The 56,885-nt window shown below is 64.7% G+C and carries 52 protein-coding genes and 2 tRNA genes (1 of these 54 running past the window's edge); 30 read left to right on the top strand and 24 right to left on the bottom strand.

Annotated elements, in window-relative coordinates; genetic code table 11:
- A protein-coding gene (locus GSQ83_RS28665; protein WP_158806430.1) for a WD40 repeat domain-containing protein crosses the window boundary here: on the top strand, positions 1–476 show its 3' portion. Its footprint begins 592 nt before the window's first position; only the last 476 of its 1,068 coding nucleotides appear in the window; its start codon lies beyond the left edge, outside the window; the stop codon is at positions 474–476.
- A 291-nt stretch (positions 477–767) separates the two neighbouring features.
- The gene (locus GSQ83_RS28660; protein WP_158806428.1) at positions 768–1,937 is read left to right on the top strand and encodes a Gfo/Idh/MocA family protein; all 1,170 of its coding nucleotides are present in this window, start codon (positions 768–770) and stop codon (positions 1,935–1,937) included.
- Between the two features lie 179 nt (positions 1,938–2,116).
- Here the strand turns inward: GSQ83_RS28660 and edd are convergent, their stop codons facing one another.
- Positions 2,117–3,937, bottom strand: coding sequence for a phosphogluconate dehydratase (edd, locus tag GSQ83_RS28655; RefSeq protein WP_158806426.1), 1,821 nt, complete (start codon positions 3,935–3,937; stop codon positions 2,117–2,119).
- A gap of 188 nt (positions 3,938–4,125) precedes the next feature.
- Positions 4,126–4,202 (bottom strand) — tRNA-Pro (locus GSQ83_RS28650).
- A gap of 81 nt (positions 4,203–4,283) precedes the next feature.
- Here GSQ83_RS28650 and GSQ83_RS28645 point away from each other — a divergent pair.
- Complete coding sequence (locus tag GSQ83_RS28645; protein WP_158806424.1) at positions 4,284–4,700, top strand: DUF423 domain-containing protein; 417 nt, start codon at positions 4,284–4,286, stop codon at positions 4,698–4,700.
- Between the two features lie 59 nt (positions 4,701–4,759).
- Here GSQ83_RS28645 and GSQ83_RS28640 read toward each other — a convergent pair whose 3' ends face one another.
- From GSQ83_RS28640 to GSQ83_RS28630, 3 genes are all read right to left on the bottom strand, one after another.
- On the bottom strand, positions 4,760–5,926 hold the full coding sequence (locus tag GSQ83_RS28640; RefSeq protein ID WP_158806422.1) for a Fic family protein: 1,167 nt from the start codon (positions 5,924–5,926) through the stop codon (positions 4,760–4,762).
- Positions 5,927–6,143: 217 nt separating this feature from the next.
- Positions 6,144–7,220 carry a hypothetical protein gene (locus tag GSQ83_RS28635; protein ID WP_158806420.1) on the bottom strand — a complete coding sequence of 359 codons (1,077 nt, stop codon included), beginning with the start codon at positions 7,218–7,220 and terminating at the stop codon, positions 6,144–6,146.
- A 550-nt stretch (positions 7,221–7,770) separates the two neighbouring features.
- Positions 7,771–9,738 (bottom strand): AI-2E family transporter, encoded by a 1,968-nt coding sequence (locus tag GSQ83_RS28630; protein ID WP_158806418.1) that lies wholly within the window; start codon positions 9,736–9,738, stop codon positions 7,771–7,773.
- 225 nt (positions 9,739–9,963) lie between these two features.
- Between GSQ83_RS28630 and GSQ83_RS28625 the strand changes: the two genes are divergently transcribed.
- On the top strand, positions 9,964–10,191 hold the full coding sequence (locus GSQ83_RS28625) for a hypothetical protein (RefSeq protein ID WP_158806416.1): 228 nt from the start codon (positions 9,964–9,966) through the stop codon (positions 10,189–10,191).
- 11 nt (positions 10,192–10,202) lie between these two features.
- Here GSQ83_RS28625 and GSQ83_RS28620 read toward each other — a convergent pair whose 3' ends face one another.
- The 3 genes from GSQ83_RS28620 to GSQ83_RS28610 are packed head-to-tail and all read right to left on the bottom strand — an operon-like array spanning position 10,203 to position 13,069.
- The gene (locus tag GSQ83_RS28620; RefSeq protein WP_158806415.1) at positions 10,203–10,970 is read right to left on the bottom strand and encodes a phosphatase PAP2 family protein; all 768 of its coding nucleotides are present in this window, start codon (positions 10,968–10,970) and stop codon (positions 10,203–10,205) included.
- Between the two features lie 42 nt (positions 10,971–11,012).
- Positions 11,013–11,771 (bottom strand): carboxylesterase, encoded by a 759-nt coding sequence (locus GSQ83_RS28615; protein ID WP_158806648.1) that lies wholly within the window; start codon positions 11,769–11,771, stop codon positions 11,013–11,015.
- Complete coding sequence (locus GSQ83_RS28610; protein WP_371418098.1) at positions 11,771–13,069, bottom strand: hemolysin family protein; 1,299 nt, start codon at positions 13,067–13,069, stop codon at positions 11,771–11,773. The genes GSQ83_RS28615 and GSQ83_RS28610 overlap by 1 nt, the downstream gene beginning before the upstream one ends.
- A gap of 193 nt (positions 13,070–13,262) precedes the next feature.
- Between GSQ83_RS28610 and GSQ83_RS28605 the strand changes: the two genes are divergently transcribed.
- From GSQ83_RS28605 to GSQ83_RS28585, 5 genes are all read left to right on the top strand, one after another.
- Positions 13,263–13,796: a DUF3429 domain-containing protein gene (locus tag GSQ83_RS28605; RefSeq protein WP_158806405.1), complete on the top strand. Its 534-nt coding sequence runs from the start codon at positions 13,263–13,265 to the stop codon at positions 13,794–13,796.
- 140 nt (positions 13,797–13,936) lie between these two features.
- Entirely contained in the window at positions 13,937–14,191 is a 255-nt protein-coding gene (locus GSQ83_RS28600) for a hypothetical protein (protein WP_158806403.1), read from the top strand.
- 135 nt (positions 14,192–14,326) lie between these two features.
- Complete coding sequence (locus GSQ83_RS28595; protein WP_158806647.1) at positions 14,327–15,724, top strand: pyridoxal-dependent decarboxylase; 1,398 nt, start codon at positions 14,327–14,329, stop codon at positions 15,722–15,724.
- A complete protein-coding gene (locus GSQ83_RS28590) occupies positions 15,721–16,347 on the top strand; it encodes a bifunctional 4-hydroxy-2-oxoglutarate aldolase/2-dehydro-3-deoxy-phosphogluconate aldolase (RefSeq protein WP_158806402.1) in 627 nt (208 codons plus the stop codon). Before GSQ83_RS28595 ends, GSQ83_RS28590 begins: the two co-directional genes overlap by 4 nt.
- Before the next feature lie 23 nt (positions 16,348–16,370).
- A complete protein-coding gene (locus GSQ83_RS28585) occupies positions 16,371–17,306 on the top strand; it encodes a sugar kinase (protein WP_158806400.1) in 936 nt (311 codons plus the stop codon).
- 170 nt (positions 17,307–17,476) lie between these two features.
- Here the strand turns inward: GSQ83_RS28585 and GSQ83_RS28580 are convergent, their stop codons facing one another.
- Positions 17,477–18,538: a sugar-binding transcriptional regulator gene (locus tag GSQ83_RS28580; RefSeq protein ID WP_216850617.1), complete on the bottom strand. Its 1,062-nt coding sequence runs from the start codon at positions 18,536–18,538 to the stop codon at positions 17,477–17,479.
- 115 nt (positions 18,539–18,653) lie between these two features.
- Between GSQ83_RS28580 and GSQ83_RS28575 the strand changes: the two genes are divergently transcribed.
- The 8 genes from GSQ83_RS28575 to GSQ83_RS28540 all read left to right on the top strand — a co-directional run bounded on the left by GSQ83_RS28575 (position 18,654) and on the right by GSQ83_RS28540 (position 28,749).
- On the top strand, positions 18,654–20,711 hold the full coding sequence (locus GSQ83_RS28575) for a bifunctional aldolase/short-chain dehydrogenase (RefSeq protein WP_158806398.1): 2,058 nt from the start codon (positions 18,654–18,656) through the stop codon (positions 20,709–20,711).
- 43 nt (positions 20,712–20,754) lie between these two features.
- Positions 20,755–22,125 carry an ABC transporter substrate-binding protein gene (locus GSQ83_RS28570; RefSeq protein WP_158806396.1) on the top strand — a complete coding sequence of 457 codons (1,371 nt, stop codon included), beginning with the start codon at positions 20,755–20,757 and terminating at the stop codon, positions 22,123–22,125.
- A gap of 59 nt (positions 22,126–22,184) precedes the next feature.
- On the top strand, positions 22,185–23,123 hold the full coding sequence (locus GSQ83_RS28565; RefSeq protein ID WP_158806394.1) for a carbohydrate ABC transporter permease: 939 nt from the start codon (positions 22,185–22,187) through the stop codon (positions 23,121–23,123).
- On the top strand, positions 23,120–23,995 hold the full coding sequence (locus GSQ83_RS28560) for a carbohydrate ABC transporter permease (protein ID WP_158806392.1): 876 nt from the start codon (positions 23,120–23,122) through the stop codon (positions 23,993–23,995). Before GSQ83_RS28565 ends, GSQ83_RS28560 begins: the two co-directional genes overlap by 4 nt.
- A gap of 25 nt (positions 23,996–24,020) precedes the next feature.
- Positions 24,021–24,779: a GolD/DthD family dehydrogenase gene (locus GSQ83_RS28555; RefSeq protein ID WP_158806390.1), complete on the top strand. Its 759-nt coding sequence runs from the start codon at positions 24,021–24,023 to the stop codon at positions 24,777–24,779.
- Between the two features lie 224 nt (positions 24,780–25,003).
- Positions 25,004–25,966, top strand: a complete 963-nt coding sequence (locus GSQ83_RS28550) for a carbohydrate kinase family protein (RefSeq protein ID WP_158806388.1) — start codon at positions 25,004–25,006, stop codon at positions 25,964–25,966.
- A 100-nt stretch (positions 25,967–26,066) separates the two neighbouring features.
- The gene (locus tag GSQ83_RS28545) at positions 26,067–27,497 is read left to right on the top strand and encodes an aldehyde dehydrogenase family protein (protein WP_158806386.1); all 1,431 of its coding nucleotides are present in this window, start codon (positions 26,067–26,069) and stop codon (positions 27,495–27,497) included.
- 256 nt (positions 27,498–27,753) lie between these two features.
- The gene (locus GSQ83_RS28540; RefSeq protein ID WP_158806384.1) at positions 27,754–28,749 is read left to right on the top strand and encodes a hypothetical protein; all 996 of its coding nucleotides are present in this window, start codon (positions 27,754–27,756) and stop codon (positions 28,747–28,749) included.
- Between the two features lie 149 nt (positions 28,750–28,898).
- On the opposite strand, the gene dnaJ is transcribed toward GSQ83_RS28540, so the two are convergent.
- The 5 genes from dnaJ to GSQ83_RS28515 form a co-directional block, all read right to left on the bottom strand.
- Positions 28,899–30,038, bottom strand: a complete 1,140-nt coding sequence (dnaJ, locus tag GSQ83_RS28535; protein WP_158806382.1) for a molecular chaperone DnaJ — start codon at positions 30,036–30,038, stop codon at positions 28,899–28,901.
- 130 nt (positions 30,039–30,168) lie between these two features.
- Entirely contained in the window at positions 30,169–32,118 is a 1,950-nt protein-coding gene (dnaK, locus tag GSQ83_RS28530; RefSeq protein WP_158806380.1) for a molecular chaperone DnaK, read from the bottom strand.
- Between the two features lie 163 nt (positions 32,119–32,281).
- The gene (locus GSQ83_RS28525; protein WP_158806378.1) at positions 32,282–32,887 is read right to left on the bottom strand and encodes a nucleotide exchange factor GrpE; all 606 of its coding nucleotides are present in this window, start codon (positions 32,885–32,887) and stop codon (positions 32,282–32,284) included.
- A gap of 112 nt (positions 32,888–32,999) precedes the next feature.
- Entirely contained in the window at positions 33,000–34,328 is a 1,329-nt protein-coding gene (locus tag GSQ83_RS28520; RefSeq protein ID WP_158806376.1) for a cell wall metabolism sensor histidine kinase WalK, read from the bottom strand.
- A gap of 30 nt (positions 34,329–34,358) precedes the next feature.
- On the bottom strand, positions 34,359–35,612 hold the full coding sequence (locus GSQ83_RS28515; RefSeq protein ID WP_158806374.1) for a penicillin-binding protein activator: 1,254 nt from the start codon (positions 35,610–35,612) through the stop codon (positions 34,359–34,361).
- Positions 35,613–35,656: 44 nt separating this feature from the next.
- Between GSQ83_RS28515 and rsmI the strand changes: the two genes are divergently transcribed.
- Positions 35,657–36,505, top strand: a complete 849-nt coding sequence (rsmI, locus tag GSQ83_RS28510; RefSeq protein WP_254065986.1) for a 16S rRNA (cytidine(1402)-2'-O)-methyltransferase — start codon at positions 35,657–35,659, stop codon at positions 36,503–36,505.
- Here rsmI and GSQ83_RS28505 read toward each other — a convergent pair.
- From GSQ83_RS28505 to GSQ83_RS28490, 4 genes are all read right to left on the bottom strand, one after another.
- Positions 36,475–36,969, bottom strand: a complete 495-nt coding sequence (locus tag GSQ83_RS28505) for a hypothetical protein (protein WP_158806371.1) — start codon at positions 36,967–36,969, stop codon at positions 36,475–36,477. The two genes, rsmI and GSQ83_RS28505, sit on opposite strands and share 31 nt — an antisense overlap.
- A gap of 112 nt (positions 36,970–37,081) precedes the next feature.
- Positions 37,082–38,236, bottom strand: coding sequence for a 5-(carboxyamino)imidazole ribonucleotide synthase (locus GSQ83_RS28500; RefSeq protein ID WP_158806369.1), 1,155 nt, complete (start codon positions 38,234–38,236; stop codon positions 37,082–37,084).
- Positions 38,233–38,769, bottom strand: coding sequence for a 5-(carboxyamino)imidazole ribonucleotide mutase (purE, locus tag GSQ83_RS28495; RefSeq protein WP_158806367.1), 537 nt, complete (start codon positions 38,767–38,769; stop codon positions 38,233–38,235). The genes GSQ83_RS28500 and purE overlap by 4 nt, the downstream gene beginning before the upstream one ends.
- Positions 38,770–38,772: 3 nt before the next feature.
- A complete protein-coding gene (locus GSQ83_RS28490; protein WP_158806365.1) occupies positions 38,773–38,976 on the bottom strand; it encodes a YdcH family protein in 204 nt (67 codons plus the stop codon).
- Between the two features lie 165 nt (positions 38,977–39,141).
- Here GSQ83_RS28490 and GSQ83_RS28485 point away from each other — a divergent pair, with 165 nt between their 5' ends.
- Entirely contained in the window at positions 39,142–39,336 is a 195-nt protein-coding gene (locus GSQ83_RS28485) for a YdcH family protein (protein WP_158806363.1), read from the top strand.
- A 27-nt stretch (positions 39,337–39,363) separates the two neighbouring features.
- On the opposite strand, the gene GSQ83_RS28480 is transcribed toward GSQ83_RS28485, so the two are convergent.
- Complete coding sequence (locus GSQ83_RS28480; protein ID WP_158806361.1) at positions 39,364–39,939, bottom strand: DUF1013 domain-containing protein; 576 nt, start codon at positions 39,937–39,939, stop codon at positions 39,364–39,366.
- A gap of 134 nt (positions 39,940–40,073) precedes the next feature.
- Between GSQ83_RS28480 and GSQ83_RS28475 the strand changes: the two genes are divergently transcribed.
- Complete coding sequence (locus GSQ83_RS28475) at positions 40,074–40,265, top strand: DUF1192 family protein (protein ID WP_158806359.1); 192 nt, start codon at positions 40,074–40,076, stop codon at positions 40,263–40,265.
- Here the strand turns inward: GSQ83_RS28475 and GSQ83_RS28470 are convergent.
- The 3 genes from GSQ83_RS28470 to GSQ83_RS28460 form a co-directional block, all read right to left on the bottom strand.
- A complete protein-coding gene (locus GSQ83_RS28470) occupies positions 40,249–41,034 on the bottom strand; it encodes a GNAT family N-acetyltransferase (RefSeq protein WP_371418095.1) in 786 nt (261 codons plus the stop codon). The genes GSQ83_RS28475 and GSQ83_RS28470 overlap by 17 nt on opposite strands.
- Positions 40,955–42,634, bottom strand: a complete 1,680-nt coding sequence (gene ettA / locus GSQ83_RS28465; RefSeq protein ID WP_158806357.1) for an energy-dependent translational throttle protein EttA — start codon at positions 42,632–42,634, stop codon at positions 40,955–40,957. Before ettA ends, GSQ83_RS28470 begins: the two co-directional genes overlap by 80 nt.
- Positions 42,635–42,714: 80 nt before the next feature.
- Positions 42,715–42,787, bottom strand: a tRNA-Ile gene (locus GSQ83_RS28460).
- A gap of 118 nt (positions 42,788–42,905) precedes the next feature.
- Between GSQ83_RS28460 and ppa the strand changes: the two genes are divergently transcribed.
- From ppa to GSQ83_RS28415, 9 genes are all read left to right on the top strand, one after another.
- Positions 42,906–43,439, top strand: a complete 534-nt coding sequence (gene ppa / locus GSQ83_RS28455; RefSeq protein WP_158806356.1) for an inorganic diphosphatase — start codon at positions 42,906–42,908, stop codon at positions 43,437–43,439.
- Between the two features lie 117 nt (positions 43,440–43,556).
- On the top strand, positions 43,557–44,435 hold the full coding sequence (locus GSQ83_RS28450) for an EAL domain-containing protein (protein WP_158806354.1): 879 nt from the start codon (positions 43,557–43,559) through the stop codon (positions 44,433–44,435).
- Between the two features lie 138 nt (positions 44,436–44,573).
- On the top strand, positions 44,574–44,822 hold the full coding sequence (locus GSQ83_RS28445; RefSeq protein ID WP_158806352.1) for a DUF3253 domain-containing protein: 249 nt from the start codon (positions 44,574–44,576) through the stop codon (positions 44,820–44,822).
- Positions 44,823–44,862: 40 nt separating this feature from the next.
- Positions 44,863–46,635, top strand: coding sequence for an ABC transporter ATP-binding protein/permease (locus GSQ83_RS28440; RefSeq protein ID WP_254065968.1), 1,773 nt, complete (start codon positions 44,863–44,865; stop codon positions 46,633–46,635).
- Between the two features lie 520 nt (positions 46,636–47,155).
- Entirely contained in the window at positions 47,156–49,081 is a 1,926-nt protein-coding gene (gene thrS / locus GSQ83_RS28435; protein ID WP_158806350.1) for a threonine--tRNA ligase, read from the top strand.
- Positions 49,082–49,344: 263 nt separating this feature from the next.
- Positions 49,345–49,860, top strand: coding sequence for a translation initiation factor IF-3 (gene infC, locus GSQ83_RS28430; RefSeq protein WP_216850633.1), 516 nt, complete (start codon positions 49,345–49,347; stop codon positions 49,858–49,860).
- A 96-nt stretch (positions 49,861–49,956) separates the two neighbouring features.
- Positions 49,957–50,175, top strand: coding sequence for a translation initiation factor IF-1 (gene infA / locus GSQ83_RS28425; protein ID WP_158806349.1), 219 nt, complete (start codon positions 49,957–49,959; stop codon positions 50,173–50,175).
- Positions 50,176–50,181: 6 nt separating this feature from the next.
- Positions 50,182–50,775, top strand: a complete 594-nt coding sequence (locus tag GSQ83_RS28420; RefSeq protein WP_158806347.1) for a nucleoside triphosphate pyrophosphatase — start codon at positions 50,182–50,184, stop codon at positions 50,773–50,775.
- A 129-nt stretch (positions 50,776–50,904) separates the two neighbouring features.
- Positions 50,905–51,444, top strand: coding sequence for a hypothetical protein (locus GSQ83_RS28415; RefSeq protein ID WP_158806345.1), 540 nt, complete (start codon positions 50,905–50,907; stop codon positions 51,442–51,444).
- A 129-nt stretch (positions 51,445–51,573) separates the two neighbouring features.
- Here the strand turns inward: GSQ83_RS28415 and GSQ83_RS28410 are convergent, their stop codons facing one another.
- Both GSQ83_RS28410 and GSQ83_RS28405 read right to left on the bottom strand, forming a co-directional pair.
- On the bottom strand, positions 51,574–52,545 hold the full coding sequence (locus tag GSQ83_RS28410; RefSeq protein WP_158806343.1) for a UDP-glucuronic acid decarboxylase family protein: 972 nt from the start codon (positions 52,543–52,545) through the stop codon (positions 51,574–51,576).
- Between the two features lie 75 nt (positions 52,546–52,620).
- Positions 52,621–56,094: an acyl-[ACP]--phospholipid O-acyltransferase gene (locus tag GSQ83_RS28405; RefSeq protein WP_158806341.1), complete on the bottom strand. Its 3,474-nt coding sequence runs from the start codon at positions 56,092–56,094 to the stop codon at positions 52,621–52,623.
- 182 nt (positions 56,095–56,276) lie between these two features.
- Between GSQ83_RS28405 and GSQ83_RS28400 the strand changes: the two genes are divergently transcribed.
- Positions 56,277–56,885, top strand: a 609-nt coding sequence (locus GSQ83_RS28400) for an adenosylhomocysteinase (protein ID WP_174246754.1), incomplete at its 3' end; no start/stop codon positions are given.

Here is a 56,885-nt window from a genome sequence, read left to right as displayed (position 1 = left end):
TCTCGCTCCATCCCGATGGCGAGGCGGTGGTGACCACGATGCAGGAAAATTCCCTGCACGGCTGGCGCCTGTCAGACGGGCAGCACATGCGGATGAGCGGCTATCCGACTAAGCCGCTCTCCATCTCCTTCTCCCGCACCGGCCGCTGGCTCGCCTCATCCGGCGCCGATACCGTCGTACTCTGGCCCTTTTTCGGCGGCGGTCCGATGGGCAAGGCACCCACCGAACTCGCGGGCGGCGGCAGCGTGGTCGTCACCCGCGTCGCCTTCAATCCGCGCAGCGAGGTCGTCGCGGCGGGTTTCGCCGATGGCCGCGTCATCCTCGGCGAGATCGAGGGCGGCCGCATCCTGCCCGTCATGGCACCGGGCCGCGGCCCCGTCTCGGCCTTGAGCTGGAACGAGGGCGGCAGCCATCTCGCGATCGGCACGGAGACGGGCTTCGCGGGGATCATCGACCTGAGCAAAGGCAACAAGTAAGTCGCTGGCTGCCTTGGGCTTCCCATCGCGGGGTCTGAGGCGAGATGTCTCTGGCTTGAACCGCACCCCAGAAATTCATCATGTCACGCGAAGGCGTGCGGGGCACCCCGTGCCATCCACGTCTTCTTCACGAAGCAAGCAAGGCGTGGATCCTCCCCCTTCGCGGAGGATGACGTGGAGAAATGGGCAATGTTCAGAATTCGATCCTAGCCGTCTAAAAGCGAAACTCGACCGCTTTCCCCATGCGTGCCCGCAAGGCATCATCCCCAATCTGCTTTGGGGGAAGAACACATGACTAAATCCGGCAAAGTCCGGCGACGCCTGCGCCTCGGCATGGTTGGCGGCGGCCCGGGCTCCCTCATCGGCCCAGTGCATCGCCTCGCCGCCCGGATCGACGATCGCTACGAGTTCGTCGCCGGCGCGCTCTCCTCCAATCCCGAACGGGCGCGCCAAGGCGGCCGCGAGGCGCACCTCGCCCCGGACCGCAGCTACGAGACCTGGCAGGCGATGGTGGAAGGCGAGCGCAACCGTCCCGACCGGATCGACGTCGTCGCCATCGTCACCCCGAACAATGTTCATTACGGCCCGGCGAAAGCCTTCATGGAAGCCGGCTTCGACGTCATCTGCGACAAGCCTCTGACCATGACGGTCGAGGAGGCCGAGGATCTGGTCGAAACCCGGCGCCGCACCGGCCGGCTCTTCGCCGTCACCCACACCTATGCCGGCTATCCGATGGTGCGGCAGGCCCGCGCCATGGTCGCCGCCGGCCTGCTCGGCAAGCTGCGCCTCGTCAATGTCGAATACGTACAGTCCTGGCTGACCGAGTCGCTGGAGGCGACAGGCCACAAGCAAGCCGCCTGGCGCACCGACCCGGCGCAATCCGGCGCTGGCGGCTGCCTGGGCGATATCGCGACCCACGCCTATCACCTCGCGGGCTTCGCGAGCGGCATCACACCGGAAGCAATCTGCGCCGATCTCACGAGCTTCGGGCCAGGCCGCCAGCTGGACGACAACGTCCACCTGCTCCTACGCTATGCCGATGGCGCGCGCGGCATGATCTGGGCGAGCCAGGTGGCGCCCGGCAACGACAACGGTATCCGCTTACGCATCTATGGCGAGAAAGCCGGGCTGGACTGGCAACAGGAACAGCCCAACGAGCTGATCTTCACCCGCTTCGGCGAGCCGCCGCAGCGCTTGACCCGCGCCGGCCCCGGAGTGGTTGGTGTCCCCGCACCCTATATCCCGCACGGACCCGCCGGACATCCCGAAGGCTATTTCGAGGCTTTCGCCCAGCTCTACACAGATGTCGCCGACCAGATCGCGGCGCGCGACGAAGGCCACGCTCCGCCTCCGCAGTCACTTCTGGTTGCCTCAGTCGAGGAAGGCGCCGCCGGAATGCGCTTCGTGCGGGCTGCGCTGGAGTCGAACCGCCAAGGCGGAACCTGGGTGCCCCCGGGCTGAGACTGTTCGGTGGAGCAGAATGCCTCTGGTTTGAGCCGTGCTCATTCCACCCCGTCATACTCGGCGAAGGCCGGGCATCCACGCTTTTGCTTGCGCAACCAAGGCAAGGCGTGGATGGCATGCCTTCGCATGCCATGACGGATCTTTTGGTCCCGGTTCAGTAATAGATCATTCTATCGCTAAGCCGCGAAGCTCCAGGCGCCTTCCTCGGCCGTCGCCGCCCGGGACCGCAAGCCCTGGAAGAGGTCGCGCCCCAAACTCTCGGCCAGACTATCCTCGGGGAAATCGGGCAACCGGCGAGCCGCCCATTCGCCGGCGGCGACTTCGGCATTCAACTGGCCGGCCTCCGCATCCAGCAGCACCATGTCGCCGTTGCGCAACCGGCCGACCGGGCCGCCCATCATGACCTCGGGGCACAGGTGGATGACCATCGGCACCTTGCCGGAGGCGCCAGACATCCGCCCATCCGTCACCAGCGCCACATGGAAGCCCTGGTCCTGCAAAGCGCCGAGCACCGGCGTCAGGCGATGGAGTTCGGGCATGCCGTTCGCCCGCGGCCCTTGATGCCGGACGACACAGACGAAATTCCGCTGCAGCTCGCCGCGCTTATGCGCCGCCACCACCGCCTCCTGCGTGTCGAAGACGATCGCCGGCGCCCGCACCCGCCGATGCTCCGGCGTGACGGCGGACACCTTAATGACACCACGGCCAAGATTGCCCTGCATCAGCCGCAGCCCGCCATCGGGCGAAAACGGCTTCGCCACCGAAGTCACCACCGCCGGGTCGGCGCTTTCCTTCACGCCATCGCGCCAGACCAGCGCGCCATCCTCCAGCACCGGCTCCGTGCGGTAATGCGACAGACCCCGGCCGGCGACCGTGGTCACGTCCTCATGTAGCAGCCCAGCGTCGAGCAGCTCTCCGATGAGCAGCGCCATACCGCCCGCGGCGTGGAAGTGGTTCACGTCGGCCTTGCCATTGGGATAGACACGCGCCAGCAGCGGGGTCGCGGCCGAGATCTCGTCGAAATCGTCCCAGGTGATATGGATGCCAGCGGCACGCGCCATCGCCACAAGGTGAATCGTGTGGTTCGTCGAGCCGCCCGTTGCCATCAAAGCCACGATGCCATTGACCACCGCGCGTTCATCGACCACCTCGGCGATCGGGATGTACTGGTTGCCCCGCGCCGAGATCTCCAGCACGCGCTTCGCGGCATGCGCGGTGAGCGCGTCGCGCAGCGGCGTATTGGGATGTACGAAGGCCGCACCCGGCAAATGTAGGCCCATGACCTCCATCAGCATCTGATTGGAATTCGCGGTACCGTAGAAGGTGCAGGTGCCGGGCCCGTGATAGGCCCTCATCTCGGAATCGAGCAGCGCCTCCCGGCCGACTTCGCCCATCGCATATTGCTGACGGACTTTCGCTTTCTCGGCATTCGAGATGCCTGAGGTCATCGGGCCAGCAGGCACGAAGATCGTCGGCAGATGGCCGAATTGTAGCGCGCCGATCACCAGTCCCGGCACGATCTTGTCGCAGATGCCCAGCATGAGCGCCGCGTCATAGACGTTGTGTGACAGCCCGATCGCCGTGCTCATGGCAATCACGTCGCGGGAAAACAGCGACATTTCCATGCCCGGATTGCCCTGCGTCACGCCGTCGCACATCGCGGGCACGCCGCCCGCCACCTGCGCGACGCCGCCCGCCTCTTTCGCGCCGCGCCGGATAAGCTCCGGGTAGTGCTCATAGGGCTGATGGGCCGAGAGCATGTCGTTATAGGAGGTGATGATCCCGATATTCGGCGCGCTGCCATTGGCGAGGCGCAGCTTGTCACCCGCCGACATCGGGGCATAGGCATGGGCGAGATTGGCGCAGGACAGCCCTGACCGCGCCGGATGTGCTTCCGCGGCCTTGCGCGTTCGGACAAGATAGGCGGCCCGGGACGCGGCGCTCCGCGTACGAATGCGGTCCGTGACGGATGCGATGCGGGCGTGAGTAGTGGTCATGGCGGGGCAATACCCTCCGGCTGTCAGACGCAAAGGTCATTCTAGCAGCGGAACCGAGCGCGGCTAAGACGCATCAGGCCGCCCGCGAAACATGGACGGAGCCGCGCCCTCAGAAAGATCGTCCGCCAAAGGGTTCGCTCGGCCCAGCGGTCACTGTTTGAAGATGACTGCCGGGCCGTTGAGATTTTTGGTCGGAGTGAGAGGATTCGAACCTCCGGCCCCTGCGTCCCGAACACAGTGCTCTACCAGGCTGAGCTACACTCCGGCCGAGCGGCGGCATATAGCGGCAGGGGCGCGCCCCGGCAAGCGGCGCGGCGCATAGGACGATCACGCGAGGATACAGAGAATGGATCGTGCCTGGATCGGGATCGGAGCCCTTTACGGCTTGCTGGGTGTGATCCTCGCGGCGCTGGCCGCGCATGCCCTGCCCCAACGCCTATCCGCCGGCGATCTCATTCTGGTCCACACAGCGATCGAGATGCAGATGTGGCACGCGCTCGCGCTGATCGCTTGCGGTGCGCTATTGCGTGGTCAGGGTGCAACGGGGCGCCTGCTCCCGCTTGCGGGACTGGCCTTCGCGTTGGGCACACCGCTGTTTTGCAGCGCGGTCTACGCCCTGGCGCTCGCGAAGCTTCGGCTGTCGGCCGTCGCCCCGACCGGCGGCTTCTTGCTGATGGCCGGCTGGCTTCTGCTGGCCGTTTCGGCGCTTCGCAAAACGGCGCCTTCTTCAAGGGCACCCAAAGCCAGCCCCGCGGTGATCTGAAGTCCACGGCGGGGCTGGACAGGACTAGGGCCGCGCCCGCCGGCACGGCCCGCATGGCGTCAGGCGGTGACCAGTGACGCTTCCTGCTTCCGCTCGGAGCCGAGCAGCTGGAGCATATCGTCGGCGACAAAGACCCGCCCGCGCCGGTTTCCGTTGAAGCTGCTGAGGATGCCGATCTTGCCCAACGCGACGACGGCCGAATTGGCTGTTTGGAACGAAACGCCAAGTTGCCGCTGGATCCCACCGACCGTCATGACGGGATTGCCGAAGGCGAGCCCGGCAACGTCCCTGGCACGCGAGTCGGAGCGGAGAAAAGCGAGCTTGCCTTCCCATTTTGCATGCAGCCGCGCCATCGCCTGGATCGTGCTAATCGTGTGGTTCGCGGCGGCCGCCACGCCATCCAAAAAGAAGGAGAGCCAGCGGTCCCAGTCATTGCGAAGATGCACCGCAGCGATCGCTTCCTCGTATTCCTGTCTGTTCTCGTAGAGAAAGCCGGACATGAAGAGCGGCGGATAGCCCGCGCCGGCGCTCATCAATGAGGGGATCAGCCGGCTGACAATGCCGTTGCCGAACTCGAATGGCGCAATGCCCTCGACTTGTGCGACGAGCAGAGCGATTTGCAGGATCAGCGGCATTGACTTCGGCGCGGCGACGAACTCCTCGACGTCGGCGAGGCATTGTTCCAGCCGTGAGGCCGGTGGCGGCACAAACCGCGCGACCTCGATGCGGTGGCCGCCGATCCATGTCTGACGGCTGCGAAGCTCGCCGGGGATCCCGTTGACGGCGGCCGATCCGGTGGCAATGCGGTGGGCATCCCGCAGGAAGGACAGCGTGACGGCAAAGCCACCGCTGGTCTGGCCCATGCCGAATTGCAGCGCTTTGATACAGTTAACCGCCTGGCGCAGCTTCGCCGCAGGCAGTTCCTCCTCCTCAGATGCCTCATAGGCAAGAAGGCTGACCAGATCGCAATCCTCATGGGCGAAATGGGCGGAAGCTATGGCCTCGCTGCGGCCGAGAACGAACTCTGCGGAGCGCGCGAGCGGGAATCCATCGGCCGTCAGCCGCAGCATGGCAAGGGCCGAAATCGCCTGTTCCAGTGGAAGCAGGACATTCGCCACCGAAACTTGACGCGGTAACGGTGCTGGCACCAGTGCCACGACGCCGGGCCGGCCTTCAACATCCACAACACTACGGCGCCGGTCCGCGGACAGATCGCTTAACTTCATTCGCCCCTCTCTCCGTCTCGCCGCAAATGGCGACTTCAGCAGGCCTGACAGATGTAGCGGGACGGCATGTGCTTTTCGTTAATTGCCCCTAACACTGAGCAGAGGTGCCTCAGGACTACGACCGCTTCACAGATCAAACGCAGTTCTCGCGCAAAAAAAGGCCCGCACTGGGCGGGCCTTTCAATGACAGAGGAACAGGAACGGAGAAGCGAGAGCGTTAGGTCTCGATCTTATGCGAGACGCCGATAAGAGTAATGGTCGTTCCGTCGGTCAGCTGAATGACGTCGGAAGTCCCGTAGCCCGCCACTTTCTCGATGGTCTCGCTTGCCACTGGCTTGTCGCCGTAGCCAGGGCTGAAGACCAGGGCGTCTTTGCCCACCTTGAAGCCGAGGATGACTTCGGTTCCCTCTGTCTGATTTTTGACGAAAGCATAGACGTCGTCGCCGATGCCTCCCAGAACCGTGGACGCGCCGGAGCCGCCTATAACCGTGTCAGCAGCGGCGTTCAGGCCGATAAGCGCGTTCCCGCTGCCAGTCTTCATCAATTCGGGGCCGGTGCCAGTCACGCCGACCAAGATCGAGATAGCGGGGGAAGCGCCGGAGCCGGAAGAATTGCCGGCGTACATCGTGACGGGGCCAGAACCGTTGGCGAATTCCCAAGTCGAACCGCTGCCGCCAACGAGTGTCGTATTTTCGGGCCCAGCGCCCGCGATAAGCACGTTCTGCCCGCTGCCAGCCTCGAGCAAGGTGTTGGCGCTGTACGAGCCAAAAAGGGTCGTCGGCCCGGAACCACCGAGGATGGAAACGGCGCCCGAGCCGCCAACGAAATACATGGAGCCGCTGCCGCCGTGGACATTGACGTCGTTGCGACCCGCAAAGATCAAGGTAGAGGCGCTGCCGGTGTTGATGGTGTCGGCACCGGCAGCGAAGATTGTATTGCTGCCAAACGTGAGGTTTAGGACAGTGCCATTCCCCACACCATTGTCCTGCAGGAACGTCATCTGATTGTCGGCGCCTGTGGTGACCGTGTCACCGAAGGTGCCATCGTAGACCGCGTTGTACGAGCCCGGCACGCTTACGCTACTATTGGAGAAAATCCAGAGGGATGCGTTGGGCGAAACGGATGAATCCTGTAGCGACGACCCATCATAGATAACGCTGCTGGCGCCCAGCGAGGCTCCCGAACCGAAGAAATTCGCGTAGTTGCTTTTTCCGGCCGATTGCGGCTGGGGCAGATACCCCACGAAATTCATCTCTACCAGAGCGCCGCCCTTCACCGTCACTGCGCCAACCATCTAGTCTTCCTCTTCCAGTAAAGAGGCCCCGCCACCAGTCACGGTGGCTCAGGCCGATGCCGTTCAAATCGATAAAGGCAATCGAACGAAATTTCGTTTCGATTGGCTCTCGATGTCCACTATCGCTTAGCGACTGGGGCTCCGACTGGGCAACGAAGAAGGTCAGTCGGGAGGATTTGCCGAGGGTGGCCTATGAAAGCTAGACAGTGACCATGGAATAGCATGCAAACCACGCGGCGACAGTGCCCGTACCCTCAGCTGTTTCGTATTTTCTGCGCCTCATTAGATGAATATTAACCTTTGTGTGGCGAAGCATCAGCGGAGGTCTAACCTCCCCTGAAAATCAATTTGCCTCAGCATAACACGATTCGAAAGCGGAAAGACTTTGCGACGAAATGTCGCACAGCCCCGAGGCTTTGATGTTGCTATATCGAAGAAATTGCCTGGCTCTCAATATGCTTTCTGCTCAACAGCGCTGAACAGCTCGAGCCAAAAAATTTGTATACCCATATAGTCCTGATGCGCCTGCGATAGGTTGCGTTGCACTAGGTCATGCAGCCTGAGACTCGCTGCCTGACCGTCCTGGGCTTTCGCTGCAGATTTCGACACATTGTATGACCGCATCGCGCAGCGAAGTGACATAGGCGCTTGCTCCCATCATCGCGCGCATCTCCTCATTTGAGAGGAATGGATCCTCCATTGGCCAAAGTCCCACGAGGATTGGCACGGTTGCGTCCCGTAGTCTCAGACGCCGCAGCAGGTAACGAAGATGCGTGGGATGGCCGATGATCTCCAAATATGAGATGCAGATCATCCTGACGTCGGTGAGGTCGAGAGTCGCGATACCGCTGCGTGAGGTTGCCTCATGCGGCACCAGCCGCGTCGCGAAGCCATGCTTTCGCAGAAGCTGCGCAAGCATCCCAGCTGCCGCGTCGTCCAGTGCACCACGGCCCGAGATACACAACACTAGCGGCAGAGGCGTCTGCGCTTCACCTGGGTTCGCCACAGGCTCGACATTTGCATCCGGCGCGGGCAGCGTGGCGGGCACACCACGATCGGCCCGCTCCACGCCCGCGACACCGATGATGTCCTTCCCCAACCGCTCCGGCGGATCGACGTCGTCATACTCCTCCAACTCATCGACGAGCGATTGGAGGTCGTCGCGCAGCCGCGCGATCTGCTGCTCGGACACCACGCCGCGACCGACATCGCCCGCGGCGAGCTGCAAGGACTTGAAAGCGATTTCGTCGTAGTAGGAGGAGAGCGAGCGTGTAGCGAGCAAGTCTTCGGCCTGTTCCAGCATCTCATCCGGATCGTGGGCGAGGAGCCGCTGGTAAAAGGTCTCGACCGGCGTAAGCGCGGGCCGATCTCCCAGCAGCACGTCGAAAAACTCCAGCTTCTCCACATGGCGCCCGACGACCACGAGGCACAGTGTGAGAGGGGTCGACAGGATCAGGCCGATAGGCCCCCACAGCCAACTCCAGAAAATCGCGACCACGATCACCGCCACGGGGGAAAGCCCGGTGCTATGGCCGTACAGCATCGGCTCCACGACCTGCCCCATCACGCTTTCCGTCAGGAGGAAAAGGGCGAGGGTCCAGATCGACATTCCCCAATTGGGATCAACGGCCGCGGCGAGGCAGATGGGCAGGAGCGCTGCGATGAGCGAGCCGATATACGGCACGAATCGCAGCAGCATGCCCAAGACACCCCAAAGGATCGGGCTCGGCACTCCAATGATCGTCAGACCTATGCCAATGATCACGCCGAAGCCCGCATTGATACAGAGCTGTGTGAGGAAGTAACGCGACAGACGATGCGCGGCATCGTCGATTGCAAGCGTGGTGCGATGCAGATCGGTCGATCCGAAAAGCCGGATCAACCGATCCCGCAGGTCCTCCTGCTGCATCAGGATGAAGATGGCGACAACGAGCACGATGCCGACCGTCTCGATCGGACTGAGAATCGGTTCCAGAAAGCGCTTAAACAACGCGAAAGCCGAGGGAGTCGGTTCCTGGACCGCGACAGGCAGCGGCTGCGGCCCGCCATCGCCCGCGGTGGCAGCTGAGGCCGCGGCATCCGCCGCAGTTGGATGCGGTCCGATATGCGGCGCAAAATGGCTCATCACCGTATGCAGCCGTTCCATGGCAAAGCCGCGAACGGCCTCGAACTTGTGGAGTACGGTCGCCTGGTAGCGGGGCAGGTCACCGGCCAGACTCGCGATCTGGGAGCCGATAAGTCCGCCGATCAGGAGGATGACACCGAGCGCCAGTAGCACGGCCAGCAGAACCGCCACGACTTTCGGCAGTCGAAGGCGGCGAAGCAGCCCCACCAAGGGCGCGAGGACAAAGCTGAGGAGAATGGCGAGCGTGATCGGAATCAGCACGTCGCGGCCAAGATAGAGCGCGACCACAACGACAACGCCCGTGGCCAGCGCCATCAATCCTTCCGGCTTTGGACCCTCCGTGGGCGGGACCTTAGCTTTGGGCAGCGGACCTGCGGGGTTGATGACGGACATCCGAATCTCCTCAGGCCCCAGGCCGGATCGGCGTGCCCCTGGCCGATATGGTTGTGGGCCATCAATCGAATAGGTGTGGAGTCAGGATTAAGAACCGCGGCTAAACTTCTCAGGCTGAAACATTGGATCTTCACGCCCCGAGTCACTTAATCGTCAATGTTCTTGCTTTGTTCCTAATTTCATCCTACCTAGATCAAGTCGCAGTATTCAGAGAGGTCGCAGGCCATGCTCGAAACTCTTCTTCACCCCGCCGATGATCGCGAAGTGGTGCAGGAACTCGCCTTTGTTCTTCGCAGCCGGGCGACGCGTAACCGGCGGGACAGTCGCGATGAGGCCGAGATGACGGCGGAGCGCCTCGTTGATTACCTCCACCTCTCCGGCTTCGAGCTTATGCGGCGGCCTCAGGCAAGTCTGGACATGTCCTATGTTGGTCCGGTCGGCGACCGCGCCTGACCGCCGCCCGGCTAAGGCGAGGTCGTTGGGGGAGCGGGAGGGAGATTGAGCATCCTGCGGACCTCGACCTCAGAGGTTTTGAAATCCGCCATGAATTTCGCCGAATGGAGAAGCGCATTGGCCATCAAGGCGGCGGCGACCTTCCCGGCCGCCACGTCGCTGGGATAGTGCTCACCTGAGATGACCCGCATGGATGCGAAGTCGTTCGCGCGGGCGAACAACGCGTCACGCTTCTCCGGCACCATGATGCCGAGCAGGATGGCGGTCACATAGGCGAAGGTGGAATGCCCGCTCGGGTATCCTCCGCCGCCCGGCCGCAGCATCACCGGATTGACCTGGTCATTCGTGATGAAGGGGCGCGGCCGCATGAAATAGCCCTTGGCGGCAGTAATGATTTCCGAGTCGTTCAATATGACGCGCTTGAAGAACGCGTCCGTGAACGGGAGGTTTACCTTCGTGAAGCCCGGGCCAAGAACATCGCCAAAGCGGAAGATCGACTTCTTGAAGTCCTTGACCGAGGCCGTGACCTGGTCCGTGGTCCGCGCCGCCTGCGCGTCCATGACCGCCTTCATGTCCGCCTTCTGGGCGTCTGAGCCGAGCAGCGGCGGGGGCGCCAGCATCTCCTCAAGGTTTACATCCGCTGGCGTAATGTAGAAATCGTCGGCCTGAGCGCCGCGAATTGGCGCGCCCAAAGGCAGAAGCAGGCCAAGGGCCAGAACTACACGCAACGTCAGCTTCATGGTCGCCCCCCAAGGCCGTCCTTCGAGCAGAACGATCATCTTACCTAAGCCGGTCTGCCCTAAGGCAAAGTGATGGCGGCCTCAAGGCGCATCGAGCAGCGCGCCGACCACGCCCTCCAGCAAAGCGAGATCGGCCTCTCGTGACAGTCGGTGATCGCCGTCCTTCACAAGGGTCACCCTCACGTCGTCGCCTGTCACCCGCTCCGCGATATCGAGCGCGGTTCGCCAGGGCACATCGCTGTCCCGCTGTCCCTGCAACAGCCGCACCGGGCAGTCGAGGGCTATCGGGCCGTTGAGCCGGAGATGGAGCCGGCCATCCTCGATCAGGCCCAAGGTTATGGGTGTCGGCTCGCCATACTCGCTCGGCATCGCCAGGACGCCTGCGGAGAGCAGCGTCTCGCGCTCCCGAGGCGCCAGTGCCTCCCAGATCAGCCGCTCGGTGAAATCGGGCGCCGCGGCGATACCGACAAAGCCCGCCACACGCTGGGGCCGAGCAAGCGCAATGTTGAGCCCGATCCAGCCGCCCATGGACGAACCGACCAGGATCACCGGCCCCTCGGTGACCGCATCAATCACGCGCAGCGCATCCGCCGACCAAAGGCCAATCGTACCATCCTCGAAACGGCCGCCGCTCGCCCCATGGCCCGAATAGTCCAGCCGCAGCATCGCCTGGCCACGCCGGGCGGCGAAAGCCGCCAGATGCATCGCCTTCGAGCCTTCCATGTCGCTGCGAAAGCCGGGCAGGAACACGATCGTCGGCCCGGCGCCGCGCAGGCGCCGCCATGCCAGGCTTGCGCCATCCTCCCGCGCCAGCCTCCCGCTCTCCTCGGCACCGGCCATCACGATGGGACCTCGCTCTGCCGTTCCACGCGCAGCTTATCCACCCGCCGGCCATCCATGCTGAGCACCTCGAACCGCCAATCGCCGAACAGCAGCGCATCCCCCGTCTGCGGCACCCGGCGCAGCAGCGCCAGGATCAGGCCGGCCGCCGTATGGTAGGTGCCCGGTGCCGGCAGATTGCCCAGCGACAGCTTCTCCTTGAGCTCATCCAGCGGCATGAGCCCGTCGAACACGAAGTTCGTTTCGTGAGACGCACCCGTCGCATGCCCGCGCGCCTCCGTCCCGGTGTCATCCGCGTCGCCGACGATCGCCTCCAGCATATCGGCGGCGGTAATCAGCCCCTCGAAACTTCCATATTCGTCGATCACCAGCGCCATGCCGTTGGCATCGCCCTTCAGCCGCTCCAGCGCGTCCAGCGCCGAGATCGCGTCCGGCACGATCATCGGCTGGCGCATCGCGTCATCCAGAGAGAGTGTCCCGCCGCTCAGCAAGCGGTCCAGCATGTCCTTGGCCTGAACGACGCCCACGACGTTATCGACGGTGCCGTCGCCCACCACGAAGCGCGAATGGGCATTGCCCTTGATGCGAGCGACGATGTCGGCATGGGTCGCGGCACGATCGATCCAGGCGATTTCCGTGCGCGGCGTCATGATCGCCCGCACCGGCTTATCGGCGAGGCGGAGGACCCGCTCGATCATGAGCTTCTCCTCGCTCTCCAGCACCCCGGTCTGCGTGCTTTCGGCGAGCAAAGCCCGCAGCTCCTCTTCGCTCGGCAGATCAGGCCGCGCGCGATGGACACCCATCAGGCGCAGGATGCCCGCCGAGGTTTTGCTGAGAATCCAGATGACCGGGGTCGAAATGCGAGCCATCAGCACGAGCATGGGGGCGACGCGGGAGGACAGCAGCTCGGGCCATCGCAAGGCAAGCTGTTTCGGCACGAGTTCGCCCAGCACCATGGTGAGGAAGGTGATAGCGACGACGGTGACGAAGAAGGCGAAGCCATGGGCGATCGGGCGCAGCAGCTGGCTGCGTTCCATCAGGTGTTGCAGCGCCACAGTCACCCGCTCGCCGCTGAACATGCCGGTGACGACGCTGACAAGGGTGATGCCGACCTGCACCGTCGGCAGAAAGATTTGCGGCCGCTCCTTCAGCCGCCGGGCGACGCCGGCCCCTGCGACCCCTTTCCGTTCCAGCACGGCGAGACGTGCCCGCCGCGACGAGATCAATGCCAGCTCGCTACCTGCGAAGAGGCCATTGATCAGGATCAGCAGCAAAATGCCGCAGAGTTCCAGCCAGATTTCCACAGCCCTCGCCTATCTTCGTCCGAATAGGCGCAAGCCGCGGCGCCAAATCCCGAAGACCTCCTACATCATTTGCAGCCCGGCCGAACCTGCGAAGGCGCGTCGCTTGGCAGCAGCTAACGCCTAAACCCCTCCCGGCATGCGAAGATGCCGGGAACAAGCCGCCAAACGAGCCAAGAAAGAAGATGCCATGATCCGCGCCAATCACCCCCTGGTCTTGCTGCTCAGCGTGTTGGGCCTCGTCCCCTTTCTAGCCTGCGCCTATCTCGCTTGCGCCTGGCAGGCGCCATCCCAGGCGCATGGAATGATCGCCTTGCTGGCCTATGGCGCCGTGATCCTCTCTTTCCTGGGCGGCATCCACTGGGGCTGGGTGCTGGCGGAAGGCGAGGTCGATGAGCTCGGCCTGCCATCCACTCGCGTGGGCGGAGTTCCGGGCACGATCCCGAGCCGCGTTCAGCAGGGCCGCATCGCGCTCGGCATTCTGCCGGCTCTGATCGGCTGGGTCGCATTGCTGGTCGGTATCCTAGCGCCGGCGCCCGCGATCGGCCTCTGCGTGCTCATCGCGGGCTTCATCGCGACCATGGTTGGCGAGCAGGGTGGCCATCGCTACGGCTTCCTGTCGAAACGCTATCTATGGCTGCGCTGGGCGCTCACGGTCGTCGTAGTCGCCATCCTGACCACCGTCGTGGTGCTCCGCCTGACCGGGGCTCGCGTGATCTTGTAGCGATTCGCCGCCGCAATTTGCCTCGGTCGTGCCATATTGATGCATTGATAAGGTTGAGAAAATGAGGTCCAGGCCGAGCGCACTAGTAAATGTGGCGCAAATAAGTCTAAAATCGGTCGCGACGACGACAGGAGTGCGAAATGCTTGGGAAGATGGTGACCGGCAAGCAGCCGGTTTCGGAGGGGGCGACGGTGCTGCCCTTCGTGCGGCCCGATGGCGTCGCGTTTCGCCAGATGCCGGAGCTTGAGACTTTCGAGGACCACGAGCCTTTTGACGAGATCGCCTTCGCGGATGCGATGACTTGGTCGGTTGGCCAGGATTTCGGCCGGTCCGGCCTTCAGCTCGATGGGATGCACCGTGACCAGCAGGGGTTCGGCGCCTGGGGTCTTTGCTGAGCGGGAAACTCCCCTCTTCCGCCCACGGCGGAGGCCCCTCATAAGGGCGTCGTGCCGGACATAATTGCAGAACTGAAAGCCGAAACCGATCTCGATCCCAAGGATTGGGAGGCCTTTCGCAGGATCGGGCATCGCATGCTCGACGACATGATCGACCATCTGCGTGACCGGCGAACCGAGCCCGTCTGGCGGCCTCTACCCGATGCCACGCGCGAAACCCTGCGAGCGCCGCTCGATCCCGCGCCGTGCCCTCTTGCGACGATCTACGATCAGTTCCGCGAACAGATTCTCCCCTACGGCACCGGCAATACCCATCCACGCTTCATGGGCTGGGTTCACGGCGGCGGCACTCCCGTCGGCATGCTGGCGGAGATGCTCGCCGCAGGCCTGAACGCCAATCTGGGCGGCCGTGACCACGCCCCCGTCGAGGTCGAGCGACAGGTTATCCGCTGGGCCGCCGAGGCCTTCGGCCTTCCCGCTACAGCTGGCGGCCTCCTCGTCACCGGCAGTTCGATGGCCAATTTCATGGCCGTCCTCATGGCGCGCACCGCGGCCTTGGGGGCGGACTGCCGCCGGGACGGTCTCAGAGACGTTCGGCTCACCGCCTACGCCTCGGCTTCCGCCCACCGCTGCGTTCCGGATGCGCTCGACATGGCCGGCATCGGCAGCGCCGCCCTCCGCCTCATCCCGACGAACAACGACTTCGCGATGGACCAATCCGCCCTCGCCGCCGCCATCGCCGCCGACCGGCAACAGGGCGCGAAACCCTTCATGGTGATCGGCACCGCCGGCTCCGTCGATATCGGCGCCTTCGACGACCTCCCCGCCATCGCCGATCTCTGCGCCGCCGAGGATCTCTGGTTCCACGTCGATGGCGCGTTCGGCGCTTTAGCAGCTCTCGCCCCCGGCCTGCGTCATCTCGTGCGAGGCATGGACCGCGCCCGCTCGATCGCCTTCGACTTCCACAAATGGGCCCAAGTGCCCTACGACGCCGGCTGCATCCTGGTGCGCGACCAGGCAGATCAGCTCGCGACCTTCGCCTCGTCCGCCGCCTATCTGCGACCCGGCGCGCGCGGCCTCGCCGCCAATGCGCCCTGGCCCTGCGACCTCGGCCCGGATCTCTCGCGTGGCTTCCGCGCGCTGAAGGTGTGGTTCACCCTGCAAGCCTTCGGCGCCGACCGCCTGGGCGCCGTGGCCCAACAAAGCTGCACCATCGCCCGCCATCTCGCCGAGCGGATCCGCGCCGAGCCCGAACTCGAACTCCTGGCGCCGGTGCCACTCAACATCGTCTGCTTCCGCTATCGTGGCACGGACCCGGATAACCTCAACGCCGAACTCGCCGCCGACCTGCAGGAAGCCGGTATCGCTGCCCCTTCCACCACCGTGATCGGCGGCGCTCTGGCCATCCGGGCCGCCTTCGTCAATCATCGCAGCCGCATCGAGGACGCCGACATCCTGGTCGAGGCGGTTCTGGCGACGGGGCGGCGGCGAAGCGGCCGACAAGGCGATCACGGGAGGAAAGTCGAACCATGAGCGAACACCCCTTGATCGGGCAGCTAAAGGCGGCCCGCGTCGTGCCCGTCCTTCGCATGAAGAACGCGGCTCATGCCGCGACCGCGGTGCGCTGGCTCCATGACGCCGGCCTCCGCATCTTCGAGATCACCATGACGATCCCCGACGCACCTGCCCTGATCCGGGAGCTTTCCACAGATGCCTCTCTGCTGGTGGGCGCCGGCACGGTGCCGGATGCCGCCACGGCCGATATCTGCCTGCGCGCCGGCGCGCGTTTCCTCGTCTCGCCCTGGGTCGATCCCGATCTCGTCGCACCCTGCCGCGCGGCGGGCGCCATCCTGATGTCCGGCGCCATGACGCCGACCGAGGTGCGCGCGGCCCGCAAGGCCGGGGCGCAGGTCGTCAAGATATTCCCCGCCAGTTCGGCCGGCGGACCCGCCCATATCAAGTCGCTCTGCAGTGTCTTCCCCGAGGTCGTCTTCTGCCCGACCGGCGGCGTCGACCCGAGCAATGTCGCAGCCTATCTCGCGGCGGGGGCGAGCTTTGTCGGCATGGGCGGCAAGCTCTGCGACGAGGGACTAGTCGCCGCGGGCGATCGTGCGGCGGTCACCGCCGCCGCCGAACAGATCATGGCCTCCACCTGACAGTCCGGGCGCATATCGCGAAGATGGCAGTCGATCTTCTCTGCATCGGCGAGCCGTTGCTGGAATATAACCAGCTCCCGGCAACGGATGATGGCCGCGTGCTCTATCAGCAGGGCCATGGCGGGGACACGTCCAACGTCGCCATCGCCGCCGCCCGGCAGGGCGCCAAGGTCGGCTACCTCACCGCGATTGGCGAAGATCCCGGCGGCGACTCGCTCCTTTCTCTTTGGAAGGCCGAGGGCATCGATACCAGCACGGTCAAGCGCTCGATCGCGCATCCGACCGGGGCCTATTTCGTGACCCATGGCCCGGACGGCCATCGCTTCACCTATCACCGCCGAGGCTCGGCGGCATCGACACTGGCCGTCGCCGATATCCCCGAGTCGACGATCGCCGGCGCCCGCTTGGTCTTCGCCTCAGGCATCAGCCAGGGTATCTCCGAGAGCGCCGCCGACGCCATCTTCCACGCCTTCGCCGTCGCCCGAAAGCATGGCGTCGCTGTCGCTTACGACACCAACTATCGCCCCGCCCTCTGGCCGCCGCTCCGCGCCGCCGCCGTTATCCACGCAGCGATCTGCCAGGCCGATGTCGCGCTGCCGGGCCTGGAAGACGCCAGGCTGCTGACCGGTCTCGAGGATCCCGAGGCGATCCTCGACTTCTACCTCGGCCTCGGCCCGGGCCTGGTCGTGCTGAAGATGGGCGAGCAGGGCGTTTATGTCGGCACACCCGCCGGACGGCAGCGCATCCCGGCCTTCACCGTCGCCGCCGTGGATGCCACCGGCGCCGGCGACACCTTCTGCGGCGCCCTGCTCGCCCGTCTTCTGGCCGGCGAGCCGAATGAGGACGCCGCCCATTACGCCGCCGCCGCCGCCGCCATCTCGACCACCGGCTACGGAGCCGTCGCGCCTATCCCCCATGCACCCGAAGTCTTCGCCGCCATGGCGATGCGGAACCGTTAGGGCGATCCAATACTCAACGGCACCCCAAGATCCGTCATGGCACGCGAAGGCGTGCCATCCACGCCTTGCCTCCGTCACGCAAGAAAAGGCGTGGATGCTCGGCCTACGCCGAGCATGACGTTGTGAAGTGAGAACGGTTCCGACTAGAGACACCACGCTCCAGTCCACATTCACCCCAACACCACCGCCCGCCGCTTGCCGGAACGGCGCGTCTCCGTTGCTGGCAAAGCAAGCACCAACCGCGCCGTCGTTTCGTCAGTCACCAGCGTCGTGACGTAACCCCCAACCAACAGCGCACGAATTGGCGCCGCTTTATCCGGGCCGCCCGCGATGCAGATCTTCTCCGGGATCCGCGCGATCTCGGGCACCGTCATGCCGATCATCCGGCCATCCAGCTCCCCTGCAAGCGGCCGACCCTCCGCATCGAGAAAACGCCCCGCGAGCACCGCGACCGCGCCTTGTGCCAGATAGGGCGCCCCCTCCGCCGCCGTCAGAAAACCCGTGTCGAAGGCGGTGCTGGAGGCGGCCACACTGCCCACGCCGAAGATGATCTTGTTGCAGCTGCGCAGAATGCGGAACTGCTCGATCAATGCGGGCTCCCGCATCAGCATGCGCTTCACGTCACGATGCGAGACGATCCCAGGCGCATGCAGATAGACGCACCGCGCACCAATGCGATTGGCGATGTTGGAGGCGCAAAGCTCGGCGGAAAAACCATAGGTGCCGATCGCGCTGCCGGTGATCTGCACGACCGAAACCGAAGGCAGCGCCCGCGCCGGCACCGCCTGTGACAGAGCCAAAACCGTGCGGCCCCATGAAACGCCCAGCACGTCATCCGGCTGCAAACGTTCCACCAGCAGCCGCGCGGCTGCCCGTCCAACGCGCTCGTGCTCCGGCGTGCGGCCGCCATCATCGGGAATGACGAGACATTCGGGCAACCCAAAACGCTCGGAAATCTGTCGCGCCAAACTGACCGAGCGCAAATGGTGCGCCGCAACAGAGATCGTGACGATTCCGGAATCTCGTGACTCCTGCAGCAGGTTTACGACGCTGCCACGCGACACTCCGAGCTGCCGCGCGATCTCTTCCTGCGTCATCCCCTCTTCATAGTAAAGCCAGGCCGCCCAGATCACCGGATCGCCGCCAAACTCGGTTGGAGGGGCCAGCGCATCCCGTCGCATTCGCGGAACCGCTTCGACCCGCGCTTCGGCGACTACCCCTCGACCCGCCATCCGCAAGCTCCCCGGACGTTTGCCATTAGCATTTGACATCTGTTTTCGCCGCGATCTACAGGTAGTTTCAACGGCAGGCCCAAAAGGTTCCTGCACATCGGCCGCGCGGGGGAAAATGGACAGTCTCTGGTCCGAAGATGATGCGCGGCTTTGCGTCGAGCGCTATGCGGCGCTTGGTGTCAATGAGGATCTCGCCCTTCGCACCTATAGCTCGCGCCTGCTCGGTGGCGTGCCCCGCCTCGTCATGCATGGTGGCGGCAATACCTCGGTGAAGACGAGCGTGCCGAATTTGTTCGGCGAGCCCGTCGATGTGCTCTGTGTCAAAGGCAGCGGGCGCGACCTCGCGGTGATCGAGCCGGACGGCCATCCCGCCGTTCGCATGCAACCGCTCGCGAAACTGCGCACCCTTTCCGCTTTGTCCGATGAGGACATGGTGAATGCCCAGCGTCAGAATCTGCTCGACACCAATGCGCCCAACCCCTCGGTCGAGACGCTTCTCCACGCCTACCTGCCGCATAAGTTCATCGACCACACGCATTCGATCACCTCGACCGCCATAGCCGCTTTGCCTGACGCGGAGGCCGTTTGCCAAAAGATTTTCGGCGGCCGCTGTGGTTTCGTGCCCTACATCATGCCGGGTTTCCAGCTCGCGAAACTCGCCGCCGAGGTCTATGAGCGCGACCCCAGGGTCGAGGGTCTGCTGCTCGCCAAGCACGGCATCTTCACCTTCGCGGAAACCGCGCGCGGCGCCTATGAGCTGATGATCGAAATGGTCACGCTGATGGAGCGTTATGTCGCCGAGCAGGGCCAGGACAATGCCGGCTTCCATCCGGTGAACCTGCCCGCCGAAGTCGCCGGTTCCGAGGCAATTCTCCCTGTCTTGCGCGGCGTCATCGCGGAATCCGCTCGCGGTGTCGCGCCGACGCGCTGGCTGTTATCTCGCCGATCCAGCGATCGCATTTTGCGTTTCGTCAACGGCCAGGGATTGCGCGATTACGGCACGCGCGGCGTCGCGACGCCCGAACAGGTCATCCGCATCAAATCCGCGCCGGCCTTCCTGCCCGCGCCGATTCCCAATGACGATCAGTGGCGCGAAGCCGCAACCGTCGCGCTGCACGAATTCACCGACGCGTATCAACGCTACTTCGCCGAACACAATGCGCGCGTCGGCGGCATCAAGAAGCCGCTCGATCCCCTACCGCGCGTTTTCGTGGTTCCGGGCTTCGGCATCATCGGCGTCGGGAAAAGCGCCGCTGAGGCCGTCATCTCCGCCGATGTCGCGGAAGCCTGGATCGACGCGGTGCTGGACGCGGAGACCGTCGGCACTTTCGAATCGATCACCGCCGCCGACCATTTCGAGATGGAATACTGGTCGCTCGAACAGGCCAAGCTCGGCAAGGGCAGCGAGAAACGCCTCGCGCGTCATGTCGTTCTCGTCACCGGCGGTGGCGGTGCGATCGGTGCCGCGACGGCGCGCGCTTTCGCGGCGGAAGGCGCCGAACTCGCCATCCTCGACCTGGACGCCGCGCGCGCGAAAACCACGCGCGACGCGATCGGCGGCCGCGCTTTGGCGATCGGTTGCGATGTAACAGACCCGGCCTCGGTGAAAAACGCGATCGCCGAAATCGCGGCGACTTTCGGTGGCATCGACATCGTCGTCTCGAATGCCGGCGCCGCCCATGCCGGATCGATGGCGGATATGGATGACGCCGTTCTGCGCGAAAGCTTCGAGCTGAACTTCTTCGGCCATCAAAACATCGCCCGAGAAGCCGTCCGCGTATTCCGTCAGCAAGGCATGGGCGGCGTCCTGCTCTTCAACGTCTCGAAACAGGCGGTCAATCCCGGCGCGAATTTCGGCGCCTACGGCACCTCCAAAGCGGCGCTTCTTGCCCTTGTGCGGCAATACGCCCTGGAGCATGGCGCCGAGGGCATTCGCGTGAATGCGGTGAATGCGGATCGCATCCGTTCCGGCCTGCTCTCGCCACAGATGATCGCCGAACGCTCCGCCGCCCGCGGCCTCACGCCCGAGGATTACATGGCCGGCAATCTGCTGCGTACTGAAGTCACCGCCGAGGATGTGGCGCAAGCCTTCGTCGCTTCCGCGCTGCTCGCTAAAACCACCGGCAATATCATCACCGTCGATGGCGGCAATGTCGCCGCCATGCTGCGCTGAGTTCGTTCCAACCAAAAGCAACAACAATCCAGGGGAGACTTCCATGAAATACACTAGCCTTCCCGCCTTCGCCTTCTCGCTGATGCTGCTCCCGGCCGCCGCGTATGCCCAGGATTATGAGGCCGCGGTGAAGTCCTCGCTGCCCGACTTCGCCCAGGCCAACGCCTTCTCGGGCGTCACCATCAATGTCGCCTGCCGCCATCTGCCGGCCATGGACTTCATCGAGAGCCACAAGGCGCTGTTCGAGCAATATACCGGCGCCAAGATCAACTTCACCGACTACCCCGAGAACGATCTGCGCAGCCACATCGTCGCGGATGCCGCGAACAAGGCCGGTGGCTTCCAGCTCTATTGCCTCGACGACAACTACATTCCGCTTTTCGCGTCGAACAAATGGGTGCAGCCGCTCGATAGCGTCATTAAGCCTGCCTATAAGATCGACGACCTCTTCGACAGCCTGAAATCCGCCTATTCCTGGCAGGGCAAATTGAGCGGCCTGCCAATCTATTCCGAGGTCACGATCCTGTACTACCGCAAGGATCTCCTTGCCGCGAAAAACATCGCGGTGCCCAAGACGATCGCGGAACTCGAAGATGCAGCCGTGAAACTCAAGAACGCGCCCCGCACCTATGGCATCGCGCTGCGCGGCCTGCGTGGCGAGGGCATGAATGTCTATACCTGGACCGAGTGGCTGCGCAGCTATGGCGGCGACTTCCTCGGCCCGCAGATGCAGCCGGTCTTCAATAGCCCGGAAGCGATCGAAGGCACCGAACATTACGCCAAGATCATCCATGATGCCGGCCCGCCGGGCTCCGGCACCTGGGGCTGGCCGCAAGTGTCCTCCTCCTTCGCCGCCGGCCGCGTGGCGATGACGGTGGAAAGCACAGCCTTCTACCCGACCTTCAACGATCCGAAGCAGTCCAACGTCGTCGGCAATGTCGGCTATGCCGTTGTGCCCGCCGGTCCGAAGGGCGCCTACCCGGCCAATTACGCGATCGGCCTCGCGGTCGCCGCCAGCGTCGATCCGTCCAGCAAGGCTTTCACCGCCACCAGCGACTTCCTGCAATGGGCGACCTCGCAGCAGATGGAATTCGCCCGCACGGCGCAAGGCATCGGCAACGAGGACCGCAAATCGGTCAACCAATCCGCGCTGCTGAAAAGCAAGCTCGATCCCGCCTATATCGAAGCGGTGTCGGAAGGGCAGAAGATCACCAAGACGAATTACCGTCCGATGATCCCGCAATGGCGCGAAATGGGTGACATCATCGGCGCCCATATCGAAAGCGTCTTCACCGGCAGCACCACGGCGAAGGATGCTCTCGACGCCGCCGCCGCCGAAGTCTCCGACCGCTTCAAGACGGAAGGCGTGCTCAATACGCCGCGCCAATACGAGGAGCTGTTTCCCAGCAACTGATCGCATGCTGAAAAGGCTCGGCCGGTCATCGGCCAGGCCTTGATCTAGAAGGAATGCGGATGACGGCAACAGGAGGCATCGCCATCGGAAGCTCGCCGCGCTTGGCACCACGGCGCCGTTCGTGGCTGCGCAGCCCGTGGCTCGTGCCTTTGCCGGGGTTTCTCCTGCTTGCCGTGCTGTCGCTGCCGCCCTTCCTCTATGCCCTCTATCTATCCTTCATCAACGTCGACATCTCGTTGCCCAACAACAAGGTCCATTTCGTCGGCCTGGCGAATTACGCTCAGGTCCTGGGCAGCCCCGTCGGCCAGCATGCGCTGCTCATCACTCTCATCGTCTCCTTCGGCTCGACCGCCGCCGCCATCGTCATCGGCCTGGTCATCGCCTATCTCATCCACCTTTTCGCGGGCCGCCTGGATGGGCTGGTGACGGTCCTCGTGCTGATCCCGCTCGCCGTGTCCCCGGTCGCCATGGCGCTGGTTTTCAGCCTCATGCTCGATCCGCTGTATGGTCCGGTGCCGCAGATCGTCGCCTTCCTGACCGGCGCGCTCATCGCCCCCACCGGCACCTCGCTCGGCGCGCTGCTGACCATCATCTTCGTGCAAACCTGGCAATGGTCGCCGCTCGCCGTGATCCTGCTGCTGGGCGGCATCAAAAGCCTGCCGATCGAGCCCATCGAAGCCGCCATGATCGACGGCGCGAGTTTCTGGCGCGCGCTGTGGCACATCCATCTGCCGCTGCTGCGCCCGCTGCTCGCCGTGGCCGCGATCTTCGAGTTCATCCTGTGCAGCCAGGTCTTCGCGGCCACCGAATTGCTGACCAACGGCGGCCCGGGCAATGCAACGGTCGATCTTTCGCTCTACATCTACAAGATCGGCATTTCGGAGAGCAGCCAGGTCTCGGTCGCGGCCGCCGCCGGTGTCATCACCCTGATCCTAGGCCTTATCAGCACCGCGGTCTGGCTCAAGGTCGCGAAGTGGGACGTGCAGGTGTATCAATGAGCGCGGCGCTTCCGCTCGGTATGCCCACCGCCGCGCGCCGTCCGCGCTTCCGGCGCGGCACGCTCACGACGATTATCGGCCGCATCGCGCTCGCGCTGTTTCTCGGCGTCTGGATGCTGCCGCTCTATTGGCTGGTCAACACCACCTTCAAGTTCAAGGTCCAGATCCAGTCCGAGATGCCGGTGTGGTTTCCCAGCCCGCCGACCATGGAGAATATCGACTGGGTTCTGAACAACCTGGATCACGCCGCGATCTATCGCAGCATCCGCGTGGTCGCCGTCTCGGTGCTGTTCTCCGTCATCTTTGGGCCGCTGATGGCCTATGCCCTGTCGCGCTTCCGCACGCGCTTCAACCGTCAGCTCGAAAGCTGGATCATCTCGACGCGCATGATGCCGCCGGCCGCCCTCATCATGCCCTTCTACTTCATCTTCCTGCGGGTCCATCTGCTCAACAACGAGCTCGGGCTCATGCTGCTCTACATCGCCATCAACCTGCCGCTGACGAGCTGGATCATGCTCGCCTATCTGCGCGGCCTGCCGGAGGATGCGGAGGAAGCCGCGCGTATCGACGGCTGCACGCGCTGGGGCGCCTTCTGGCATATCATCCTGCCGATGACCCGCGCCTCGATCGCCGCCGCCGGTCTGCTGGTGACGATCCTGACGTGGAACGAGTTCTTCATCGCCTTCGTCATCACCTCCAGCAACATCACCTTCCCGGTGCAGGTCGCGGGCTTCCTCGCCAATGGCATGAACCCGGAATATGGACACATGGCGGCGGCCGGGCTGCTGCTGTCATTGCCGACCGTGCTGATCGCGATCATCTTCCACCGCGCCTTGCTGAGCGGCCTGCACGCCTTCGCCGGCGGCAAATAATCGTCACGATCGAGGAATCCTCGCCATGAGCACCAGCCTGCAAAAAGCCTATGACCTTACGGGCCAGGTCGCCCTCGTCACCGGCGGCGCGCGCGGCATCGGTCACGCGATTGCCAGCCTGCTCGCCGAGCAAGGCGCGCGCGTCGTCATCGTCGACCAGAATCCCGACGTGGGCTCGATCGCCTCGGCGCTCGGCAATGACAGCTTCGGCCTCGCGATCGATGTGCGGGATGAGTCAAAGGTCCGTGCCGGCGTCGAGAGCATCATCCAGCGCACCGGCCGCATCGACATCCTGCTCAACAATGTTGGCGTCGGCCTCACCGCCCCGGCGCTGGAGACCACGACCGAGCTCTGGGACACCACCATGAGCATCAACCTGCGTCCCACCTTCCTGTTCTCGCAGGCGGTCGGCAAGCACATGATCGAGCGCAAATACGGCCGCATCGTCAGCCTCGCCAGCCAGGCGGCGCTGGTCGCGCTCTACGACCACGTCGCCTATGCCGCCAGCAAGGCTGGCGTCATCGGCATGACCAAGGTTCTCGCGCTGGAATGGGGACCTTTCGGCATCACCTGCAACACCATCTCCCCCACCGTCATCAACACCGACATGGGCCGCCTGGTCTGGACCGGCGAACGCGGCGATGCGTTCCGCGCCAAAATCCCGGTGCAGCGTTTCGGCGAGCCGGAGGAAATCGCCCATGCGGTGCTGTATCTGGTGAGCGGCGCCGCCGGCATGATCAACGGCGAGAACATGGTGATCGATGGCGGCTACACGATCACCTGAGCGTGATGTCTTCGGCTGAACCGCGACGAAAAGAATTGAGCCGCGCCCCAGAGCTTCGTCATGGCACGCGAAGGCGTGCCATCCACGCCTTCTTCTTGGAGGAAGCAAGGCGTGAATGCTCGGCCTTCGCCGAGCATGACGTAGTGGAATGGGCTCGATTCGAACCGAAAACACCCCGCTCTAAGCGCCCGGCATAGACCCAAACACGAGAGATGAGCGCCACAATGTCCGCAGCCTCGCCCGCTCCCAAGCATGACATCAGCGTCGTCGGACTCTACTGCATCGACGTGCTGGGCCGGCCGGTGCGCGGCATTCCCTCGGGCGGCAATGCCGACTTCATCGAGGAAATCCGCCTGACGGTGGCGGGCACCGCCGGCGGCACCATCATCGACTGCGCGAAGCTCGGCATGAAGGCGCTCGCGGTCGGTGCCGTAGGAGAGGATGAGAAAGGCCGCTTCGTCCTCTCGACGCTGGAAGGCTTCGGCATCGACATCAGCGCCATGCAGCGTCATCCCGGCGTGCATACCGCCGCCTCCATCCTCGCCGTGCGGCCAAATGGCGAGCGCCCTTGCCTGCATGTGCGCGGTGCGTCGGAAGTGCTCAACATCACCCCGGCGGATTACCCCACCGTGCTCGACGCCAAATTCGTCCATATGGGCGGCAATGGCCTGCTCACGACCATGGATGGCGAGCCCACACGCGCCATGCTGGCCGCCGCCAAAGCCGCTGGCCGCATCACCACCTTCGACCTCATTTTCGCGACCGCGCCACTGATGGAGAAGATCGCGCCAGCGATGCAATACGTCGATTACTTCGCCCCCAGCATCGAGGAGGCCACCGCCCTCTGCGGCCGCGAGGACCCCGAGGATGCGGCGCGCTACTTCCACGATCTCGGCGTCCACACCTGCCTGCTGACCATGGGCGGCGAGGGCTGTTTCGTCTCCACGCCCGACACCACCTTCCGCCTGTCCGCCCATGACATCCAGGTCGTCGATACGACGGGCTGCGGCGATGCCTTCACCGGCGGCCTCATCGCGGCGCTGCATCGCGGCTGGGATATCGAACGCGCGGCTCGGTTCGGAGGCACCTGCGGAGCGCTCGTCGCGGGCGGCCTCGGCTCGGATGCGGGCATCGTCGATTTCGCCTCCACCGAGGCGGCAATGGACCGGCTGCCCCTCAAGCGGTGATCGCCTCGCCTGTTGCGGGCATGCCCTAGCCGGAGGATAGTTGCGGATCAAAGCGTGGCGGCAGACGAACCGCCCAGCGCATGGCCGGAGGGAATAGGCGATGACGAACAATTTGAAATTCTACATCGATGGCGCCTGGGTCGATCCCATCACACCGAAGAGAGTTGAGGTCATCGACCCCTCGACCGAGGACGCCTTCACCGAAATCTCCGTCGGCAGCGGCGCCGATGTCGACCTCGCGGTAAAAGCCGCCCGCCGCGCCTTCGACAGCTTCTCCCGCGCGACCGTGAAAGAGCGCATCGAGCTGCTGGAGGCCGTCAACGCCGAATACGACAAGCGCTACGAGGATATCGTCGATGCGGTGTCGCGTGAGATGGGCGCGCCGCTCGAATGGGCCCGCAGCGCCCAGGCCTGGATCGGCCAGGCCCATCTCCGCGAGATTCTGCGCGTCCTCAAGGAGTATCGTTTCGAGGAAATGCGCGGCAGCACGCGGATCGTGAAGGAACCGATCGGCGTCGTCGGCATGATCACGCCTTGGAACTGGCCGCTCAACCAGATCACCTGCAAGGTCGGCCCGGCGCTCGCCTCCGGCTGCACTATGGTTCTCAAGCCCAGCGAGATCGCGCCCGTGACCGGCGTCATTTTCGCCGAGGTCATGCAGGCCGCCGGGGTGCCCGCCGGTGTCTTCAACATGGTCAATGGCGAGGGTGGCGTGGTGGGCGCCGCTATTTCCTCACATCCGGGCATCGACATGATGTCCTTCACCGGCTCGACCCGCGCCGGTATCCTGGTCGCCAAGGCCGCCGCCGATACGGTCAAGCGCGTGCATCAGGAACTCGGCGGCAAATCCGCGAATATCCTGCTGGACGACGCCGATTTCGCGAAGCGCGTGCCCGAGGGCATCGCCAATTGCTTCAGCAATAGCGGCCAGAGCTGCAACGCCCCCACGCGCATGTTCGTGCCCCGCGCGCGCCATGCCGAGGTGGTCGATCTCGCGCGCGACGCCGCGAAGAACTTCGTCGTTGGTGATCCCCGCAGCGCCAATTCGAATCTCGGCCCGGTGGTGAGCCAGGTTCAGTTCGACAAGATCCAGGCGCTCATCCAGTCCGGCATCGACGAAGGCGCGGATCTCGTCGCCGGCGGCCCTGGCCGTCCGGACGGTCTGACGCGCGGCTACTACGTGCGCCCCACCGTCTTCGCCAATGTCAGCCACGACATGCGGATCGCGCGCGAGGAGATCTTCGGCCCCGTCATCTCGATCATGCCCTATGAGAGCGAGGAGGAGGCGATCACCAAGGCCAATGACACGGTCTATGGCCTCGCCGCCTATATCCAATCCGAGGACCTCGAACACGCCCGCCGCGTCGCCGCCCGCATGCGCGCCGGCACCATCTACATCAACGCCCCGCCCTCCGACATCGCGGCACCCTTCGGCGGCTACAAGCAGTCAGGCAATGGCCGCGAATGGTCTGAATGGGGCCTCGACGACTTCCTCGAGATCAAGGGCGTCGTGGGTTACGAGGCGGCTTGACGGCAGGCATCCAGCGCGGGATTGGATCCTGCGCCGGATGCTGCCCATCGGCGTCTCACGGAGAGAATAGAGGGCTGGGCGAGACGAGCCTAACAGTCTTCCCCTTATGCCCCGTGCGGAGTGCTTAGGCTTTTCCGCCGATCAAACATGCCGGATGCGAATCAAGCTCCGTCGTAGCGCCAGGGCACTGAGCGATTAAGCCCGCGGTGAGCAAATTCGATCGATTCCCAATGCTCACTACAACCTGGAGGACTTGATGAGCGGAGCTGATGGCATAAACCGAGTGTTGCCTAACGGCACCGGCTCGGACACTCAACAGCCATCGTCAGGCGGAGCCAGCTTTGTACTGGCGCCGCCTGCGACTAGGACCTTCAGCCTGGCAGAAGCGGATGAATCGCAACTTCCGGTAAAAAAAAGGCGAACCTTTCTGAACCCAATGTTCCAAGCGCCGACGCAAGTAACGCCCCCAAGCTTCAATTTTGCTAACATCGGCTCAAATTTTCCTTCACCCACTACTACACCTGTGTCAGCAGGTAATACTTTGTGGCTTGGCGCAGATTCTCCGCTGCCTCCGCCTTTCCCGCAGCCCGTGCTTTTTAATGCAAATCCATACACCTCGTATGGTGAAGTCTTCAACGCCAAGACGCCATTCCTACCCGGCTCCGAGGTGCCCACTGCGGGCTGGCAGCAGCTCGGCGGTTTTCCACCCCCGCCTCCGGCATATACGCTGCCTCTGTATCTGCCCGCGACGGCTACCGAAACACCGCCGACCAATTCGGCCGAATACCCTGGCGGCACGCTCAATCTAACTCCCGATGCACCCATCCCAGGGCCTCCGCACGCAAATCCACAGACCCCTCAGGAATTCTACGAGAACTCTCGTTATGCCATTGAACCAAAAAGGAACCCCTCTGTCATAAAAGGAAGGACCATCGCGAACCTGGACGATCCAAATAGTGTGTACGCATATCTAATGGCGAACCCGAACGTCTATCGCAGCGCTGGGGAAATTGCGAAGAATATGGGCATGGAGCCCGGTTCGCGCTATAATTTGTCGCAGACGATGAACCGTACGATCAACGCCACTCTGTTGCCACTTGGGTTTGACGCTGTTCGGCTGCCCGGGAATCTTAACCGATGGGAGTACGCTTTCCTACTGGATCCCGACATGAAGGCGAAGGGACAACGAGGGAAGGTCTACAAACCACCTGTGGGCCACCAGAGACATTGTGCGCGGCCTCCCACTAAGTGACGGTTTCACTCCACTGCAGCGAGGGACGCTCCTCCAGTCTAGCACTGGGCCATCCTAATCGATGCGGTTAACCGAGGCCACGCCTTAACCCGGATTGGCGAGCATCTAATCCATGAACAATGGCCGCCCAAACGGCCTACCGTCCCACCTCAAGCCTTCCCGTCAAAGAACTCGCGCACCCGCGCGAAGAATCCCTCGGAATCCGGGCTGCCCTTGTGGTGGCCCTGGGCTTCCTCGTCGAATTCCTCCAGCAGCTCGCGCTGACGGCGGGTGAGATGCTGCGGCGTCTCCACCGCGACCTGGATGTACATGTCGCCGCGCGCCGCGCTGCGGAGCACCGAGAATCCCTTGGACCGCAGCCGGAACTGCTCGCCGCTCTGCGTCCCTGCGGGGATCTTCACCTTGGCCCGGCTGCCATCGATCACCGGCACCTCGACGTCACCGCCAAGCGCCGCCTGACCGATGCGCAGCGGCACGCGGCAGAAGATATTGGCGCCCTCGCGCTGGAAAATCGGATGCGGCTGTATCGCGACATGCACATAGAGATCGCCCGGCACACCACCGGCACCCGCGGCCTCGCCCTCGCCTGAGAGTCTGATCCGCGTGCCGTCCTCGACACCCGAGGGAATCGCGACCTGCAACACCCGCTCACGCGCCACGGTGCCCGCGCCATGGCAGACGCGGCATGGATTGCGGATCACCCGGCCGGCGCCGCCGCAGGTTGGGCAGCTGCGCTCGACCAGGAAGAAACCTTGCTGCGCGCGAACCTTGCCCATGCCGCCGCAGGTCGGGCAGGTCTCGCTCTTGCTGTCCTTGCCCTCGGCGCCGGAACCATCACAGGCATCGCAATTGACGCGGGTCGCGAAGCGCAGCTCGGTCTTCACGCCGAAATAAGCCTGGGTCAGGTCGATCTCGGCATTGGCCCGGATGTCGCTGCCGGTGCGCGCACCCCGGCCGCCGCCGCCACCGCCGCGCCGCCCCATGAAATCGCCGAACATCTGGTCGAAGATGTCGCCCAACCCACCGGCTTGCGAGAAGTCGAAGCCGCCCGCACCGGCGCCACCCTCGAAGGCCGCATGGCCGAAGCGGTCATAAGCCGCGCGCTTCTGGTCGTCCTTGAGGACCTCGTAGGCCTCACTGACTTCCTTGAATCGCGCCTCGGCTGCCTTGTCCCCCGGATTGCGGTCCGGATGAAACTGCATCGCCTGCTTGCGATAGGCCTTCTTGAGTTCGTCGGCGCTGGCATCGCGCGCCACACCAAGGGATGAGTAGTAGTCGCTCTTGGCCATGAAGTGTCTTCAGCCCTTCCTGTGGCGCTGAAATTCCGAAGGCGCCGCCTTCTTTCGAAGCGCAGCGCCTTCGGATGATATCAGCCCGTTCTTAAGGCCCGGTCAGTTTAAGTCCGGCGGTCGGTCCTGATTAGGCGGACTTCTTTCGATCGTCCACTTCCTCGAACTCGGCATCGACGACATGGTCAGAACCGGCCCCGCCGCCGCCGGGCGCCGCGCCCGGACCGCCCGAGCCCGGACCGCCCGCGCCCGGGGCAGCCGCGCCAGCCGCATCCGCCTGTGCCTTATACATCGCCTCACCGACCCGCATCGCCACTTGGCTCAACCGCTCGGTGGCCGACTTCAGGACCGCGGCGTCAGTGCCCTCCATGGCCGTCCGCGCGGCCGATACCGCGGCTTCCGCCTCGCCCTTGTCCTGCGCGGAGACCTTGTCGCCGCCATCGGCCAGCGTCTTCTCGGTCTGGTGGATCAGCGCGTCCGCCTGGTTCTTGAGCTCCACGAACTCGCGGCGCTCCTTATCCGCCGTGGAATTCGCCTCTGCTTCCTGAACCATCTTCTGGATATCGGCGTCAGACAGACCGCCGGAGGCCTGGATGCGAATCTGCTGCTCCTTGCCCGTCGCCTTGTCCTTGGCCGAGACCGAGACGATGCCGTTGGCGTCGATGTCGAAAGTGACCTCGACCTGCGGCACACCACGCGGCGCCGGCGGCAAGCCGACCAGGTCGAACTGGCCGAGCAGCTTGTTATCCGCCGCCATCTCGCGCTCGCCCTGCTGAACCTTGATGGTCACAGCGGTCTGGTTGTCGTCGGCGGTCGAGAAGACCTGGCTCTTCTTGGTCGGGATCGTCGTATTGCGATCGATCAGGCGCGTGAACACGCCGCCCAGCGTCTCGATACCCAGCGACAGAGGCGTCACGTCCAGCAGCAGCACGTCCTTGACGTCGCCCTTCAGCACGGCGCCCTGAACCGCGGCGCCGATCGCCACGACCTCGTCGGGATTGACGTTGCGGGCCGGCTCCTTACCGAAGAACTGCTTCACCGCCTCGATGACGCGCGGCATGCGGGTCATACCGCCGACCAGGATCACCTCGTCGACTTCGCCCGCCGTGACGCCGGCGTCCTTCAATGCCGCGCGGCAAGGCTCCAGCGTGCGGTCGATTAGGTCGATGACCAGGCTCTCAAGCTTGGCGCGCGTCAGCTTCATCACGAGATGCTTCGGCCCGGAGGCGTCGGCCGTGATGAAGGGCAGGTTGATCTCGGTCTCCTTGGCGGAGGACAGCTCGATCTTTGCCTTCTCGGCGGCTTCCTTCAGCCGCTGCAGGGCAAGCTTATCCTTGCGCAGGTCGATGCCGTTCTCGCGGCGGAACTCTTCCGCGAAGTAGTCGATCACGCGAATGTCGAAGTCCTCACCGCCGAGGAAGGTGTCGCCGTTCGTGCTCTTCACCTCGAAGACGCCGTCGCCGATCTCCAGCACCGACACGTCGAAGGTGCCGCCGCCAAGGTCGTAGACCGCGATCGTGCCCGAGGTCTTTTTGTCGAGACCATAGGCGAGCGCCGCCGCCGTCGGCTCGTTGATGATGCGCAGCACTTCGAGACCGGCAATGCGGCCGGCATCCTTGGTGGCCTGGCGCTGCGCGTCGTTGAAGTAGGCTGGAACCGTGATGACGGCCTGCGATACGGTCTCGCCGAGATAGGCCTCGGCGGTCTCCTTCATCTTGGTGAGGATGAAGGCACTCACCTGGCTCGGCGCGTATTTCTCGCTGCGGGCCTCGACCCAGGCATCGCCATTGTCGCCCTTGACGATCGCGTAGGGGACAAGCTTCTTGTCCTTCTCAACCAGCGGATCCTCGTAGCGGCGGCCGATCAGGCGCTTCACCGCATAGATCGTATTGGTCGGGTTGGTGACCGCCTGGCGCTTCGCCGACTGACCAACCAGCCGCTCACCGCTCTCTGTGATCGCGACTATACTGGGCGTCGTGCGGGCGCCCTCGGCATTGTCGAGCACGCGGACATCCTTGCCCTCCATGATCGCAACGCAAGAATTTGTGGTGCCGAGGTCGATCCCGATGACCTTGCTCATTCAATATCCCCTTTGCAGCGGAAGCGGCCGACCCGAAGCACCGGGCGCTTCCCTTGGAAAACTGTTTCAAGACATAGGCTAGGCCCCAAGATAGGGCAAGTAGACTGCCTAAATTTTGGGCAGTATCGCGCCCATCTTATCGCAGCCATTCGGGCACGTTTCGTCAAACCTGGCTACGTGTGCCGGGATGTGCAATCGGCGGCGCGTCCCCCGTCGGGGCCTTGGTGACGACGACCATCGCCGGCCGCAGCAAGCGCCCATTGAGCGTCCAGCCCTGCGTCCAGGCTTGCAATACCGTACCGGAAGGATGCTCGCCGCTTTCCTGTTCTGCCATGGCTTGATGCAGATTGGCATCGAAAAGACGGCCGGTCGGATCCTCGGCCTTCACGCCATTGCGCTCAAGGCTCGCGACAAAACTCCGCGCGATCCCCTCGAAACCCTCTCGCAGCCGAGCAACCACCTCAGGCTCATCGGGGGTAGGCGGCGGCAGGCTGTCCAACCCGCGCTTGAGGTTTTCGGCAACCTCGACGACATCGCGGGCGAATTTCTGCACCGCGTATTGCCGCGCCTCATCAACCTCGCGCTTGGTCCGGTTGCGCAGGTTCGCCATCTCGGCCTCGGCCCGCAGCCAGCGGCCGCGCATATCCTCGCGCTCGGCCTCTAACGCCGCCAGGCGCTCCTCCGGTGTGAGGTCGGCCTGCTCCGCCTCCACGCTCTCGCCGGGGCTCGCGCCCTCTTCAGAAACGTCGTGTTTTTCCGTGTCGCTCATAGGGGCTGAGTTAGGGCGGCGAAGGCGCGCCCGCAAGTCGGCAGCACACGAAATTGCGAGCAGTTTGGCCCGCAACAGCCATGTGAGCAGCAATGCGTGCTCTCTCAGCACGTCACTGCGGCAGCCAGACGCTGAAGCGCGAGCCCTGCCCCTCCTCGCTGGCGATGAGCAGCTGCCCCCGATGGCGGTTCACGATGTGCTTCACGATGGCAAGACCAAGACCGGTGCCACCGATCGCACGGGAGCGGCCTTTGTCAACGCGATAAAAGCGTTCGGTGAGACGGGCGAGATGAACCCGCGCGATCCCCGCGCCATCGTCGCTAACGACGATCGCGACGCCCGGCCTGCGCGGCCAGGGCGCTCCGGACACCTGCTCGACGCTCAGCCCCACGGTACCGCCCTCACGGCCATATTTAAGTGCATTGTCCAAAAGATTGCTTAGCACTTGGGACATCTGGTCGGCATCGCCGGGAACTGGCGAGAGGTCGGGCAGTGTCAGCTCGATCCGAATGCCCCGCGCCGCGATCCGTGGCTCGAAGCCCGCCAGAATGCGCGGGATCAGCTCCCTGAGGTCAATCCGCCCTTGCGGCGCCTGATGCTCCGACAGCTCGATACGCGACAGGCTGAGGAGGTCGTCGATCAGCCGGTTCATGCGCGCCGCCTCGCGCGCCATGATTTCGAGGAATCGCTCCTGCGCCGGCGGATCATCCCGCGCTGGCCCCTGCAGCGTCTCGATGAAGCCGATCAGGCTGGCCAGCGGCGTGCGCAACTCATGGCTCGCGTTTGCTACGAAATCGGCGCGCATCCGTTCGACCGCGCGCTCCCGCGTGCGATCCACCAGTAGCACGGAGGCGACCCCGCCACCTGGGTCAGCGGGCGCCATCGGCGTCACCATGGCGTGGATCTCGCGCGGCATCGGCGCCGCGAAGAACAGATCGGCGGTTTGCACCTCTCCCGTGGCCCGCGCCCGGTCGATGGCACCGCGCAACAGCGGGTGGCGCAGCACGGCCGCCGAATTCTCGCCATATCCCTGGCGCGCCGCCCGATTGGTGCGCTCGATCGAGCCATCAGCGCGCACCATGACGAGCGCTTCAGGCAGCCGGTCGATGATGGCGGCTTCCGCCCCGAGCAGGCGGCCGAACCGCGCCTCCTCCCCTTGCGCTTCGGCGATCCGCTGGCTGGCGGCGATCGCCACCCGTTGCAGCGCCGCCAGACGCGGCGTCTCCAGCGCCTCACCGCCCAGGAGCCGGCCAAGACGCTCGACATCCCGACGGAAGAACAGGCCCAAGCCCAGCCCGGCCAGGATTTCGACAGCGATGCAGCACAAACTCGCCGCGAGATCCGCAGCACCCGCGGCGACCAGGATAAGCTGCGCCGTGACAGGTATCGCGAGGACGAGCAGAGCCCAGCGCAAGACCCCTCGCGCCGGCGGCTGACTCATGCCGGAGGGTCTGCTCGCCTGCGACAGGGCCTAACTGCCCGGGCTTGCCAGGCTTTGCGGCGCCGGTTGCACGATCTGGGCGCCGCCGGAGCCCACCTGGAAGACCGCCAGGCCACGGCGCACCTGCCCGTCCGGCTGCAACGCCAGAACGCCATCGGCGCCCGCGAATCCAGCGGGGTTTGTCAGGGCGGATTGATCGACCGAGCCCCCGGCGGTAGCGACGCGGGCGATGGCACCCGCATCGAAGGCCAGCGCCGCCAGAGGCGAAGGCGGACCGCCATTCGCCTGGGTATAGGTACTCACGAAGGTCGCCGATGCGGCGGGATCAGGCGCCGCGTAGAGCGCGCCGCTGAAGCCGGCGGAGGCGACTGCCCCCGGATTGGCCGCCCAAAGCCCTGGCCCGAGGATGCGCACCTGGCTGTAACTGACGTCATAATACGGCAAGAGCGTCGCCAACTCGCTGAGGCTGGCGCCGGTCACGGCCACGAGCACGGCGTCGAAGGGCGGCGGCGGAACCCCTTGGCCCTCCAGCTTGGTGGCGGCCGATCGCGCCCCCGGCGTATGGGACAGGCGCAGTTGCTTGGCCTGGGCATCGATCGGTCCGCGCCTGCCGGCGTAATCGGAGAGCGCCCGTACCGCGGCATCCATCGAGGCGAAGCTGCCGCCATAGGTCTGGATATTCGGTGAGGGCGACCCAGCCCGCACCGCTTCCTGCCGCAGCGCCTCGCCAAGCGCCATGCCCAGCGGTGTCGTCGGCAGCAGGCCGGCGAAGTGGCTATGTCCGCTCGCCTCGGAAGCCTGCACCAGGGCATGGACCTGCTGTGCCGGCGTTATGCCAAGCGTCCAGACTCCGGGGCGCGCCTGCGTCGAGTCGGAGGTGAAGGCGAGTACGTCGATACGCGCCGCCTGAGCCGGCGCGGCGACCGCCGCAGTCTCGCTGGCTGTAAGCGGCCCGATGATAAGCCCGGCGCCGTCCGCAACCGCCTTCTTCACGGCAATGGCCGCACCCTGCGGCGTGCTGCCGGTATCGATGACATCGAGCGTACTGCCCTGGGTCAGTCCGAGGCCGAGCTTCGCGGCATTGACGAGGCTCGCGCCAACCCCGCCATTCGCGCCGCTCAACGGCACGAGTATCGCGATGCGGCGCGCCGAGGATGATGCGCCGCCCGCGCCGAGGGCTTGCGGGGTCCCGCCGCCCGTCGCATTGCTGCCGGTGTTCGGCTGGACGCAGGCCGACAGTCCGAAAAGGGATGTGAGGAGCGTCAATGTCCGGGTCAGCTTCACGCGATCACTCCCTAGGGGAAACGGATGCCGTCGATCCTTGGCCAATGATGGCCGGATCGCCCGCCGGACTTGTGCTGGTTTCTACCCCGATCGGCAACCTTGGCGATGTTTCAATGCGAGCGATCGCGACCTTGCGGGCAGCGGAAACAATACTCTGTGAGGATAGCCGGGTCACCGCCCGGCTGCTCTCCGCGCTCGGCATTCGCGGCCAACTCGATCCGCTCCATGATCATAACGAGGAGGAGCGCCTGCCCCGGCTCCTCGCGGCGCTTCGTGGCGGCCGGCGAATGGCCCTCGTGAGCGACGCGGGCACGCCGCTGCTCTCGGATCCAGGTTATCGTCTAGTACGCGCTTTGCTTGCCGAGGGCATCGCCGTTACCGCAGTGCCCGGCCCCAATGCCGCGCTCACCGCGCTGACCCTCTCCGGCCTGCCGCCGCACCCGTTCCTGTTCGTTGGTTTTGCCCCCCCGCGCGGCGCCGCGCGCCGCGCCGCCTTCGCACGCATCCGCGCCGCAGAGGCGGCGGGTCTTGCCGCGACCCTGATCTGGCATGAGGCGCCGCATCGGGTCGCCGAAATGCTCGAGGACCTGCGCAAGATATTCGGCGACCGGCAAGCCGCCCTGGCACGCGAACTCACCAAACGCTTCGAGGAGCTGCGCCGCGGCAGTTTGACCGAGATCCTCGCCGGGGTGGAAACCGATCCGCCTCGCGGCGAAATCACAGTTCTACTCGGCCCGCCCGCCGAGACCGATGCCGAGCCCGAGGATCTTGACGCTCGCCTGCGCGCCGCACTCGCCACCAGCAGCCTGAAGCAAGCAGTGGCGACGGTGACCGGAGAAACCGGCCTGCCACGCCGTCAGGTTTACGCCCGCGCCCTCGCCCTGGACCGCTGAGCGGCACCGTTATCCGATTTCGAGACCGAGGCGTGGAAGCAGCGCCGCCAGCGATCGATCTGGTCGGCCACATCGGCATTCGGGCTGCGCCATTCGAACTTCCCCTCGGCCTTGTAATGCGCCCGTCCACTCGACCAGACGCCAGCCTGGACGGCCTCCGCGACATCGGGATTGCGGCTCAGATACCAGCCTTCGTCGAAATCCGGCCCGGTCCCCGGCCGCCCCTCGAAATATCCATCGGTCACGAACTGTTCCTGAGCCGAGTGATATCGGCCCTGCCGGATCGCCGCCTGCACATCCTGATTTGCCAGCAGATAGGTGCTCTCATCGAAGGGCGCGGCACGCAGCGCGCATTCCAGCAGGTGGCGCAGCAGAACGGCGGGCATCGTGACCTGCCCGTCCTCAAGGCGAGACCCGCCAAGACCAAGTTCCCTTGCTAGGATTTCTATTGGGATGATGTGCATGGCCGCCTCTCGAATGCGCCGTTACCGCGCTTCGATAGCTACAGCCGCGAGATGAAATCGGTCTTAATGGAAAAACCTAGGCGGCGCCGCCCGGTAGATCATTGTTATGCCGTCATTCGTCGCGGGGCGCGAGACAGCCCAAAGCAGCGGCGATGCCGAACTGTCCCGGCAGCGCATCGCGGGGAAATAGCCGGGTGACATGCCCCATCTTCCGCCCAGCCCGCGCCTCCGCCTTGCCGTAGTGATGCGGAATGAGGCCGGGAGCGCCGAGGATCATCGGCCATAGCGCGATCTCCTCCGGCCCAACGAGATTCTTCATCACCGCATCGGAGTGCCGGATCGCCGGCGGCAGCGGCAGACCGGCGATCGCCCGGATATGCATCTCGAACTGCGACGCCGGACAGGCGTCGATCGTCCAATGGCCGGAGTTATGCGGCCGGGGCGCGGTCTCGTTGACCCGGATCGCGCCGTCACGGTCGAGGAACATCTCGACGGCCAGCAGCCCGACAAGGCCCAGCGCCTCGGCGATACGCCGCGCCAAAGCTTGCGCTCGCGCAGCAGCCTCCTCCGGAACCCGCGCGGGGGCGAAAGTCATGTCCAGGATGCCCGCGCGATGCCGGTTCTCCACCGTGTCGAAAGCCGCGATACTGCCGTCCTGACCACGGGCGACAACGACGCTGAGCTCGCAGGCGAAATCGACAAAGCCCTCCAGCACCAATGGATGCGGCGCCAGAATAGCGAAGGCGGCACGGGCCTCCTCCGCCGTCGCGACACGCGCCTGCCCTCGGCCATCATAACCGAGCCGCGTCGTCTTCAGCACCGCCGGCAGCCCGATGCGGCTCAGCGCGGCCTCCAGCCCCGCGACATCGTGCACCGCCGCCCAAGGCGCCGTCGGCACGCCGATCCCGGCCATGAAGGACTTCTCGGTGATACGGTCCTGGCTAATCCCCAGGATGCGCGGCGACGGATGAACCGGCCGCAGCCCAGCCAGAAGATCGAGCCCGGCCGCGCTGACATTCTCGAACTCGAAAGTCACCACATCGACGGCCGCGGCGAACCGCGTCAGCGCCTCGGCATCCTCGTAGCCGCCGATCGTGACGGCGGCAGCAACCTGCGCCGCCGGTCCGTCGGCCTCCGGCGTCAGCACGTGGCAGCGATAGCCGAGCCGGGCCGCCGCCATAGCCGACATGCGCCCGAGCTGACCGCCCCCGACAATGCCGATGGTGGCACCGGGCGGCAAAGCACCCGACGCTTCAGCCCCGCTCACGCCGGGCGCTCGGCTTCGTCAACCGGATGATCGGCCACCCGTTCCGTCTGCGCGGCCCGCCAGGCTTCCAGCCGCTCGGCGAGATCCGCGTCGCTCAGAGCGAGAATGGCGGCCGCCATGAGCGCCGCATTGATGGCACCCGAGCGCCCGATCGCGAAGGTCGCGACCGGCACACCGCCCGGCATCTGCACGATGGACAGCAGGCTATCGAGCCCCTTGAGCGCCTGACTCTCGACCGGCACGCCCATCACCGGCAGCCGCGTCCAGGCCGCGCACATTCCCGGCAGATGGGCAGCACCACCCGCCCCGGCGATCACCACACGCAGGCCGCGCGCCTCGGCATTCCGGGCGTAATCGGCCAGGCGATCAGGTGTGCGATGTGCCGAGACGATCCGGGTTTCGTAGGGAATATGCAGCGCCGCCAGCGTGTCGGTCGCATGCCGCATCGTCGCCCAGTCGGACTGGCTGCCCATGATGACGCCGACCAGGGGCTTGGCCTTCGCCTCGATCGGGCGTCGCGCGCCGTCAGTCATGGGTCAGGCGATACTATTGGGAATGAGCAAGCTTTCCAGCCGAGCGATCTCGTCTTTCAGGACAAGCTTACGCTTCTTCAGCCGCTGAACGGCAAGCTGATCCGGCCCCGCCTGATCGCTCAGACGTACGATCACCGTATCAAGATCCCGATGCTCGCTGCGGAATTCATGCAAGCGGCGCAGTAGAGTATCGCGGTCTGAGAGCATCGCCGGTCCATATCACGGCGGCCAGCCGCCTGCCAAAGGGAGGTTCGCACGGCCGTGATCATTCGCCGCTAGTAAATGTCATTCTAGTGACGCTAGCGTGGGCACGCACCGCGACGGGACGATCAACCCAGACCCGGAGCGGCGCCCCTAAGACAGGAGAAGCCATTGACCGTTCAAGCCCGCATCCAGACGCTCAAGGAGCGCCGCGCAAAGCTCGAGAACCTGCTGGCGGAGGAAGATAAGCGCCCGGCGCCCGATAGCGACACGATGGTACGGCTCAAGCGCGAGAAGCTCGCTCTACGAGAGGAATGTGACCGGCTGCAGAAGCAGGACGCTGCCAGCCCGGGCATGTCGGCCTAGGTGAGGCGGGCCGGCGCCGCCGGACGATCAGGCGGCGTCGGCCTCCGGCGGCGGGGGCTGCGGCACCGCACGGCCCTCACGGGTCAGTCTCTCATTAGCCTCGGCGACAGCGGCGTTGAGGTCGCTCTGCTTACACAGCCCGAGAATGACCGGATCGCGAGGCTTGATGTTCGCGCTGTTCCAGTGGCTACGCTCGCGCACCTTCTGAATGGTCTCTTTCGTCGTGCCGAGCAGCTTGCCGATCTGCAATTCCGAAAGCTGTGGAAAATTGCGGATAACGAAGGCGATGGCGTCCGGCCGGTCGTTGCGCTTGGCCACAGGCGTATAGCGGCCGCCCCGCGCTTTCTTCTGCGCCGGGCTCGCGGTCGGCAGAAGCTTCAGCCGCGCCGAGGGGTCCGCCTCGCAGCGCGCGATATCCTCCGCCGTCACCTGAGCATTGGCGACCGGATCATAGCCCATGATACCTTGCGCCACCTCGCCATCGGCGATGGCCTGGATCTCAAGCGGATGCATGCCGCAAAAATCAGCGACCTGCTCGAATGTCAGGGCGGTCTTATCGATCAGCCACACCGCGGTGGCTTTGGGCATTAGCGGCAATGTCATCGTTGGAGCACCTGGTATCGCCGCAACAAGGCGGCGGGCAGCAAGCCGTTCATATATGGATCGGTACGGGATATGGACGGCGGGGCCCTAGCGGGTCAAGGGTAGTATAGCTGTTTCGGTGGAGGGTCAGCGTCATGGAAATCGAGGAGGAGCCTCGTCCAAAGCACCGTCTTTTCTCCCCACTCAAGCTCGATGGCGCCGCTTCCGAGGAGCTTCGCGCCTATATCGACGACCTGCGGGAGGAGATCGCGCGGGTCGAGGCGGAGCTACAGCGCAAACAAGCGCATCTCACGGCGGCGGCGGCCTTTTTCAAGCCAGCGCCGTAAGGCTGCAGGCATAGGCTGGAACAGCGCTCCAGCACGGCAAATGCCGGCCGGCTGGGGCATCCCCGCTGGCAAAGACCAGCATGCGATAGCCCTCGCGGAGAAAACTTTCGTCCGGTTCCTCGCGCAGGCCGATGCTCGACAGCACCATGCAGGAGGCAGTGTTGACCTCCCGCGCGACGGCGATGATGCGAGGCAGACCGATCTGGTCGTGCCCGAAGCGAATCGCCGCCGCGGCGGCCTCACGTGCCAGCCCATGGCCGCGTGCTTCGGGCCAGAAGGCGAAGCGCAGCGCCATGCCGCGTCCGTCGCCCCGCTCCCGGATACCGGCCATGCCCACGAAAGCGTCGCTCGGCGCCTCCCGCACAGCCCAGAGGCCGATGCCGCAAGCGCCCCAGGCCAGGATATCCGCCGCCAACTCCAACGCGCATTCCTGCGGCGTCCGCACCCCGCCCAGCATCATGGCGTAAGCGCGCGGATCCGCCTTGAGCGCCGTCAGATCGGCTAGATCCCGATAGGCGACGGGCCGCATCGTCAGCCGGCCCGTCCGGATAACCCTGCCGCCACCAGTATCAGCGCTCGCCCATCCCATGCGCCAATAATGGCGAGCCTCTCGAAACCCCCAACCACCGGCGGCGCAGGTCAGGCCCGCGCCGCCGCCAGAATCGAAGAAAGCCGCGGTGCCCGACGCGCTACCGCGCCAACGGCCGGTACTTGATGCGATGCGGCTCGGTCGCTGCGGCGCCCAGGCGGCGGCGCTTGTCTTCCTCATAGGCCTGGAAATTGCCCTGGAACCATTCGACATGGCTGTCGCCCTCGAAGGCCAGGATATGGGTCGCCAGCCGATCCAGGAACCAGCGATCATGGCTGATGATCACCGCGCAGCCTGGGAACTCAGCCAGCGCCTCCTCCAGCGCCCGCAACGTATCCACGTCGAGGTCGTTGGTCGGCTCGTCGAGCAGGATGACGTTGGATTCCGTCCGCAGCATCTTCGCCAGATGCACCCGGTTGCGCTCGCCGCCCGAGAGGATGCCGACCTTCTTCTGCTGGTCCGACCCCTTGAAGTTGAAGGCGCCCACATAGGCGCGGGACTGCACCGTCCGCTTGCCGAGATGGATCACATCCGTGCCGCCCGAAATCTCCTGCCAGACGCTCTTGTCGGGGTCTAGCGTGTCGCGGGACTGATCGACGTAACCCAGCTTCACGGTATCGCCGATGCGCAAGGCGCCGGAATCCGGCTCCTCCTGCCCAAGGATCATGCGGAACAGTGTCGTCTTGCCGGCGCCATTGGCACCGACCACGCCGACGATGCCGCCCGGCGGCAGCTTGAAATCGAGATCGTCGATCAGCAGCCGATTGCCGAAGGCTTTCCGCAACTTCTCCGCCTCGATCACCAACCCACCCAGGCGAGGGCCGGGCGGAATGACGATTTCGGCGACGCCCGTCTGCATCTCCTGGCTCTTCGCCTGCATCTCCTCGTAGCGGCTGATGCGCGCCTGGCTTTTGGTCTGGCGCGCGCGGGGAGAGGAAGCGATCCACTCGGCCTCGGCCGTCAAGGCGCGCTGGCGGGCGCTTTCCTCCTTCTCCTCCTGCTGCAGGCGCTTGCGCTTCTGGTCGAGCCAGGAGGAGTAGTTGCCCTCGAAGGGGTAGCCGCGGCCGCGCTCGATCTCCAGGATCCAATTGGTCACATTGTCCAGGAAGTAGCGGTCATGGGTGATGATCATCACCGTGCCCTGAAACTCCCGCAGCGTATGCTCCAGCCAAGCCACGCTCTCGGCGTCCAGATGGTTGGTCGGCTCGTCCAATAGCAACAGGTCGGGCTTCTCCAGCAGCAGCCGGCAAAGCGCGACCCGGCGCCGCTCGCCGCCCGAAAGCTTCGTCACGTCGGATTCCGGCGGCGGGCAGCGCAGAGCGTCCAGCGCGATCTCGATCTTGCGATCCATCTCCCAGCCGTCACCGGCGTCGATCTTTTCCTGCAGAGCCGCCTGTTCGGCGAGGAGCGTGTTCATCTCCTCATCCTCCATCGGCTCGGCGAAGCGCTCCGAGATCGCGTTGAAACGGTCGAGCGCCGCCTTCACCTCGGCGAAAGCCTCGGCCACGTTCTCGCCTACCGTCTTGGTGGCATCGAGCTCGGGTTCCTGCTGGAGGTAGCCGATCTTCACGCCATCGGCGGCCCATGCCTCGCCACCAAACTCGGTCTCGATCCCGGCCATGATCTTGAGCAGGGTGGATTTACCCGCCCCGTTCACCCCCAGCACGCCGATCTTCACCCCGGGGAGGAAGGAGAGGGTGATTCCCTTGAAGACTTCCCGACCCCCCTGATAGACCTTGGTCAGGTCTTTCATCACGTAGACGTATTGATAGCTGGCCATGGCAGTGCTCCCACAGGGCCTGCGGGAGGCTCGAAGCCCGCGGACGGCCGTGATCTAAGGAATGGGTAGTACGGGGCAACTGCGCCCGGCAGGAATCGAACCCGCAACCAAGCCGTTATGAGCGGCCCGCTCTAACCGTTGAGCTACAGGCGCAGAGTGGCGCAGCATATCCCGCAGGCCTTGACGAATGGCAAGCGCGCGCTTGGCAAGCGATGAAGATTAGGGGAGGGTGCGCGCCACACAGCATTCACCGCGCCTGGAGGCATTTCCTATGGATTTGAGCAAGCTGACCGCCGGACGCGAGCCACCGTATGACATCAACGTCGTGATCGAAATTCCGCAGGGCTCTGCGGTGAAATACGAGATTGACAAGGAAAGCGGCGCGATCGTCGTCGACCGCTTCCTGTTTACGCCCATGGCCTATCCCGCTGCCTATGGCTTCGTTCCCAATACACTGTCCGAGGATGGCGATCCGGTGGATGCACTCGTTCTCGTCCCGGCGCAGGTCGTGCCGGGCGCCGTCATCCGGGCACGGCCCATCGGCGTGCTGTTCATGGAAGACGAGTCCGGCAAGGACGAGAAGATCATCTGCGTGCCGCACGACAAGGTGCACCCGCAATACAAGGACAATACCGAGCTTGCGAGCCTGCCCGAGATCACTCGCAAGGTCATCGAGCACTTCTTCACGCGCTACAAGGATCTGGAGCCCGGCAAATGGGTGAAGGTCGTCGGCTGGGGCGACCGGGCGCAGGCGGAGGAAGCGATCTCCGCTGGCCTTAAGGCATATGCGAAGAACGGAGCCTAACCAGCTTTCGTTAAGCCATTACTTGGCGCCTGAATCACCGTGAATTAACCGAGGGCCATCTATGCCACGCCTTACACGCCGCTCCGGTGCGGCGTGTAGAAGGTGAGTTGTTCCTCCTTGAAATCTCCAAGAAGTCCAACGGTCCGGCGCCAGCGCCCGGCAACCGATGTAGCGCGCGATATCTCGGTTCCGCTGGCGTCGGAATCCGCGCGAAACCCCGCCTCCGAGGGCGATCTTCGGCGTGCCGTCGCCCGGGCCGCCTTCGCGGTGGACTACCAGCCGCGCCATGCGATGCGGACGGGAGCTTTTATCGGTGCGGAAGCCTTGCTCCGGTGGACCCACCGGCGGCCAGGCCGCGGCGGTTCCGGCGGCGGCTCGCCGGAAAACGATCGCGTGGACTCCGCCATAGAAATCGGCGGCCTGGCGCTCAGCCTCGCCTGTCTTGAGGCGACCGCGTGGCCGGGTTCGAATCACCTCCTCTCAATCAAGGTTTTGACCGAGCAGTTGCGCTGCGACCTCCTCTGCCTCCACGTCGCGGAGGCGCTGGCGCTCTCAGGCTTGCCGCCGGAGCGTCTGGAACTCGGTCTGCCGGAAGACGTGCTCCTCACCGTCGATGACGACGCGCTCTTCGCCGTGGCGGCCCTGCGCGACCTAGGGGTCCATCTCTGTCTTGACGAATTCGGGCAAAACCTCACCAGCCTCTCCGCCCTGAAGCGCATTCCCGTGACCGCGCTCAAGCTCGACCGCGCAATGATCCGCCATCTTTCGCAGGATGAGGACGCTGTGACCGTGCTGCGAGCAGTGATGCAAACGGCCAGCGCTTTCGGCCTCGCCGTCTGCGCCGACGGGATCGAGAACGAAAGACAGCGCGCGATCCTCCTAAATCTGGGCTGCGAGCAGGGTCAGGGCACCCTTTTCAGTGCGGCACTCTCGCCGGTGGAAGTGGCCGCGCATCTACAACGCGGAAGCCTCCTTGCGCTCTCAGCGATGGTGTGAAGCGCGGCGCTCCGCCGCGTCGCCTGCGCCCGGGATGCCGGCTAACGGATTTGACATCCCGCCGCAGGGCTAGCAGTTGACCGCCATGCTAATGTCAAACGTCCTGCGCCTCGCGGCGCCTTCGCCGGCGGAGCGGCCATGACGTCCAACGACGAGATCACCGAGACCATCCTGCGCCTCGCGTCCGAATATGGCGGCGAAACATCCTTCAGCCCCTCCGACGTAGCCCGCGCCTTGGCCGAGAACTGGCGGCCACTCCTGACGCGCGTGCGCAATTCCGCCCAACGCCTGTCGGAAGCGCAGAGGATCGACATCCTGCGCCACGGCAAGGTGGTTCCGCCCGAGGCCATGCGCGGCGTCATCCGCCTACGTCTCAAGACCGCATGACGAAGATTACGGCGCGCGCCGATGCCCAGGGGATGAGCTAATGCGTCGTTCGATGCGCCAACTGGGGCCCGTCCTGAAGGACGCCTGGCGCCTGTCACTCCCCTACTTCAAGTCTGAAGAGAAACTCGCCGCCAACGCGCTGCTCTTCTCGATCATCGCGCTCAATCTCGCGATGGTCGGCATGAACGTCGTGCTGAACTTCTGGAACGGCGCCTTCTACGATTCGCTGCAAACCCGCGACTGGAACAGCTTCGTCAGCTTGCTGTTCCTCTACAAAAAAACACCACATGGCTTTCTGCCCGGCTTCTGCGGCATCGCGGCGGTCTATATCCTCGTCGCGGTCTATTCGACCTACCTCAACCAATGGTTGCAAATCCGCTGGCGCCGCTGGCTGACACGGCGATATCTCGACGACTGGTTGGGCGACCGCGTCTATTACCGCATGAGCCTCGTGGCCCGCCCCGGTGGCGAGGGCACCGACAACCCCGATCAGCGTATCTCGGAGGATATCCGGGACTTCGTGGACAACACGCTGTCTCTCGGCCTCGACCTGCTGTCCAACGTCGTGACCCTGTTCAGCTTCGTCGGCATCCTGTGGTCGCTCTCGGGCGCGATGAAGATCTTCGGCTTCAATATCCCCGGCTACATGGTCTGGGTCGCGCTGATCTACGCCGTGGTCGGCACTTGGCTGACCCATCTCATCGGCCGCCCCCTCGCCCGCCTCAGCTTCGTGCAACAACGCCGCGAGGCGGATTTCCGCTTCGCCCTGGCCCGCATGCGCGAGAATACCGAAGGCATCGCCCTCTATCACGGTGAGGACGAAGAGCATGGCGAGCTGGAAAAACGCTTCGGCGGTGTGATCGAGAATTGGTGGGCGATCATGCGACGGACCAAGGCGCTCAATGCCCTGACCTCCGGCTACGGGCAGATCGCGACCATCTTCCCGATCGTGGTGGCCGCGCCGCGCTATTTCTCGGGCGCCATCCAGCTCGGTACCCTGACGCGGATCGCCAGCGGCTTCGGCCAGGTGCAGGGCGCCATGTCCTGGTTCGTCAGCAGTTACGCCAGCCTCGCCTCCTGGTCCGCCATCGTCGAGCGTCTCGGCTCCTTCGAGCGCGCGATCCAGGAGGCCAAGTTGCATGGCGGTGACGGCGCCGAGCGGGTCAAAGCCGGCGAGGCGGTCACGCTGGACGACGTCGGCCTCTTCCTGCCCGATGGCAAACCCTTGATGGAGCACGCGCGTCTCAGCCTCACACCCGGCGAGGCGACCGTGATTTCGGGTGCCTCGGGCTCCGGCAAGTCGACCCTGTTCCGGGTATTGGCCGGCATCTGGCCCTATAGCCGCGGCCGCATCACGCTGCCTGCCGGCAGCTCGATGTTCCTCCCGCAGCGGACCTACCTGCCGCTCGGCACGCTCCATCGCGCCATCACCTACCCGGCGGATGCCGCGACACTACCAGACGGCGAGGTTGAGGAAGTGTTGACGGCCATCGGCCTCGGCCACTTCCTGCCCGAGTTGGAGGAGCACCGGAACTGGGCTCTCAGCCTCTCGGGCGGCGAGCAGCAGCGGTTGGCGATCGGCCGCGCTCTGCTTCTCAAGCCGGATTGGCTATTCCTCGACGAAGCGACCGCGAATCTCGACCCTGAGGCCGAGCAGCAGCTTTACGACCTGCTGCGCACCCGCCTGCCTCGGACCACCGTCGTCTCGATCGCCCATCGCGAGTCCGTCGCGCGCCTGCACGAGCGCCGCATCCTCCTCAAGGGCGGCCGCCTCGGCGACATCGGCGGCCCGCTCACCACCGCCGCCGAGTGAACTTGTGACGATGGAGAGCTATCGCGCGATCGACCTCCGCGACGGGACCACGCCGAACGCCGCAGTGAACGCGATTGTGCGCTTGTGCAAACGGTGAACCCGTCGGGAACGGTCTAGCGGAGAATATCGTTGGTCTGAACCGAGCTCATTCCACCTCGTCATGCTCGGCGAAGGCCGAGCATCCACGCCTTCCTTGGCTCGACGAAGGCAAGGCGTGGATGACGCGCCTTCGCGTGTCATGACGGATCTGTGGGTCGCGGCTCAATCAGCCTTCATCACGCCCTAATAGAGGCGCCTGCGATACAGCGACGAGCCAGCCCGCCGCTCGCCGAGAGCGAGGCATGACACAGCGCCCCCTTCGGCCGGCTTTCGATCGCACTGAAACCCGACAGCATTCCTCGCGGTCTCTGCGGCCTCCCAGCCTTCGCCGGCCTCCCCGGCTCCGACTGAGGTTGCGGGTCCGCGCCTCAACCGCCATAGAAGCGGCCCCTTTCACCGTTTCGATCGAGAGACCAGTGCCATGCCCGCCATCACCCTGCCCGACGGTTCCGTGCGAGACTTCGCGGCACCGCTGACGGGCACGGCGTTGGCCGCCGCCATCGGCCCCGGCCTCGCCCGCGCTGCCTTGGCGATGAAGCTCGACGGCAAATTGGTCGACCTCGCGCGGGATATCGACCACGACGCCGCCGTGACCTTCGTGACCCGCAAGGACCCGGAAGCGCTGGAGCTCATCCGCCACGACACTGCCCATGTCCTGGCCGAGGCGGTGCAGGCGCTGTTCCCCGGCACCCAGGTCACCATCGGCCCGTCCATCGAGAACGGCTTCTATTACGACTTCGCGCGCAACGAGCCCTTCACGCTGGAGGACCTCCCGACGATCGAGGCCAAAATGCGCGAGATCGTCGCCGCCAACGAACTCTTCTCCCGCGAAGTCTGGGACCGTGACGACGCCATCCACTTCTTCCAGGAGCGGGGCGAGCGCTACAAGGCCGAGCTCATCCAGGACCTGCCGGTCAGCGAGACCATCACCCTCTATCGCCAGGGTGACTGGATCGACCTCTGTCGCGGCCCGCATATGCGCGGCACCGCCGATGTCGGCACCGGCTTCAAACTGACCAAAGTAGCCGGCGCCTATTGGCGCGGCGACCACCGCAACGCCATGCTCAGCCGCATCTACGGCACCGCCTGGCGTGACCAGAAGGAACTCGACGCCTATCTCCATCAGCAGGAGGAGGCGGAGCGCCGCGATCACCGCCGCATCGGCCGGGAGATGGACCTCTTTCATCTGCAATCCGAAGCCCAAGGCTCGGTCTTCTGGCACCCCAAGGGCTGGCGCCTCTATCGCACCGTCGAGGACTATATCCGCCGCCGGCAAAACGCCGCCGGTTACGACGAGGTGCGCACGCCGCAGCTCGTGGACCGTTCGCTGTGGGAAGCTTCCGGCCATTGGGAGAAGTTCCGCCATCACATGTTCATCGCCACGGTGGAGGAGGAGCCGGACGTCACCCTGGCCCTCAAGCCGATGAACTGCCCCTGCCATGTCCAGATCTTCAACCACGGTATGCGGAGCTATCGCGAGCTACCGTTGCGGATGGCCGAATTCGGCTCCTGCCACCGCTACGAGCCTTCGGGCGCGCTGCACGGCATCATGCGGGTGCGCGCCTTCACCCAGGATGACGCTCATATCTTCTGCACCGAGGAACAGATCGGGCCGGAGACCGTGCGTTTCGTCAAGCTGCTGTCCTCGATCTACCAGGATCTCGGCTTCCCCGATTTCCGCGTGAAATTCGCTGACCGCCCGGATGTGCGAGCTGGCTCGGACGCTGACTGGGACCGCGCCGAACGCGCGCTCCACGAAGCCTGCGCCACAGCAGGCGTCGCATACACGGAGAATCCCGGCGAGGGCGCCTTCTACGGCCCGAAACTCGAATTCGTGCTGCGCGACGCCATCGGCCGCGACTGGCAGTGCGGCACGCTGCAGGTCGACTACGTGCTGCCGGAGCGGCTGGACGCGGAATATGTCGGCGAGGATGGCGCGCGCCACCGTCCCGTCATGCTCCACCGCGCAATCCTCGGCAGTTTCGAGCGTTTCCTCGGCATCCTGATCGAACAATATGCCGGACGCTTCCCGCTCTGGCTCGCCCCGGTGCAGGTCGTCGTCGCCTCGATCGTCTCCGATGCCAACGACTATGCGGAGGATGTCGCGAAGCGCTTCCGCGCGGCCGGGCTCTCGGTCACCACCGACCTGCGCAACGAGAAGATCAATGCCAAGGTACGTGAGCACAGCCTTGCCCATGTGCCGGTCATCGCGGTGGTCGGACGGCGCGAGGCGGAGGAGCGGCGCGTGAGCCTTCGCCGTCTGGGCGTCGAGCGCCAGGAGGTTTTGGGTCTGGAAGAAACTGTGACGCTGCTCGCTTCCGAGGCTCGGGCGCCGGACCTCCTCTGACCCGGCCGCGGCTGCACTAGCTACTTCGGATAGGGGTCCGGCCGGGGCGCTCAGTCCTCGCCGGACAGCCTTTCCTTTACGCTCAAAGCAAGCCTGCAACGACGAGCCGTGACTTGCAGTTGGGCGCCAGGAAGACGATATTGTCCCGCAATGGGTGGTGGCGGCCGCGTTTCTTTATTGAAACGCGGGTCGCGCCGCCCTAACCAGCGTTGTGCCATACACTTTGACAGGAGCGATCCATCCCTAGACCACCCCAAACTGCTCTGCCATCGCGCGGCGACGGCCCCCGCGTGAACGAGGAGATCCGCTCCGCCAATGTCCGCCTGATCGATCAGGACGGCGAGATGGCGGGCGTGATGACTGGCCGCGAAGCACTCCAGCGAGCCTTCCAGGTTGGGCTCGATCTTCTGGAAATCAGCCCGAACGCTGATCCGCCGGTCGTCAAGATTCTCGATTTCGGCAAGTTCAAATACGAGCAGCAAAAAAAGAAGAACGAGGCCAAGAAGAAGCAGAAGGTCATCGAGATCAAAGAGATCAAGGTGCGCCCGAACATCGACGAAAACGACTACCAGGTTAAGCTTCGCGCGATGAAAAGCTTCATCGACGAGGGCGATAAGGTGAAGGTCACGCTACGTTTTCGTGGCCGCGAAATGGCTCACCAGGATATCGGCGTGCGTGTGCTGGAACGAATCCGTGCGGACATGGATGTGCAGACCAAGGTCGAGCAGATGCCGCGCATGGAAAATCGCCAGATGGTGATGGTGCTTACGCCTCGGTAGCTCCGGCGCGTCCACAGAAATCGGCCACAACCGGGCGCCGCGGCAAGCTGCCGCGACCCGGGCGTGACGCCTCAATGACAAGGATACCCACGGTCGATGTCCAAAGAAGACATGATCGAATTCAGCGGAATGGTTGCCGAACTTCTGCCCAATGCGATGTTCCGGGTGAAGCTAGACAACGATCATACGATCCTGGCCCATACCAGCGGCAAGATGCGCAAGAACCGCATCCGCGTGCTGGCTGGCGACCGGGTCAATGTGGAGATGACACCGTATGACCTGAGCAAAGGGCGGATCACCTTCCGCTTCAAGTAGTCTTTCGTGCACGGCCTGGTCCTGGCCTCCGCCAGCCCGCGCCGCCGCGCCTTGCTGGCCCAGATCGGCATTACGCCCGATCGCGTGACCTCTCCCGACATCGACGAGACACCCCACCCCGGCGAACTGCCGCGCGACTACGCGCTGCGGCTTGCGCGGGACAAGGCGGCCTCCGTAGCGGCCCCCTTCGTGCTGGGCGCCGACACCGTTGTCGCCGTCGGGCGCCGCATTCTCCCGAAAACCGAGACCGAGGACGAGGCCCGTCGCTGCCTCGATCTGCTCTCCGGCCGTCGCCACCGCGTCCACACCGCCGTCGTCCTCCTCGAGGAGAGCGGCCGAAGCCGCCACCGCGTCGTCGACAGCATCGTGACCTTCAGCCGGCTGACGCGCGCCGAGATCGACGTCTATCTCGCGTCCGGCGAGTGGCGCGGAAAGGCAGGCGGCTACGCCATCCAGGGCCAGGCCGCTCGCTTCATCCGTTTCCTGTCAGGCAGCCACTCGAACGTCGTCGGCCTGCCGCTGTTCGAGACGGCGCAGCTTCTCAACGCTCTAGGCGGTGACGCCCGCATCGCGCAGCTCACGGTCCTGCCGAAGGTCTAGGAGATTGGCGGCGAAATGGCGTGTCACTCTCTCGCAACTTGGTGCACTGTTCTGATTTCAAATCGAAAACGCGGAGATTTGTAAAGGACCTTCTTCTTATCCTGCGCTGCGACCTAACGAGAGGGCAGGATGACCAAAAGCATAAGAATTTACCCGAGTGAATCGACAAAGGCGGCCGCGTTTTCCCCCCACAACGAAGGTATTTTTTGGGCCGAGCTGGATCAGTGCAGTCACAAGCCGACGGGCCGGATCGCGAACGAAGACCCTGAGCTTAGCGAGGTTAAAGGCCAAATTCAGACCTTGCGAAGCAAGCACAACCGCAACAATGAGGACATCGGGAACCTGCGCAACCTGGTGAACTCCGGACATCAATCGCGCCTCCTCGAACAGATCGCAGTTCTGCTCAAGGATTATGGCGCCGGTTGCCGGCGCCGCGACATCGCAAACAACAAGCTTCCAGCCTCCACCAACAAATTGGAGCAAGCCAAACGACAACGCGACCTCTCCACACGAAACGTGGAAGCGGACAACCAACTCTTTAAGGATGTCTCAATCGCAGTAAATCAGGCGAGCGACTCGGGTTACCAGAAAAAGATCCTCGACATTCTTGGCCCAGTGCAAAGGAGGCTCCAACTCCCGATTCCATTCGATCCGGCGCCCGCTGGCTGACCGCACTTCGCCGCATTTTGTAAAGACCCGCTCCAATAACGGTCGACGGCGAACACCGGCCGAATCAAGCCGGCGTTCGATCTCATCCGTGAAAGCGACACCTGTGGGTTCGACGGAAAGGCGCGGCGCTCAAGCAATCTCCCGCATGTTCGTTGCCATCAGGTCGCTGAAATAGTCGATCGTCTGCCCCAACCCCTCCTCCAACGCCACGCTTGGCGCCCAGTCCAGCATTGCCCGGGCCCGCGAAATATCCGGGCAACGCTGCATCGGGTCGTCCTGAGGCAGCGGCCGGAACACGATCCGGCTTGCTGAACGTGTGAGCCTCAGCACGGTCTCGGCCAAGGCCCGTACCGAAATCTCATGCGGATTGCCCAGATTGATCGGGCCCACCACATCGGCGCCGCTCGCCATCATCCGGCGAATACCGTCGATCAGATCCGAAACATAGCAGAAGGCGCGCGTCTGAGTGCCCGCACCGAACAAGGTGATGTCGTCGCCACGCAATGCCTGGGTGATGAAGTTGGAAACCACGCGCCCGTCATTCGGGTGCATCCTTGGCCCATAGGTGTTGAAGATCCGCGCCACCTTGATCTTCACGCCGTGCTGCCGCCGATAGTCGAAGAACAATGTCTCCGCCGCCCGCTTGCCTTCGTCGTAGCAAGCGCGGGGACCGAGCGGATTGACGTTGCCTCGGTAGTCCTCGGTCTGCGGATGAATCGTCGGATCCCCGTAAACCTCGCTGGTCGAGGCTTGAAACACCGTTGCCCCCGTACGCTTGGCGAGACCAAGCATATTGATGGCACCCATCACACTCGTCTTCGTCGTCTGCACCGGATCGAATTGGTAATGCACCGGCGAGGCCGGGCAGGCCAGATTGAAGATCTCGTCAACCTCGACATAAAGCGGAAAACTGATGTCGTGTCGCAAGATTTCGAAATTCGACTGATTCAGCAGATGCGCTACATTGTCTTTGCGACCGGTGAAGAAATTATCGACACACAACACATCGTGACCAGACCGGACCAAGCTGTCGCAAAGATGAGAACCTAGAAACCCGGCGCCGCCCGTAACCAGCACACGCTTGCGCACTAAATCCTTCATGGCGATATCCCGAGTTCGCGAACCGCAGACACTCGGAACACTCTAGCAACGAACGCGACCGTTCAAGCCCCAACTTCAAGCAGCCTTGTCACCCGCCGCCACCTCGTCGGCCAACCGCTGCACCGCCGGGCCATCGACCTTGCCCGAACCCAGCAGCGGCACCGCCTCCACCACGCGCACTTCGGCGGGCACCATGAGTTCGGTAGCGCCATGTGCGCGAGCATGAGCGGTCAGTTCCCCGCGCGTGGCACCTTCCTGATTGGTGAACAGGATGAGGCGCTCGCCCTTCTTGGCATCCGGAATCGCCGCCACCGCGACGATCGCCTCAGGCCACAACTCGCCCGCCAGGATCTCGACGGCCGCGAGCGAGATCATCTCCCCGCCAATCTTGGCGAAACGCCGCGCCCGGCCGCGAATGGTGATGTAACCGTCGCTATCGATCGAAACGATATCGCCGGTATCGTACCAGCCATCCTGCGGCGGCTCGATGACGCCCGGTGTCTCGAAGCGCAGATAGCCAAGCATCACATTCGGCCCGCGTACCTGCAGTCGCCCGGCACCCTCGATGCCGGGAACTGGCGCGAGCCGCGCCTCGATCCCCGGCAATAGCTGTCCTACGGTGCCGAAACGGTTGAACATCGGCGTATTGAGCGCGAGCACCGGCGAGGTCTCCGTCACCCCATAGCCTTCCAGCAGCCGCAGCCCGAATTTCTCCAGATAGACCGCGCGCGTTACCGGCCGCACCGGCTCCGCGCCCGCGACCACGTAACGCAGCGAGCGGAAATCGTACGGATTGGCGGTGCGCGCATAGCCGGCGAGGAAGGTATCCGTGCCGAACATGATGGTCGCGTTGCAGCCATAGACCAGCTCCGGAATCAGCCGGTAATGCAGCGGCGACGGATACAGATAAACCGGCACGCCATAGGCCAGCGGCAGCATCAAGCCGCAGCTCAGCCCGAAGGAATGGAAAACCGGCAGCACATTGAACAGCCTGTCGCCACGGCCGAAATCGATCCGCGCCGCCGCCTGGGCGATATTGGCCAGGATGTTCCGATGGCTGAGCACCACGCCCTTCGGCATCCCCTCCGACCCCGAGGTGAACAGGATCACCGCCGCATCATCCGGCAGGCGACGGGCCAACGGCCGCCCGCCTTGCAGCAACCCCCGCAGCTTGGCGGCGGTCCCGAGGCTTTTCCGCAGATCCTCCAGATACAGCAGCTTGGGATGCACCCCCTCCGCCCCCGCCTCGATCGCCGCCACTACACGGTCGAGCTGGCCTTTTTCGACGAAGGCGCGCGAGGTCACGATGGTGCCGATCCGCGCCGCCCGGCACGCCGCCAGGATATTCGCCGGCCCGGCCGTGAAGTTCAGCATCGCCGGCACCCGCCCCGCCGAGACCAGGCCGATGATCAGAGCCGCCGTCGCATTGGCGTTCGGCATCAGCACGCCCACCGCCTCGCCTACCGGTGCCAGCGGCGCCAGCGCCCGCCCGAGCACCGCGGCGCCCGTCAGCAGCCGCCCGTAGGTCATCGTGCCGGAGGTCGGGTCCTGCACCGCGATCCGCTTGCGCCCATGCTCCCGCGCGGCAGCGGCGACGGCCTGGAACAGCGTCCGGTCGATAGGCGAAGTGGCGAAAACCAGCTCGGAGAGGATGCGGTACAGTGCCGCCCCTCCGGCGACCCGTCGCGGCCGGCCGCGCAGCTCGGGACCGATCACCAGAGGCTGCGGCGGCAATACCGTCACCCGCAGGCGCGGAAACAAGCGGCGCCGCACCTGTTCCGGCGCCAGCCGCGAAAACAGGCTGTTCTCCAGCCCGTCGATCCGCACTGGCACGATCATGGCACCGCTCTTGTCGGCCACCATCGCCGCGCCGTCATAGACCTTCATCAGGCTGCCGGTGACGGTGATGCGCCCCTCCGGGAAGATCACCACCGGCGAGCCCGCCGCCACCGCATGGATCAGCACCCGCGTCGCGAAGGGCCGCGCCGGATCGAGCGGCAGAGCCTGGCCGAGGCGCAGCAAAGGCCGCACCCACCATCGCCGCGCGACCTCCGCATCGATCGCAAACACCGGAGAGGTTTCCACCAGCGCCAGCGCGACCCCGGCATCGAGCCAGCTCACATGGTTCAGCGCGATCAGGCTGCGCGGACCGGCCTTGGCGATATTCTCCGCCCCCGTCACCTCGATGCGATACAGCAGCCGCAGCAGCATCCACAGCAGATCGCGCGCCGGCTCGGTCGGCAGCCGCGCCAGCATGACGCCCGAGGCGATCAGACTCGCCAGCCCCATGGCGCCGAGCAGCACCGACTCCCCGGCCCCGAGCTTCTGGGCGAAGGCCACCACCAGTGCGCCCGCCGCCATCGCCGCCGCCGAAATGACATTGACGCCGCCGACCACGCGCGCCCGCCGCTCCGGCCCCGCCCAGGCCTGTACCGCCGCGAAGGTCGGCACCACCAGCAGGCCACCGGCGGCGCTCAACCCGACCAGATCGGCCAGCACATGCCCAAGATGAGCGGGGAACAGACGCAGGGCGCCTGCCTGCCTCGGCAGATCATGCGTGACCCACCACAGATCGATCAGGAACACGCCCATCAGCGCCATGCCGATCACCGCCGGCAGCAGCACGATCCGGCCGCCCGCCAGCCAGGCGGCAAGGCCCGAGCCGATGCCGATGCCGACCGAAAAGGCCACCAGCGCGATCGTCGCCGTGCCGGTCTCGCCGCCCAGCACGTTCCGCACCATCGCCGGCAACAGAGCCAGCGCGATGGCGCCCACCATCCAAAACCAGCTCGTGGCGAGGCTCGCGCGCCAGATGCGGCTATCCTGCCGAAGGTCGCGCGCCAACCCCCAGGTCGAGGCGAAGACGTTGCGCCGGACCCGAAGTTCCGGCGCTGCCTCGCCCGTCGGCGGAATAAGCCGCGCCGCCAGCCAGGACAGCACCGCGAAGACGACGACCGTTACCGCCAGCACCACCCGGCCGCCCGGTATCGCGACTGCGAGCCCGCCCGCCACGGTGCCGCCGAGGATCGCGAGGAAAGTCGCGAATTCGACCAGGGCATTGGCGGCGGTCAGCCGGTCGCGCGGCAGGTGATCCGGCAGAATCCCATATTTCACCGGCCCGAAAAGCGCCGAGATCGTGCCGAAGACGAAGAGTGCCGCGAACAGGACCGGCACGCTCGCCATCAGGAAACCCAGAACCGCGAGCGCGGATGCCGCCATCTCCGCGAGCTTCAGCCTCTGGGCCAGCAGCGCCTTGTCCAGCCGGTCCGCGAGTTCTCCACCCAGCGCCGAGAGCAGGAAGAAGGGCGCGATGAAGAAAGCCCCGGCCAAAGTCACCAAGGCGCTGCCTGACTGGCCCGCGCCGCCAGCCCCCGTCGTGCCCCACAGGATGAGGAACAGCAGGGCGTTCTTGAGGAAATTGTCGTTGAAGGCCGAGAAGAACTGGCACCAGAAGAGCGGCGCGAATCGGCGCTCCGCTAGCAGCGGCCGCCTCCCGCCTGCCGCACCGCCCGATATGCCGTCCGCCGCCCCCAAGCTCTCGGGCTTCATGCGCGCTCCTTGGTTCTCGCAAGCGAGGCTACGTGGTTGGCCAAGGCCGGGAAAGGCCGCCCCCTCAGACGACCACCCGGCGGCTTAAATCGCGGCTCAGCTAGGCGCATCCGCTTTGCGGTTCCCCTAAGCCCGCCTCTCCGCTATTCCGCCGCTCAACGATCCGCACGAAAGACAGACCCATGCCCGACACCGCAGCGCGCACGACGGCCGAAGACTTCAAGGTCCGCGACATCAGCCTCGCCGGCTGGGGCCGCAAGGAGATCCTCATGGCCGAGGACGAAATGCCCGGCCTGATGGCGCTCCGCGCGGAATACGGCAAGGAGAAGCCCCTGGCCGGCGCCCGCATCGCCGGCTGCCTCCACATGACCATCCAGACCGCCGTGCTGATCGAGACGCTGACCGCGCTCGGCGCCACCGTGCGCTGGTCCTCCTGCAATATCTTCTCGACCCAGGACCACGCCGCAGCGGGCGTCGCCGCCGCCGGCATCCCCGTCTTCGCCTGGAAGGGCATGAACGAGGAGGAGTTCTGGTGGTGTATCGAGCAGACGGTGCGCGGCCCGGACGGCTGGACCCCGAACATGATCCTCGATGACGGCGGGGACCTCACCGTTCTGATGCACGACAAATACCCCGAGATGCTCGCCGATGTTCGCGGCATTTCCGAGGAGACCACGACCGGCGTGCATCGCCTGTGGGAGATGGCCAAGGCCGGCAAGCTGCTGACCCCCGCCATCAACGTCAACGATAGTGTAACAAAGTCGAAATTCGACAACCTCTACGGCTGCCGC

The sequence above is a fragment of the Acidisoma sp. L85 genome, from assembly GCF_009765865.1.
In the GTDB taxonomy this organism is placed as follows: Bacteria; Pseudomonadota; Alphaproteobacteria; order Acetobacterales; family Acetobacteraceae; genus Acidisoma.
This window is presented reverse-complemented; position numbering and strand designations above follow the sequence as displayed.

Excerpts from the sequence above, each read along its gene's own strand:
- GSQ83_RS28570 (WP_158806396.1), top strand. The coding sequence starts at position 20,755 with ATGAAATACACTAGCCTTCCCGCCTTCGCCTTCTCGCTGATGCTGCTC.
- GSQ83_RS28615 (WP_158806648.1), bottom strand. The coding sequence starts at position 11,771 with ATGGCCGGTGCCGAGGAGAGCGGGAGGCTGGCGCGGGAGGATGGCGCA.
- GSQ83_RS28660 (WP_158806428.1), top strand. The coding sequence starts at position 768 with ATGACTAAATCCGGCAAAGTCCGGCGACGCCTGCGCCTCGGCATGGTT.
- GSQ83_RS28640 (WP_158806422.1), bottom strand. The coding sequence starts at position 5,926 with ATGAAGTTAAGCGATCTGTCCGCGGACCGGCGCCGTAGTGTTGTGGAT.
- purE (WP_158806367.1), bottom strand. The coding sequence starts at position 38,769 with ATGACTGACGGCGCGCGACGCCCGATCGAGGCGAAGGCCAAGCCCCTG.
- GSQ83_RS28520 (WP_158806376.1), bottom strand. The coding sequence starts at position 34,328 with ATGAGTCAGCCGCCGGCGCGAGGGGTCTTGCGCTGGGCTCTGCTCGTC.
- infA (WP_158806349.1), top strand. The coding sequence starts at position 49,957 with ATGTCCAAAGAAGACATGATCGAATTCAGCGGAATGGTTGCCGAACTT.
- GSQ83_RS28575 (WP_158806398.1), top strand. The coding sequence starts at position 18,654 with ATGGACAGTCTCTGGTCCGAAGATGATGCGCGGCTTTGCGTCGAGCGC.
- GSQ83_RS28445 (WP_158806352.1), top strand. The coding sequence starts at position 44,574 with ATGACGTCCAACGACGAGATCACCGAGACCATCCTGCGCCTCGCGTCC.
- GSQ83_RS28555 (WP_158806390.1), top strand. The coding sequence starts at position 24,021 with ATGAGCACCAGCCTGCAAAAAGCCTATGACCTTACGGGCCAGGTCGCC.
- GSQ83_RS28635 (WP_158806420.1), bottom strand. The coding sequence starts at position 7,220 with ATGGTTGGCGCAGTGACGGTGAAGGGCGGCGCTCTGGTAGAGATGAAT.
- dnaK (WP_158806380.1), bottom strand. The coding sequence starts at position 32,118 with ATGAGCAAGGTCATCGGGATCGACCTCGGCACCACAAATTCTTGCGTT.
- GSQ83_RS28505 (WP_158806371.1), bottom strand. The coding sequence starts at position 36,969 with ATGCACATCATCCCAATAGAAATCCTAGCAAGGGAACTTGGTCTTGGC.
- GSQ83_RS28645 (WP_158806424.1), top strand. The coding sequence starts at position 4,284 with ATGGATCGTGCCTGGATCGGGATCGGAGCCCTTTACGGCTTGCTGGGT.
- dnaJ (WP_158806382.1), bottom strand. The coding sequence starts at position 30,038 with ATGGCCAAGAGCGACTACTACTCATCCCTTGGTGTGGCGCGCGATGCC.
- GSQ83_RS28415 (WP_158806345.1), top strand. The coding sequence starts at position 50,905 with ATGACCAAAAGCATAAGAATTTACCCGAGTGAATCGACAAAGGCGGCC.
- ettA (WP_158806357.1), bottom strand. The coding sequence starts at position 42,634 with ATGGCCAGCTATCAATACGTCTACGTGATGAAAGACCTGACCAAGGTC.
- GSQ83_RS28550 (WP_158806388.1), top strand. The coding sequence starts at position 25,004 with ATGTCCGCAGCCTCGCCCGCTCCCAAGCATGACATCAGCGTCGTCGGA.
- GSQ83_RS28525 (WP_158806378.1), bottom strand. The coding sequence starts at position 32,887 with ATGAGCGACACGGAAAAACACGACGTTTCTGAAGAGGGCGCGAGCCCC.
- GSQ83_RS28580 (WP_216850617.1), bottom strand. The coding sequence starts at position 18,538 with ATGGCGGGTCGAGGGGTAGTCGCCGAAGCGCGGGTCGAAGCGGTTCCG.
- GSQ83_RS28595 (WP_158806647.1), top strand. The coding sequence starts at position 14,327 with ATGCTCGACGACATGATCGACCATCTGCGTGACCGGCGAACCGAGCCC.
- thrS (WP_158806350.1), top strand. The coding sequence starts at position 47,156 with ATGCCCGCCATCACCCTGCCCGACGGTTCCGTGCGAGACTTCGCGGCA.
- ppa (WP_158806356.1), top strand. The coding sequence starts at position 42,906 with ATGGATTTGAGCAAGCTGACCGCCGGACGCGAGCCACCGTATGACATC.
- GSQ83_RS28410 (WP_158806343.1), bottom strand. The coding sequence starts at position 52,545 with ATGAAGGATTTAGTGCGCAAGCGTGTGCTGGTTACGGGCGGCGCCGGG.
- GSQ83_RS28625 (WP_158806416.1), top strand. The coding sequence starts at position 9,964 with ATGCTCGAAACTCTTCTTCACCCCGCCGATGATCGCGAAGTGGTGCAG.
- GSQ83_RS28475 (WP_158806359.1), top strand. The coding sequence starts at position 40,074 with ATGGAAATCGAGGAGGAGCCTCGTCCAAAGCACCGTCTTTTCTCCCCA.
- GSQ83_RS28565 (WP_158806394.1), top strand. The coding sequence starts at position 22,185 with ATGACGGCAACAGGAGGCATCGCCATCGGAAGCTCGCCGCGCTTGGCA.
- rsmI (WP_254065986.1), top strand. The coding sequence starts at position 35,657 with ATGATGGCCGGATCGCCCGCCGGACTTGTGCTGGTTTCTACCCCGATC.
- GSQ83_RS28440 (WP_254065968.1), top strand. The coding sequence starts at position 44,863 with ATGCGTCGTTCGATGCGCCAACTGGGGCCCGTCCTGAAGGACGCCTGG.
- GSQ83_RS28540 (WP_158806384.1), top strand. The coding sequence starts at position 27,754 with ATGAGCGGAGCTGATGGCATAAACCGAGTGTTGCCTAACGGCACCGGC.
- GSQ83_RS28590 (WP_158806402.1), top strand. The coding sequence starts at position 15,721 with ATGAGCGAACACCCCTTGATCGGGCAGCTAAAGGCGGCCCGCGTCGTG.
- edd (WP_158806426.1), bottom strand. The coding sequence starts at position 3,937 with ATGACCACTACTCACGCCCGCATCGCATCCGTCACGGACCGCATTCGT.
- GSQ83_RS28600 (WP_158806403.1), top strand. The coding sequence starts at position 13,937 with ATGCTTGGGAAGATGGTGACCGGCAAGCAGCCGGTTTCGGAGGGGGCG.
- GSQ83_RS28405 (WP_158806341.1), bottom strand. The coding sequence starts at position 56,094 with ATGAAGCCCGAGAGCTTGGGGGCGGCGGACGGCATATCGGGCGGTGCG.
- GSQ83_RS28620 (WP_158806415.1), bottom strand. The coding sequence starts at position 10,970 with ATGATCGTTCTGCTCGAAGGACGGCCTTGGGGGGCGACCATGAAGCTG.
- GSQ83_RS28545 (WP_158806386.1), top strand. The coding sequence starts at position 26,067 with ATGACGAACAATTTGAAATTCTACATCGATGGCGCCTGGGTCGATCCC.
- GSQ83_RS28470 (WP_371418095.1), bottom strand. The coding sequence starts at position 41,034 with ATGAGGAAGACAAGCGCCGCCGCCTGGGCGCCGCAGCGACCGAGCCGC.
- GSQ83_RS28560 (WP_158806392.1), top strand. The coding sequence starts at position 23,120 with ATGAGCGCGGCGCTTCCGCTCGGTATGCCCACCGCCGCGCGCCGTCCG.
- GSQ83_RS28630 (WP_158806418.1), bottom strand. The coding sequence starts at position 9,738 with ATGTCCGTCATCAACCCCGCAGGTCCGCTGCCCAAAGCTAAGGTCCCG.
- GSQ83_RS28605 (WP_158806405.1), top strand. The coding sequence starts at position 13,263 with ATGATCCGCGCCAATCACCCCCTGGTCTTGCTGCTCAGCGTGTTGGGC.
- GSQ83_RS28480 (WP_158806361.1), bottom strand. The coding sequence starts at position 39,939 with ATGACATTGCCGCTAATGCCCAAAGCCACCGCGGTGTGGCTGATCGAT.
- GSQ83_RS28585 (WP_158806400.1), top strand. The coding sequence starts at position 16,371 with ATGGCAGTCGATCTTCTCTGCATCGGCGAGCCGTTGCTGGAATATAAC.
- GSQ83_RS28490 (WP_158806365.1), bottom strand. The coding sequence starts at position 38,976 with ATGCTCTCAGACCGCGATACTCTACTGCGCCGCTTGCATGAATTCCGC.